The sequence below is a fragment of the Paenibacillus sp. y28 genome (genome assembly GCF_037137075.1).
Lineage (GTDB): Bacteria > Bacillota > Bacilli > Paenibacillales > NBRC-103111 > JBBBNV01.
The window spans coordinates 1-47,593 of record NZ_JBBBNV010000031.1; the positions used below are offsets into that span (position 1 = coordinate 1).

At 51.5% G+C, this 47,593-nt stretch carries 46 protein-coding genes, 1 tRNA gene and 1 other annotated feature; of the genes, 10 read left to right on the forward strand and 37 right to left on the reverse strand.

What is annotated here, in order from left to right:
* Positions 1 to 291 precede the first annotated feature (291 nt).
* A complete protein-coding gene (gene tyrS / locus WBG83_RS19185; protein WP_336746988.1) occupies positions 292 to 1,545 on the reverse strand; it encodes a tyrosine--tRNA ligase in 1,254 nt (417 codons plus the stop codon).
* Positions 1,546 to 1,607: 62 nt separating this feature from the next.
* Positions 1,608 to 1,916: a binding site (T-box leader), on the reverse strand.
* A gap of 116 nt (positions 1,917 to 2,032) precedes the next feature.
* On the opposite strand from tyrS, the gene WBG83_RS19190 reads away from it, so the two are divergent.
* Entirely contained in the window at positions 2,033 to 5,179 is a 3,147-nt protein-coding gene (locus tag WBG83_RS19190) for a transglycosylase domain-containing protein (protein ID WP_336746939.1), read from the forward strand.
* Between the two features lie 127 nt (positions 5,180 to 5,306).
* Here the strand turns inward: WBG83_RS19190 and acsA are convergent, their stop codons facing one another.
* From acsA to crcB, 15 genes are all read right to left on the reverse strand, one after another.
* On the reverse strand, positions 5,307 to 7,025 hold the full coding sequence (gene acsA, locus WBG83_RS19195) for an acetate--CoA ligase (protein ID WP_336746940.1): 1,719 nt from the start codon (positions 7,023 to 7,025) through the stop codon (positions 5,307 to 5,309).
* 122 nt (positions 7,026 to 7,147) lie between these two features.
* Positions 7,148 to 7,852, reverse strand: a complete 705-nt coding sequence (locus tag WBG83_RS19200) for a 5'-methylthioadenosine/adenosylhomocysteine nucleosidase (protein ID WP_336746942.1) — start codon at positions 7,850 to 7,852, stop codon at positions 7,148 to 7,150.
* A gap of 38 nt (positions 7,853 to 7,890) precedes the next feature.
* Entirely contained in the window at positions 7,891 to 8,895 is a 1,005-nt protein-coding gene (gene ccpA, locus WBG83_RS19205) for a catabolite control protein A (protein ID WP_336746943.1), read from the reverse strand.
* Positions 8,896 to 9,211: 316 nt separating this feature from the next.
* A complete protein-coding gene (locus WBG83_RS19210) occupies positions 9,212 to 9,634 on the reverse strand; it encodes a hypothetical protein (protein ID WP_336746945.1) in 423 nt (140 codons plus the stop codon).
* Between the two features lie 94 nt (positions 9,635 to 9,728).
* Positions 9,729 to 10,214 carry a VanZ family protein gene (locus tag WBG83_RS19215; protein WP_336746989.1) on the reverse strand — a complete coding sequence of 162 codons (486 nt, stop codon included), beginning with the start codon at positions 10,212 to 10,214 and terminating at the stop codon, positions 9,729 to 9,731.
* Complete coding sequence (locus WBG83_RS19220) at positions 10,214 to 10,738, reverse strand: type 1 glutamine amidotransferase domain-containing protein (RefSeq protein WP_336746946.1); 525 nt, start codon at positions 10,736 to 10,738, stop codon at positions 10,214 to 10,216. The genes WBG83_RS19215 and WBG83_RS19220 overlap by 1 nt, the downstream gene beginning before the upstream one ends.
* Before the next feature lie 44 nt (positions 10,739 to 10,782).
* The gene (ptsP, locus tag WBG83_RS19225; protein WP_336746947.1) at positions 10,783 to 12,492 is read right to left on the reverse strand and encodes a phosphoenolpyruvate--protein phosphotransferase; all 1,710 of its coding nucleotides are present in this window, start codon (positions 12,490 to 12,492) and stop codon (positions 10,783 to 10,785) included.
* Positions 12,485 to 14,392 carry a glucose PTS transporter subunit IIA gene (locus tag WBG83_RS19230; protein ID WP_336746949.1) on the reverse strand — a complete coding sequence of 636 codons (1,908 nt, stop codon included), beginning with the start codon at positions 14,390 to 14,392 and terminating at the stop codon, positions 12,485 to 12,487. The genes ptsP and WBG83_RS19230 overlap by 8 nt, the downstream gene beginning before the upstream one ends.
* Before the next feature lie 127 nt (positions 14,393 to 14,519).
* The gene (locus WBG83_RS19235) at positions 14,520 to 15,095 is read right to left on the reverse strand and encodes a hypothetical protein (RefSeq protein ID WP_336746950.1); all 576 of its coding nucleotides are present in this window, start codon (positions 15,093 to 15,095) and stop codon (positions 14,520 to 14,522) included.
* A 262-nt stretch (positions 15,096 to 15,357) separates the two neighbouring features.
* Positions 15,358 to 16,014: a thiamine phosphate synthase gene (gene thiE / locus WBG83_RS19240; protein WP_336746951.1), complete on the reverse strand. Its 657-nt coding sequence runs from the start codon at positions 16,012 to 16,014 to the stop codon at positions 15,358 to 15,360.
* A 22-nt stretch (positions 16,015 to 16,036) separates the two neighbouring features.
* Positions 16,037 to 16,468, reverse strand: a complete 432-nt coding sequence (locus WBG83_RS19245; protein ID WP_336746952.1) for a CoA-binding protein — start codon at positions 16,466 to 16,468, stop codon at positions 16,037 to 16,039.
* Between the two features lie 12 nt (positions 16,469 to 16,480).
* Positions 16,481 to 17,317: a C39 family peptidase gene (locus WBG83_RS19250; protein ID WP_336746953.1), complete on the reverse strand. Its 837-nt coding sequence runs from the start codon at positions 17,315 to 17,317 to the stop codon at positions 16,481 to 16,483.
* 31 nt (positions 17,318 to 17,348) lie between these two features.
* Complete coding sequence (gene aroA / locus WBG83_RS19255) at positions 17,349 to 18,641, reverse strand: 3-phosphoshikimate 1-carboxyvinyltransferase (protein ID WP_336746954.1); 1,293 nt, start codon at positions 18,639 to 18,641, stop codon at positions 17,349 to 17,351.
* Positions 18,642 to 18,672: 31 nt separating this feature from the next.
* Positions 18,673 to 19,041, reverse strand: coding sequence for a fluoride efflux transporter FluC (locus tag WBG83_RS19260; RefSeq protein ID WP_336746955.1), 369 nt, complete (start codon positions 19,039 to 19,041; stop codon positions 18,673 to 18,675).
* Positions 19,038 to 19,427: a fluoride efflux transporter CrcB gene (gene crcB / locus WBG83_RS19265; protein ID WP_336746956.1), complete on the reverse strand. Its 390-nt coding sequence runs from the start codon at positions 19,425 to 19,427 to the stop codon at positions 19,038 to 19,040. Before crcB ends, WBG83_RS19260 begins: the two co-directional genes overlap by 4 nt.
* Positions 19,428 to 19,538: 111 nt before the next feature.
* Here crcB and WBG83_RS19270 point away from each other — a divergent pair, with 111 nt between their 5' ends.
* Positions 19,539 to 19,835, forward strand: a complete 297-nt coding sequence (locus WBG83_RS19270) for a rhodanese-like domain-containing protein (RefSeq protein ID WP_336746958.1) — start codon at positions 19,539 to 19,541, stop codon at positions 19,833 to 19,835.
* 129 nt (positions 19,836 to 19,964) lie between these two features.
* Here WBG83_RS19270 and WBG83_RS19275 read toward each other — a convergent pair whose 3' ends face one another.
* Positions 19,965 to 20,486 carry a shikimate kinase gene (locus WBG83_RS19275; protein WP_336746959.1) on the reverse strand — a complete coding sequence of 174 codons (522 nt, stop codon included), beginning with the start codon at positions 20,484 to 20,486 and terminating at the stop codon, positions 19,965 to 19,967.
* Between the two features lie 121 nt (positions 20,487 to 20,607).
* On the opposite strand from WBG83_RS19275, the gene WBG83_RS19280 reads away from it, so the two are divergent.
* Positions 20,608 to 20,925, forward strand: a complete 318-nt coding sequence (locus WBG83_RS19280) for a hypothetical protein (RefSeq protein ID WP_336746961.1) — start codon at positions 20,608 to 20,610, stop codon at positions 20,923 to 20,925.
* Here WBG83_RS19280 and gndA read toward each other — a convergent pair.
* The 8 genes from gndA to WBG83_RS19320 all read right to left on the reverse strand — a co-directional run bounded on the left by gndA (position 20,909) and on the right by WBG83_RS19320 (position 30,425).
* Positions 20,909 to 22,318, reverse strand: a complete 1,410-nt coding sequence (gndA, locus tag WBG83_RS19285; protein ID WP_336746962.1) for an NADP-dependent phosphogluconate dehydrogenase — start codon at positions 22,316 to 22,318, stop codon at positions 20,909 to 20,911. The two genes, WBG83_RS19280 and gndA, sit on opposite strands and share 17 nt — an antisense overlap.
* Positions 22,319 to 22,381: 63 nt before the next feature.
* Positions 22,382 to 23,149, reverse strand: a complete 768-nt coding sequence (locus WBG83_RS19290) for an SDR family oxidoreductase (RefSeq protein WP_336746963.1) — start codon at positions 23,147 to 23,149, stop codon at positions 22,382 to 22,384.
* 3 nt (positions 23,150 to 23,152) lie between these two features.
* Positions 23,153 to 24,715 carry a gluconokinase gene (gntK, locus tag WBG83_RS19295; RefSeq protein ID WP_336746964.1) on the reverse strand — a complete coding sequence of 521 codons (1,563 nt, stop codon included), beginning with the start codon at positions 24,713 to 24,715 and terminating at the stop codon, positions 23,153 to 23,155.
* Entirely contained in the window at positions 24,712 to 25,986 is a 1,275-nt protein-coding gene (locus WBG83_RS19300; RefSeq protein ID WP_336746965.1) for a lactate racemase domain-containing protein, read from the reverse strand. The genes gntK and WBG83_RS19300 overlap by 4 nt, the downstream gene beginning before the upstream one ends.
* Before the next feature lie 24 nt (positions 25,987 to 26,010).
* On the reverse strand, positions 26,011 to 27,501 hold the full coding sequence (locus WBG83_RS19305; protein WP_336746966.1) for a tagaturonate epimerase family protein: 1,491 nt from the start codon (positions 27,499 to 27,501) through the stop codon (positions 26,011 to 26,013).
* Positions 27,502 to 27,566: 65 nt separating this feature from the next.
* Positions 27,567 to 28,565 carry a LacI family DNA-binding transcriptional regulator gene (locus WBG83_RS19310; RefSeq protein ID WP_336746967.1) on the reverse strand — a complete coding sequence of 333 codons (999 nt, stop codon included), beginning with the start codon at positions 28,563 to 28,565 and terminating at the stop codon, positions 27,567 to 27,569.
* A 123-nt stretch (positions 28,566 to 28,688) separates the two neighbouring features.
* A complete protein-coding gene (locus tag WBG83_RS19315) occupies positions 28,689 to 29,285 on the reverse strand; it encodes a hypothetical protein (protein ID WP_336746969.1) in 597 nt (198 codons plus the stop codon).
* Positions 29,286 to 29,495: 210 nt separating this feature from the next.
* Positions 29,496 to 30,425 carry a stalk domain-containing protein gene (locus WBG83_RS19320; protein WP_336746970.1) on the reverse strand — a complete coding sequence of 310 codons (930 nt, stop codon included), beginning with the start codon at positions 30,423 to 30,425 and terminating at the stop codon, positions 29,496 to 29,498.
* Positions 30,426 to 30,644: 219 nt separating this feature from the next.
* Here WBG83_RS19320 and WBG83_RS19325 point away from each other — a divergent pair, with 219 nt between their 5' ends.
* Positions 30,645 to 31,274: a YktB family protein gene (locus tag WBG83_RS19325; protein WP_336746971.1), complete on the forward strand. Its 630-nt coding sequence runs from the start codon at positions 30,645 to 30,647 to the stop codon at positions 31,272 to 31,274.
* 154 nt (positions 31,275 to 31,428) lie between these two features.
* On the opposite strand, the gene WBG83_RS19330 is transcribed toward WBG83_RS19325, so the two are convergent.
* Both WBG83_RS19330 and WBG83_RS19335 read right to left on the reverse strand, forming a co-directional pair.
* A complete protein-coding gene (locus WBG83_RS19330) occupies positions 31,429 to 33,354 on the reverse strand; it encodes a DUF2334 domain-containing protein (RefSeq protein ID WP_336746972.1) in 1,926 nt (641 codons plus the stop codon).
* Positions 33,355 to 33,566: 212 nt separating this feature from the next.
* Positions 33,567 to 34,742, reverse strand: coding sequence for an MFS transporter (locus WBG83_RS19335; RefSeq protein ID WP_336746974.1), 1,176 nt, complete (start codon positions 34,740 to 34,742; stop codon positions 33,567 to 33,569).
* 354 nt (positions 34,743 to 35,096) lie between these two features.
* Between WBG83_RS19335 and WBG83_RS19340 the strand changes: the two genes are divergently transcribed.
* Positions 35,097 to 36,566, forward strand: coding sequence for an aminotransferase class I/II-fold pyridoxal phosphate-dependent enzyme (locus WBG83_RS19340; RefSeq protein WP_336746975.1), 1,470 nt, complete (start codon positions 35,097 to 35,099; stop codon positions 36,564 to 36,566).
* A 27-nt stretch (positions 36,567 to 36,593) separates the two neighbouring features.
* The gene (locus tag WBG83_RS19345; RefSeq protein WP_336746976.1) at positions 36,594 to 37,019 is read left to right on the forward strand and encodes a DUF1885 family protein; all 426 of its coding nucleotides are present in this window, start codon (positions 36,594 to 36,596) and stop codon (positions 37,017 to 37,019) included.
* Positions 37,020 to 37,063: 44 nt separating this feature from the next.
* On the opposite strand, the gene WBG83_RS19350 is transcribed toward WBG83_RS19345, so the two are convergent.
* Both WBG83_RS19350 and WBG83_RS19355 read right to left on the reverse strand, forming a co-directional pair.
* The gene (locus WBG83_RS19350) at positions 37,064 to 37,372 is read right to left on the reverse strand and encodes a DUF1292 domain-containing protein (protein ID WP_336746977.1); all 309 of its coding nucleotides are present in this window, start codon (positions 37,370 to 37,372) and stop codon (positions 37,064 to 37,066) included.
* Positions 37,373 to 37,455: 83 nt separating this feature from the next.
* The gene (locus tag WBG83_RS19355) at positions 37,456 to 38,085 is read right to left on the reverse strand and encodes a stalk domain-containing protein (RefSeq protein WP_336746978.1); all 630 of its coding nucleotides are present in this window, start codon (positions 38,083 to 38,085) and stop codon (positions 37,456 to 37,458) included.
* 238 nt (positions 38,086 to 38,323) lie between these two features.
* Between WBG83_RS19355 and WBG83_RS19360 the strand changes: the two genes are divergently transcribed.
* Both WBG83_RS19360 and WBG83_RS19365 read left to right on the forward strand, forming a co-directional pair.
* Positions 38,324 to 38,491 (forward strand): aspartyl-phosphate phosphatase Spo0E family protein, encoded by a 168-nt coding sequence (locus WBG83_RS19360; RefSeq protein ID WP_336746979.1) that lies wholly within the window; start codon positions 38,324 to 38,326, stop codon positions 38,489 to 38,491.
* Between the two features lie 140 nt (positions 38,492 to 38,631).
* Entirely contained in the window at positions 38,632 to 39,357 is a 726-nt protein-coding gene (locus WBG83_RS19365) for an MBL fold metallo-hydrolase (RefSeq protein ID WP_336746990.1), read from the forward strand.
* Positions 39,358 to 39,441: 84 nt separating this feature from the next.
* Here the strand turns inward: WBG83_RS19365 and WBG83_RS19370 are convergent, their stop codons facing one another.
* From WBG83_RS19370 to WBG83_RS19390, 5 genes are all read right to left on the reverse strand, one after another.
* Entirely contained in the window at positions 39,442 to 39,675 is a 234-nt protein-coding gene (locus WBG83_RS19370; protein ID WP_336746980.1) for a DUF3892 domain-containing protein, read from the reverse strand.
* 123 nt (positions 39,676 to 39,798) lie between these two features.
* Positions 39,799 to 40,386, reverse strand: a complete 588-nt coding sequence (locus WBG83_RS19375) for a histidine phosphatase family protein (RefSeq protein ID WP_336746991.1) — start codon at positions 40,384 to 40,386, stop codon at positions 39,799 to 39,801.
* A gap of 196 nt (positions 40,387 to 40,582) precedes the next feature.
* On the reverse strand, positions 40,583 to 41,770 hold the full coding sequence (locus tag WBG83_RS19380; RefSeq protein WP_336746981.1) for a DNA sulfur modification protein DndB: 1,188 nt from the start codon (positions 41,768 to 41,770) through the stop codon (positions 40,583 to 40,585).
* The gene (locus WBG83_RS19385) at positions 41,767 to 42,900 is read right to left on the reverse strand and encodes a DNA sulfur modification protein DndB (protein WP_336746982.1); all 1,134 of its coding nucleotides are present in this window, start codon (positions 42,898 to 42,900) and stop codon (positions 41,767 to 41,769) included. Before WBG83_RS19385 ends, WBG83_RS19380 begins: the two co-directional genes overlap by 4 nt.
* 128 nt (positions 42,901 to 43,028) lie before the next feature.
* Positions 43,029 to 43,448, reverse strand: coding sequence for a phage holin family protein (locus tag WBG83_RS19390; RefSeq protein WP_336746983.1), 420 nt, complete (start codon positions 43,446 to 43,448; stop codon positions 43,029 to 43,031).
* Positions 43,449 to 43,631: 183 nt separating this feature from the next.
* On the opposite strand from WBG83_RS19390, the gene WBG83_RS19395 reads away from it, so the two are divergent.
* A tRNA-Val gene (locus WBG83_RS19395) sits at positions 43,632 to 43,704 on the forward strand.
* Positions 43,705 to 43,779: 75 nt separating this feature from the next.
* Here the strand turns inward: WBG83_RS19395 and WBG83_RS19400 are convergent.
* Together WBG83_RS19400 and WBG83_RS19405 are read right to left on the reverse strand one after the other, a co-directional pair.
* Complete coding sequence (locus tag WBG83_RS19400) at positions 43,780 to 44,070, reverse strand: hypothetical protein (protein WP_336746984.1); 291 nt, start codon at positions 44,068 to 44,070, stop codon at positions 43,780 to 43,782.
* Between the two features lie 333 nt (positions 44,071 to 44,403).
* Positions 44,404 to 45,936: an extracellular solute-binding protein gene (locus WBG83_RS19405; protein WP_336746985.1), complete on the reverse strand. Its 1,533-nt coding sequence runs from the start codon at positions 45,934 to 45,936 to the stop codon at positions 44,404 to 44,406.
* Between the two features lie 510 nt (positions 45,937 to 46,446).
* Between WBG83_RS19405 and WBG83_RS19410 the strand changes: the two genes are divergently transcribed.
* The gene (locus WBG83_RS19410) at positions 46,447 to 47,007 is read left to right on the forward strand and encodes a GNAT family N-acetyltransferase (protein ID WP_336746986.1); all 561 of its coding nucleotides are present in this window, start codon (positions 46,447 to 46,449) and stop codon (positions 47,005 to 47,007) included.
* Positions 47,008 to 47,123: 116 nt separating this feature from the next.
* Here the strand turns inward: WBG83_RS19410 and WBG83_RS19415 are convergent, their stop codons facing one another.
* A complete protein-coding gene (locus tag WBG83_RS19415; protein WP_336746987.1) occupies positions 47,124 to 47,279 on the reverse strand; it encodes a hypothetical protein in 156 nt (51 codons plus the stop codon).
* Positions 47,280 to 47,593: the final 314 nt, after the last annotated feature.

Sequence of the window (47,593 nt, forward strand, 5' to 3'; positions counted from 1 at the left end):
CAATTCGCCCGCCCCTTGAGTAAAGAGGAGAAGCGCGTGTTGGCCAGTCTCGGTTTGGATGAATCGGTTTACCTCGGCTAACTGAATCGACTTGCCTCAGCGATGGTGTTGCTTCTGAAGCCATCGCTACACGCGTTTAACGGCTTGCTGACCCCCAAAAAAGCCATTCGCTACCACATGATCAGGGTGCGGAATGTGAGGCATAAACAAAAACCGCCGAAGCTGAACGAATGCTCGTCCAATTTCGGCAGTCCTTTTTCAGATTCATCGGCTTAACGCCGGGATAAGATCCTATGCAAGCTTAATTTTGACAAATTTCCGCTTCCCTACTTGAAGCACGTCCCCGTCCTGAGGTACAATCTCGCTCATCGGATCCGTCAGCTTCTCTTCGTTCAGCTTTACGGCACCTTGGGTAATGCTGCGGCGGGCTTCCCCGTTGGAGGCTTGAAGGTTTAGCGTCACCAGCAGCTTCACCAGACGAATGCTTCCATTCTCCAGCTCTGCAGCAGGCAGCACGGCTTCTTCAATATCTTCAGGCAGCGCGCGCTGCTGGAAGACGGTTACGAAATGGTTTTGCGCCTCATCAGCGGCGGCTTGCCCATGGTACATCCGCACCAGCGTGTACGCCAGCTTCATTTTTGCATCACGAGGGTGGGCCGTGCCGTCCTGCAAGCCTTGGCGCAGCTGCTCCAGCTCCTCGCCGCCAATGTCTGTGGCCAGCTCATAGTACTTGGTCATCAGCTCATCCGGAATCGACATGGCTTTTCCGTAGATTTGATTCGGCTCCTCATCGATACCGATGTAGTTGCCAAGGCTTTTGCTCATTTTGTTAACGCCATCCAGACCCTCGATCAACGGCATCATAATGGCCACTTGGGTAGGCTGCCCGTATTCCTTTTGCAGTGTCCGCCCCATTAACAGGTTGAACTTCTGGTCGGTTCCGCCCAGCTCCACATCGCTTTGCAGTGCCACGGAATCATATCCCTGCATCAACGGGTAGAAAAATTCATGAATATGAATCGGCAGGCCGGAGCTGTACCGTTTGCTGAAATCATCCCGCTCCAGCATCCGCGCTACCGTAACCTTCGCGGCCAGCTCCACCACATCGGCAAACTTCAGCGGACTTAACCATTCCGCGTTATACACCACTCGGGTTTTCTCCGGATCGAGCAGCTTGAAAATTTGCTTCTTGTAGGTTTCGGCGTTGCGTTTGACATCTTCTTCCGTCAGCTGCTTGCGGGTTTCCGACTTGCCGGTCGGATCTCCGATTCGCCCTGTGAAATCACCGATAAGCAGGAGCACTTGATGTCCGAATTCCTGGAACTGGCGCAGCTTGTGCAGCACCACCGTATGGCCGACATGGATATCCGGCGCGGACGGATCGAGCCCGAGCTTGATTTTTAAAGGCTCGCCTGTGACGACAGATTTCGCCAGCTTCAGCTTTAATTCCTCTTCCGGTACAATCTCCACCGCCCCACGGCGAATGACGGCAAGCTGGTGCTCCACCTCTTGCTGCTGGGCTGCAGTCAGCTGTTCCCATTTCAGTTCTTTTGCTGCTTCACTCATGTGTATACCTCCTCCAGAAAATAAAAAAAGCCCCCGTCCCAAAAAGGGACGAGAAGCTGTTCTCGCGATACCACCCTTATTGAAACCGGAGCCTGCTGTATAAACAGCCGCATACATGTCCATGACAGACGTCTTGGATCTAAAACCGGTTTCCACCTCAGAAGCTGTAACGGTGCCACCGTAATAAAAGCTACTGACGGTACTAAAACCAGGCTCGCCTGTCTTGATACCGTGTTCCCCTTTTCTGCTCCGGATTGTATTTGGAAATCAGGCATGTACCGGTTTGCACCCCCACCGGCTCTCTGAAAGCAATGCATTTGATTTCTACTTGTATCCTTCGTTGCATTTCCTTGTGATTCAGTTTACACCATTTTATATCATAAACCGACATATGAAGTCAAACCTGTTTTTACCGTTCCGCGTCTTTTATGGTATAATTGTGCTTGTTCATTAAGGAGGACGATTCATGAAAAAAGGAACTATGCGCAGCATCGGCCGCGGCCTGTGGTTCACGATTAAATGGGCGGTTGTGTTCGCGATTGTATTCGGTTTTCTCGGAGCCGGCATCGCCTTTGGCTACGTCAGCGCCCTCGTGAAAGACGATCCTGTCCGAAGCCGGGATGAAATCATGCAAAAAATGGAGGAAAATTCTTATACCGGCTTCGCCTATTTTCGCGACGATACGGTCATCGGACAGCTGCGTTCCGAAGAAGACCGGCGCGTTCTGACACTGGAGGAAATTCCCCCTCAGGTCAAGGATGCGTTTCTGGCTATTGAGGACAATGATTTTTATGAGCATCCGGGGGTAGATGTAGCTGGCTTGTTCCGGGCCGTGAAGCAGCGTCTGCTGCATGAGAACGTGCAGACCGGGGGAAGCACAATTACCCAGCAGCTCGCCCGCCGTGTATTTTTAAGCCTCGACCGGACAGACAGCCGGAAATTCAAAGAAATTTTCTTGTCGCTGCGTCTGGAACGGGTGATGACCAAGAATGAAATTTTTCTGCACTACTTGACCAAGATCCCTTTTGGCAATGGATCCAGCGGCTATAATTTATACGGAGTTAAAGCTGCGGCAAAAGGTATTTTTAATATCGATGATCTAAGCCAGCTGAATATTGCCCAATCCGCCTACTTGGCCGGGCTTCCGCAGCAGCCGAGCACTTATTCCGCTTATACGAGCAAGGGTGAATTTGACGAAACGGCCATTAAGAAGGCCATTACCCGTCAGCAGCTGGTGCTGAAGCGGATGCAGGAGATTGGAACGCTCACGCCTGCGCAGTATCAGGAAGCGCTCGCCTTCGACATCCGTTCTGCCATGGCGGCTCCAAGCCGGAAGGCATACAGCACGTACCCGTTCCTGATGCTGGAAACGGAGCGGCAAGCCGCCGATATTTTACTCCGCCAGCAAAACGAGAACACGGCCAGCATGAAAGCATCCGAATACAACGAGGCCATGAAGGATGCGCGGGACCAGCTTCTTCGGGGCGGATACAAGGTATACACCACCATTGACAAAACCATTTACGACGAAATGAAGGCCATCGGGGAAAATAAAGCGAATTTCGCGCCCGATGACGCGACCAAAGGAATGGAGCAGCTCGGCGCCATCATGATTGAGAACAAGACCGGCGCTATTCTCGGCATGATTGAAGGCCGGGATTTCTATACGGAGCAGATGAACCATGCCACACAAATGCAGCGGCAGCCAGGTTCAACCATGAAGCCGATTGCGGCCTATTTGCCAGCCATCGAGAAAGGCACAGTCCAGCCGGCTACAATTATTGATGACGTGCCCATCGTGCTGAAGGACGGGGCAAAGGGTGTCCATTTGCCGGAGAACTGGGACTACAAGTATCATGGTCTCGTAACGGCCCGGACAGCACTGGAGCAGTCCTACAACATTCCGGCCATTAAGGTTTTCCTTCAGGATGTCGGCATCAAGGAAGGATGGGACTTTACCCGCAAGCTCGGCATCACGTCCATTACCGACGATGATTATAAATATGCCCAAACCGGGGTTATCGGCGGACTGACGTATGGGGTTTCGGTGCAGGAACTAACCGGCGCCTATACCTCCATTCCGAACAAGGGCGTTTTCAACCCGCCGTACATGATTCGCAAAATCGTCGATGCTGCCGGCAAAACCGTGTATGAACAGGATCACAAACCGGTTACCGCCTTCTCCGAGGAGACAGCGTACATTATGTATGACATGCTTCGTTCTGTGGTCACCTCTGGAACAGCTGCAGACCTGCCGAAAACGTTTAAGCACTACAGCAAGGTGTATACAGCCGGTAAAACAGGGTCAACCCAGGATGATGCCGATGCCTGGTACATGGGCTTTACCAATGACGTCACCCTGGGCGTCTGGGTCGGCTATGAGCAAATGAAATACACCCTCTCCAAAAAAAGCTGCCCATGGGCCGTAGGCTGCGGCACGCAGCGGGCCAAGCAGATTTGGGCGAAGGTTATGGATGCTGCCATCGATAAAGCTCCGAAAGTCTTTGCCAACCAGCGAAAAACGCCTCGCCCAAGCGGCGTCATTGACGTGACCGTATCTTCGTATTCGGGCAAGCTTCCGAACGAAAATACCTCTCAGGCGGGCAAGGTACAAACGGACATATTCAACAAGAAATTCGCGCCGACCGAGGAAGACAATGTACTCGTAAAAGCCAAATATGTGACCTACAACGGGATTCATTACCTGGCTAATCCTGCAACTCCGGATGACATGGTTCAGGAGAAAGTCATGATTAAACGGGACCCGCCGTTATCTGTGCTGATGAAAGAGGTCGAGGCTGCGCTGCAAAAAGTTCCGGCCAGCAGCAGAAAACCGCTCAGCCACTATTATCCGACCGATATGGAGCAGGATGCCCCTGTATCGGATGACCCGCGCAGCGATGACGGCAGCCCGCCGCCGCCGCCAACGGATCTGAGTTTGACGCATACCGGCGACAAATTCAACATCACCTTCAAGCCGATCGAAACAGCCGATGTTGTCGGATACCGGTTATATCGCTCGGATAATATGGGCCCGCTGAAGAAAGAGAATGGCAAAGTGATTTTCACCGGCGGAACGCCGACCTTTGAGGATACAGCAGCGGCCGGGACAGTTGCGGCTTACAGCGTCACCGCCGTAGACATCGCAGGAAACGAATCGGCCAAAAGCAAAGTCATCTACAGCGATAACCGGGCCAGCGGCGATGCGCCGCTCCTTCCGCCGCTTGATACAGGCGGCCCAGGAAGCCTGGGACTGCCGGACAACGAAGCAGGGCAGCCTCAAGGCCAGAACACCGGAGGTACAGGAAGCAATCCGGGTACTGGAGGAAAAACCAAAACAGCCCCGAGTTCTCCTGGCGGACTTACGATTGCGCCTAAGGGTGCAGCCGTCGTCGTGAGCTGGAAAGCAAATGCATCTGCAGAAGGGGTTACCCGTTACGAGCTATACTTCAGCGAAACCGAAAACGGAACCTACCGTAAGCTTCATTCTTCAAGCACAACCAGCATTACATATTATGCCGCTGTTGCTAACGGCTGGTACCGGCTCGTCGCAATCAATGACAACGGCACCTCTCAGCCATCTTCGTCCATTTATTACACATCAAGCCAATAGACAGATGGCGTGAAGCCAGCCAACAACTGAAGTTGCCTCTGTAACAGCTAAAATCCCCCTTTGCAGCCATGGCTGCAAAGGGGGATTTTGTATAAGTAAGCATCAATTACCCGATCGATGGATAACCTTAATCTTCCAGTGTCGACAGATCACCTACAGGCAGGTTTAGCTCCCACGCCTTGAGGACACGCCGCATAATTTTTCCGCTGCGTGTTTTGGGCAGCTTATCCTTAAATTCGATTTCCCGGGGAGCGGCATGAGCCGAGAGCCCTTCTTTCACGAATTTGGAGATTTCGGCCTTCAGCTCATCGGAGGCGGTAAAGCCCTGCCGGAGGGAAATAAATGCTTTAATAATCTCACCGCGCATAGTATCAGGCTTGCCGATTACACCCGCTTCAGCAACGGCCGGATGCTCAACTAGCTTGCTTTCGACCTCGAACGGCCCGATGCGTTCCCCGGATGTATTGATTACATCGTCTACCCGGCCCTGGAACCAGAAATAACCGTCCTCGTCCATGTAAGCGGAATCTCCGGATACATACCACCCCGGCATCCGGAAGTATTCCTCGTATTTGGCCGGATTATTCCATATCCGCCGCATCATGGAAGGCCATGGTGTTTGAATCGCCAGGTTGCCCATTTGGTAAGGCGGCAGCTTATTGCCCTGATCATCAAGTATTGCAGCTTCCACCCCCGGAATCGGCCGGCCCATTGAACCGGGCTTAATCGCCATTTCCGGGTAATTGCAGATCAGGTGCGCCCCGGTCTCCGTCATCCACCACGTATCGTGAATACGCTGTGCGTACACCTTCAAGCCCCAACGGACAACCTCCGGATTCAGCGGCTCGCCGACACTGAGCACATGGCGGAGGGACGACAGGTCGAATTGTTTGACAACGTCGTCCCCCGCTCCCATCAGCATTCGGAAGGCCGTCGGCGCGCTGTACCATACCGTAACGCGGTATTTTGCAATCGTCTGGTACCAATCCTGCGGACTGAATCGTCCTCCCCGTACGACATTGGTTGCACCGTTCAGCCAAGGGGCGAAAATCCCGTACGAAGTACCGGTCACCCAGCCTGGATCCGCAGTACACCAGTACACGTCGTCCTCCCGCAAATCAAGCACGGTCTTACCGGTATAATACTGCTGAATCATGGCATTGTGAACATGAAACACGCCCTTCGGCTTCCCTGTGGAACCGGACGTGTAGTGAATGATTAAGCCGTCCTCCCGGTCGACCCATTCGATCTCAAGCTCATCCGCAGCCGCAGCCATTTCCGCGTGAAAATCAACCTGGCCGTCCTGCAAATCGATATTTTCCCCGACCAAAATAATATGCTTCAGCGCAGGCAAATCCGACGCAGGAATACGCGGCAGCAGCGCCGGGGTCGTAACGATTGCAACGGCTTCGCTGTCCTCCAGGCGGTCACGCACCGCAGTTTCCATAAAGGCTTCAAATAAAGGGCCTACGACCGCGCCAATCTTAATCGTTCCCAGCAGCGAGAAATATAGCTCAGGTGAACGAGGCATAAAGATAAAGACACGGTCGCCCTTACAGACGCCGAGCTTGCGCAGCACGTTGCCGAATTGGTTCGATTTGCGCTTCATCTCATCAAAGGTATACTGCTCCTGACGCTGCTGATCGCTGTAGTAAAGGGCGACTTTGTGCTGTCTTGCTCCTTCTGTATGGCGGTCAATCGCCTCATAGGCTAAATTGACTTTGTTGGTATGGTGCCAAGTGAATTCGCTTTCAATATCCTCAAAGCGAAAACCTTCTCGAGCTTCTTCATACTTCCCCAGGTTCGATTGTTGTGCCGTTGCGGGTATTACTTGTTCCTCCATCATCCTGCTTGCCTCCACCTTCAATAATATGGAATAAAAACGTTTACATTTCAGGCAAAAAGAAAAGGCCATAGCACACATTATACCATAGCCTTTTCTATGTTCCTATCCTAAGCCTTTATAATTTATTCAATATTTTGTAAAATTTGTTCGATAATCTGATGTGAATTTGCAGAAGCACGCACTGTAAACTCCGCGAAGTTCACATGCGCAGACCCATCCGCTTTATCTGACATCGAACGAATAATAACAAACGGCACCTTGTTCATCACACAAACCTGCGCTACAGCGGCCCCTTCCATCTCCGTGCATGCGCCGCCGAGCTCTTCATACAGCTGCTTCACGGTTTCCCGGCTGGCAATGAACTGGTCTCCGGACAATATCCGTCCTTCCAGTGTGCGTCCTTCAAATACCTTACGGCTGCAATCCGCCGCCAGCTTTACCAGCTCAGGCTCAGCCTCGAACACGGACACCTCCGCAAAAGGGATCGTGCCACGCGGGAAGCCCAGCACGCTTGCATCCATATCATGCTGAATGCAGTCGGTAGAGATGACAATATCTCCGATATCCAAGGACGGGTCGAGCGCGCCGGCCACCCCTGTAAACAACACAACATCGACTTGAAAGTGGTCCACCAGAAGCTGTGTGCAAACGGCCGCATTTACTTTGCCTACCCCGCAGCGGCACAAAATTACGTTTTTTCCGGCATATTGTCCCTTGATAAAGGAAATACCCGCTTTTTGTACCGACTCCTGCTGCTCCAGCACCTGCTGCATAAGCTCGATTTCTTCCTGCATCGCGCCAATTAAACCAATCGTATTCCATTTCATTGCGAACACCTTCCCCTTTCCACAAAAAAAGGCTCAACTTAACGCTGAGCCACTGATTTACGCTGAATAATCTCGTGAGGCAAAATCACCCGCGACATGTCGACCTTTTCTTTATTCATAAGCTTGGTCAATAGCCGCATCGAAACTGCGCCAATATCATACATCGGCTGGGCGACGGTGGTCAGCTGCGGACGCACCATGGAAGCCATACGAATATTGTCGATACTCATAATCGAGAAGTCATCCGGCACCTTCAGACCAGAATCCTGAATCGCATGGATTGCCCCAATCGCCATTTCGTCTGTGGCCGAGAATATTGCGGTCGGACGATCCGACAGCTCCAGAAAATATTTCATCACTTCAATACCGGATTCATACCGGTAATTGCCGATCCGCACATACTCATCCCGAAGCGGAATACCCGCTTCCTCCAGCGCACGCTTATAGCCCTGGTACCGTAGATACCCGTTGGCTCTGTCTTGAAGCGTACCGCTAATCATCCCGATATCGCGGTGGCCCTGTTCAATCAGAAGCTTCACCGCATCGAAGGCCGCTGCTTCATGATCGATATCCACATACGGAATCGATTCGTCTTCCGTTGTTGTGTTACAAAGCACCACCGGCACAGAGGACGTGCGGAACGCCTGAACGTGCTCTTCCGTAACAGCGCCGCCCAGGAACAGCAGCCCGTCGACCTGCTTCTCCAGAAGCGTATTGATGACGCGGATTTCCTTCTCTTTTTTCTTATCAGCGTTGCTCAAAATGATATTATAATGGTACATGTTGGCAATGTCTTCAATGCCCCGTGCCACTTCCGAAAAAATAGAATTAGAAATATCGGGAATAACCACACCGACAGTTGTCGTTTTCTTACTTGCCAATCCCCGGGCTACAGCATTTGGCCGATATCCCAAGCGCTCAATGGCCTCAAAAACCTTTTTGCGGGTTTGAGGCTTCACGTTCGGATTGTTGTTCACAACCCTGGAAACCGTCGCCATCGAAACTCCAGCTTCCCTAGCAACATCATAAATGGTTACGGTCACGTTCATTCGCTCCAATATGTATAAATTTAATAGAACCTCACTATTTTCATAACGGTTTTCATAAAGTTATCATACGACAAAATGAACGTTTTCGCAAATACACGAGCGGAAAAAAAGCTTACATCCTGCCGATTAAGCTCCGTTTTGGGCATCTGTTAGCGATCGATCGCCGTTCGCAAATAGCGGGGTATGCCAAGCGTCCTTCCATTCCGTACTGGCAGAGCCTCCGGAGATTGAGGCCTACTCTCCCAGGCTTGCTGCAGCAATGTGAATATATGGGCGGACTCCTGTTTCATACCCCCATGCCTGGCACTCATTAATTGTGAAAATCGTACGCTGTGCTCATATGCTCGGTGATTTGCGCCAGCCGGTGGCGGGTGTCATCGATCCATTCCACATCGCCCAGCGACTGACAAAGCAGCAGCATGTCCAGCAGCTCGTTAATACGATCCTGAATAATGACTTCAATCGGCATATCGATATACCGCTTATCCGATGCTTTGCACATCAGGAAAGAAAGCTCATTCGCCTCATTAAAGAACACCTGCTGCTTATCAGGCTTGTCCCCGAACGATTGAATCAACCGACTCAAGTCCGGCTTAACCGGTGGAAATACACTGGAACGGTTACAGGACGGACAAGTAAAAATCGGTACATTCTCTATCTCCACCCGGCTTTGAAAAATGACGGTGCGCAATTTCAGCGCCATTTTCTCGCCACATTTGCAATCTTTCTCCAACCAAACCCACTCCTTCACTCGCGCAAGACATTCCTTTTCGAGGGTATATATTCGACCCCTCCCGTTGAATATCCTGCCGAAAAAAGGTGGTATTTTATGTCTGGCGCGAGAAAATGCGACACATTTTGACATAAACCCGATCTACAGCCGGTATGCTCAGCAGCAGCATGGCAAGGGCTGCCCCGATGGTGTCATTCCTCAGGTCAAGCCAGTCCGCCATCCGGCCGGGAACCCACAGCTGATGAATTTCATCCGTTCCCCCGTAAACTGCACAAAGCGCCACCGAAAGCAGCTTCGCCCGCCAGCTACGGCTTCCTAACGCAAAATAGAAGCAGATGGAAAGGATAAAATAAGTGACATAATGCCCCCAGTTAAACCCCTCCATAGCAGGAAACCAGCGCTGAAAAAAAGGCAGCATCGTATCAAGCTGCTCGCCGCTTTGTGCAGAGGCCGCAAAAATAAGCGCCATCATGATTACAGCGGGTATCCACCGGATAAAACGCCATGAAGATGACTTGCTTCTACCTTTGGGACGTCCCCCGTTATTGTTCAGCCTGTTATCCGGCTGCATCGCTGTCATCACCGTTCAGCCAGCACACGAATAAACTCCCGCATCATAGCAGGCAAATCCGGGGGTCTGCGTCCCGATACAATGTGTCGGTCAACAACCGCTTCTTCATCCACCCAGATAGCACCCGCATTTTCCAAGTCATCCTTGATGCCCGGTGTCGAAGTCATGGTATAGCCTTGGCATATCTTGGCAGATGCAAGCACCCAGCCCGCATGACAAATATGAGCAATCGGCTTCTCCGCTTCGTGAAATTCGCGGGTCAGTCGCAGGACCGAAGCATAGCGGCGCAGCTTGTCCGGCGCCCATCCGCCGGGAACGTACAGGCCGTCGTAATCCGCAGACGATACGTGATCAAGCGCTACTTCGGCTTTTAACGGAACACCATACTTACCGATGTACACATGCCCTGCTACCGGACCGGCCACATCTACAACGGCACCGGCTTCACGAAGCCGCAGCACCGGGTACCACATTTCCAAATCTTCAAATTCTTCTTCTACAAAAGCGAGAATTTTTTTGTTTTTCAATTCCATGTGCGTTTCTCCTCCATTGGTCTAGTTTGCTGTGCTTGCATCGTTTATTGTGCTTGCAGCACCAGTTTAATTTCCTCGCTGGTTGCACAAGTCAATATTTGCTCCACAAGCGCCCGGCTCTCCGCCTCACTGCTTGCAAGGAGCCGGCTCTTCACCTGAAGCAAAGACTGGGCGGACATGCTGAGAACGCGGACGCCCAGTCCTAGCCACAGAGGCAGGGTTTGGGCATCCCCGGCCATCTCGCCGCAGACAGAAACCGGGATTCCCCGGGTGCGGGCCGCATCGATTGTTTGCTTTAACAAACGGATAATAGCTGGATGATAGGGGTCATACAGATGCGCAATTTTCTCGTTCATGCGGTCTACAGCTAGCACGTACTGCACCAGGTCATTTGTACCGATACTAAAAAACTGCACTTCCCGGGCCAGCAAGTCAGCAATAGCTACTGCGGCTGGCACCTCAATCATAATGCCCACTTCCACATCCGGCTTAAACGGCTTTTCTTCCGAAAGCAGCTCCCGTTTAGCCTGCTCCAGCACCTCATTGGCTTTTCGAACCTCTTCTACGGAGGAAATCATTGGATACATGATTTTGACATTTCCGTACATGCTGGCCCGCAGAATAGCCTTCAGCTGCGTTTTGAACAAATCCCGCCGATCCAGCAGAATGCGGACCGCCCGGTAGCCCAGACAAGGATTATCCTCTTCCGGCAAAGCCAGATAATCCAGCTGCTTGTCTCCGCCAATATCAAGCGTGCGGATGACAATCGGCTGCCCGCCGTTTTTTTGGGCGACCTCCCGGTACACCTCGAATTGCTCTTCTTCCTTCGGCAGCGTGTCCCGATCCATATACAAAAATTCGGTACGGAACAGCCCCACGCCCGTCGCCCCGTTCTTAAGGGCCATTTCCAGCTCCTTGATCGAGCTGATATTAGCAGCCAGCACCATCTCCGTTCCGTCCATCGTCTGCGCGGGCTCGTGGACAATGCGCTGCAGGCTTTCCCGGTGACGCTGCCACTCCTCCTTGCGCTGAACATAAAGCTCAATAACCATCGGGTTCGGATTAATATACATCAGCCCTTCATCCCCATCCAGCACGACGAGGTCCCCATTTTGTATCGGCAAATCCATGCCCTGATCCGGTCCGATGACCAGCGGGATGCCCATTGCGCGGGCCATTATCGCCGTATGGGAGGTTCTTCCCCCAACCATCGTCACAATCCCCAGCACGCGTGACGGGTCCAGGTGGGCCAGCTGAGACGGAGACAGCTCCTGCGCCACTAAAATATAAGGATGATCCTGCGGCGGCAAATTATCCTCGTACATTCCGAGCAGGTGCTTGAGGAGCCGGTTGCCGACATCCTTGATATCGAGCGCCCGTTCCTTCATGTATTCGTCATCCAGCAGCTCGAACATGCTTACGAATTTGTCCACAACCTCTTTTACAGCTACCTCGGCAGCTTTGTACTGCCGCTGAATAAGCCCCTGCACCTCATTCATGAATATCGGATCTTCCAATATGGCCAGATGGGCGTCAAAGATGTTCGTTTCTTCTTTGCCCAGCACATCCGACAGCTCCTGCTTCATCGTGACAATCTCATCCTTGGATGTTCTGATGCCCTCATAAAACCGTTCAAATTCCAGAGCCAGATCCTGTACATCAACCATCGTTTCGGGGAAATCCCACTCGAAGGAAGGAAGGATGAACGCTTTGCCTATGGCTATGCCGGAAGAAGCGCCTGTTCCCTTATGCACCTGTTGTTCCTCCCCCCAGATTGTTATCCTTTGTTAATTCCTTGAGCACGACGGACATGACCGATTTTTGCCCTTTTTTGACATGGTTAAACGGCGCGAAGCTCCATGACCTCACCCGTTCCGAGTTGGTAATGACCATCGGTGTCGCCAAGGATTTGGCGTGCTGCTTGATTTTGGCATGGTTAAACCGGATTAACAGCTGTCCCGGCTCGACGACATCTCCAACCTGAACCGCGGCATGAAACCACTTGCCCGGCAAGTCAGAAGTATTGATGCCGATATGGAGCAGCACTTCAAGCCCTTCCTCGGTTTGCAGTCCAATCGCATGCATCGCCGGATGCAAATGGACAATCGTTCCGGCCACCGGAGACAGCAATTCACCGCGTTCCGGCAAAAAGGCAACCCCGCCGCCGACGATTTTCCCTGCGAAGATCGGGTCCGGCACTTCCGCAAGCGGAATCATGCGTCCCTGCATCGGCGACTGGAACAGCACCTGAACGACGTCCTTACGCAGGACGTTAATCATTTCCTCGCGAATCAGCTCCGAGAAGGTGCCGAAGACAACCTGAACGTTGCCACCGCCAAGCCGTATCGTTCCTGCTGCGCCGAGCCCCTTCAGCGCATTAATGTCCATCATGCGGTCGTTGGCCAGCGTCAAACGCAGCCGGGTAATGCAGGCCTCGATCTTGACGATATTCTGCTTTCCGCCCAGCGCCTGCACAATTAACGGGGCACGGTAAGGAATATCATCGGCGAACTCCTCCAGCTGCGAGCCTTCCTCCCTGCCCGGCGTCGGAATCTGAAACCGCCGGATAGCCCAGCGGAACAAAACATAATACACCGCCCCGTAGGCCAGACCAATCGGCAGAAGCAATAACGCATTATTCGACAGATGATAGTTGATTAAGTAATCAATAGCCCCGGCCGAATAAGCGAACCCATGGTGGATATCCAGCTCGTACGCAATCCACATCGCTGCGCCGGACAAAAAGGCATGAATAACAAATAAGTAAGGGGCTGCAAACAAAAAGGCAAACTCAATCGGCTCCGATACCCCTGTCAAAATAGACGCAAGCGCGGCACTAAAAAAAGTAATGCGGATTTTGGGCTTTAAATCCTCACGCGCCTCCTGCACGATAGCCAGCGCAATTGCCGGTAGAGCGAACATCATAATCGGATAAAGCCCGGCCATATACACCCCGGCTGTCGGATCCCCCGCGAAAAAGCGCGGTAAATCCCCGAATACAATCCCCTCGTCTCCCCCTCGCTCATAGGAGCCGAGCTGAAACCAGAAGAAATTGTTCAGGATATGGTGCAGGCCCGAAGGAACGAGCAGACGGTACAGCACGCCATAAATAAACGTCCCGAACCCGCCTGTTCCGAGCAGAAACTGACCGAAATATTCCAAGCCCTTCTGCAATGTCGGTCCAATCATGATGAACAGCATGGACAAGGCCAAGGTGACCAGCGCTGTAAACAGCGGTACAAAACGCGGCCCGCCAAAAAATTGAATGTACTCGGGCAGCCGGATGTTTTTGAAGCGATTATACGATAGCGCGGCGACCAGCCCGATCATAATACCGCCGGATACCCCTAATTCAAAGCCGCTGCCCAAAAAACTGCGGGTGAGCGACGTAAAGATATAGTAGCCGACTAAGGCAGCCATGGCAGCGATACTCGCGCTTTCAGTCAGACCTAGAGCTACGCCTATGGCAAATATGAAGGGCAGGTATGTAAAAATCGCTTGACCGGCAAGGATTAAAATTTCACCCATTCGCGGCAAGCCGATCTGATCCCAAGGCAAATCACCAATCCGCAGCAAAATAGCCGCGACCGGCAATGTGATAGTCGGAAGCATTAACGAGCGCCCAAATTGCTGTAAATTGCCCATCAAATTCAAAGCATCCTCTCCTTTCTATTTAAGATGGTAAAGCCTGCAGCCCGGTTTGTCAAAAAAAACCTTGACCTTGAAGCCGGTGCTTACACCGCCCCAATCAGGTCAAGGTTTCGACAATCATCGGCCTGGATTAGAATCCCCGGTTCATCCCGCCCTGAAACTGGGAAGCATAACCGCCAGAGGCTTGGAATTGATTTTGATTATTTTCGCGCAGGTATTGATCATGGCCCTGAATGTTACCGCGGTAATTGGCCAGATGATAAGATTGCGCCGAAGCCTGCTGCCCATAGCCCATTGCATTTTGAATCGGCTGATAGGACGCCCCGGAGCTAAAGCCTGCATTCGTTTGCCCTGCGCCATAGGAGGACATCCCGTATTGCTGGCTTGGCATTTGGGAATCCGAACGCAAATAGCTGTCATGGCCCTGGATGTTGCCACGATAATTTGCTGTGTGGTATGCGTTTGGATTTACAAACGATGGTTGGTTTAACGCGTTATAGGACAATTGGCCAGCCTGGCTGAACCCCGCTCCTGCTTGACCGGCGCCGAACTGCATCGGAGCGTGATTTTGCTGGTATTGATCGTAGTAGGATTGAACAAAGCCGGTTGGCTGATAACGCTGATTATTCACCACGCTGCCAGTCATAGAATACGACGGATTTTGAAACTGCTGTGTTTGCTGGAAGGGTTGAAATTGATTGTACACGGGATTTCCTCCTTGGCGTTTTTCACAGTCTTCTTGGTGCTCAAGAAGCCTTTACTATTGTTGACTTTGACGGCCTCTTTTTATTTGTGCGAAAAACTGGAATACCGCCAGGACGAATACTGTCGGCCGGCCGCCCTTGTACGCCACTGTAGCGAAATATTGCGCCGCAGGGAGCCGGGTGAAGCGCCCTCTACTGAATCCTTTGGCCTAATCCGTGTGTTTCATCCTTCACTCTGGCAAATGTAGAAAAAGCCCCTGCGTGTTAGCGCAGGAGCATCGTATGAACGATAGAACGAAGCTTGGATGCCGCTTGTCCGGGATCGCCGGCTGCGGTAATCGCAGAGACCACTGCAACGCCATCCGCTCCCGCTGTAATGACCTCGCCCGCATTTCCAGCCGTAATACCGCCAATACCGACCATAGGAAGTGAGGCTTGCTTTTGGCTCCATTCCAGAAGCCTCGTACCGATCGGAGCGCCGGCATCGCCCTTTGTCGCCGTGGCGTATATCGGGCCGATACCCAAATAATCAGGGTTCTCCTGCAGAGCAATGTGCACCTCTTCTTCGGTACCGGCAGACATTCCGATAATGGCTTGCGGTCCAAGCAAGCTTCGGGCCTCTGAGGCGGGAATATCATCCTGCCCCACATGAACCCCATCGGCCTCCAGCAGCATCGCTACATCAATCCGATCATTCACAAGAAAAGGAACGTTATAGCTCCGGCACAGCTCACGGATTGCACGGCCTTCACGGAGAACCTGACGGAGCGGCGCGTGCTTCTCCCGAAGCTGCAGCATCGTAATTCCGCCCTCCAGCGCTTCCTTCGCTACTCCCAATGCTGTCTTGCCGTTTACACTTTGAAGCCCCATTACCAGGTATACGGCTAAAGCGCCGCGCAGCTGTGTTTGTTCGTTTGTCATTGCTTCCACCACCGCTAGTTGACTAGTTTACGGAAAGCTTCGGCTGCAGTACCGCATCTTCTACCTTAATGCAGCGGTCCATGATGACCTCTAGACCTGCAGCCTGGCAAATCTGCGCCGCTTCTTCATTGACGATTCCCTGCTGCAGCCAGAAGACGTTGGCTTTAATCTTCACTGCCTCTTCAGCGACCGGGACAACCGTTTCCGGCCTGCGGAACACATTCACGATATGTACCGGCTCCGGAATATCCGAAAGCGATGCATAGCTTTTTTCGCCAAGTATCGTATCCGCGTTGGGATTTACCGGAATAATCCGATAACCGCGGGTCTGCATCGCGGCAGCAACCATATGGGATACTTTGTCCGGATTATCGGACAATCCGACAACCGCTATATTGCCGGGCTGCTCCAGCAGCTCCTTGATTCGTTCTCTCGTCGGATTCTCAAATGCCATGATTTCAGCCTCCTATGAATTGGTGTAGGAAATGGCCTGCTTCCCCATTACCGTCCAGCTTTGGATAAATTGCTGCTTGTCTACTTTTACTTTGCCTTTACCCGTCCACGGGTCATTAGCATACACAAAATCGCTGTCGTATCCGACCAGCAGAACCGCATGCTCCATAAACGTTGTTTCAATCGGTCCGATAGGAGTATCCCAAGTGACCCATTTGCCCGGATCGGTAAAATTAATCGTCGTCCAAGCAACCACCGGCACGCCGTCGGAAATCTGCTTCTCCAGTGCCGAGAAGTCGCTCCGGGTTAAATCAACGGCCGTTGGTACATAGCTTTGCAGCAATTCAAACAATGCAGTATGGTAAATTCCGAAACCTTTGCTCTTTCCGTACACATCACCGACAAAGCCTGTGTTCGGATTTCCCCATGATTTAATCGTTCCGTTAGGACCCCAAACAATCGGTGTGGTGTCCTTTTTCATTTCATATGCCATTTCCATCTTGGACTTTTGAACGCCGTAAAACTGCAGAAGCATGGTTAAGCTTGTAATTTCACAGCCCGAAGGAAGCTCCGGGAATTGATGAATGACCGGCGCGTCAATCATCGCGGATGCTTTGACAGGCTGCTCCTCTACCGTCTCCTTCACCGGCTCCGCCGCCTGGGGCGGATTCGGCTGAGGCGTGGAGAGAGGAGTCTCATAATCAGCAAAAACGGGACCGCTGCTGGAGAAGATCACTTCCCTGCCTGATACCTTCGCATACAGAAGGACACTGAATACAGCGCTCAGCAGCAGAAGCGCTCCAATGGTCAGCACCGTAAACGCGAGTCTTATTCCTCTGAATATCAGCATAGCACCACTCTCGTTTTTGGAGTAATAAGAACTATTCTACAAGCTCAACCTTTGCGCCGAGGGCTCTCAGATGATCGAAGTAGTTCGGATACGATTTTGCGACATGATGCGCGTCCTTAATCGTCAGTCCTTTGCGCGAGCGAAGCCCAACCACCGTCAGGGCCATAATTACGCGGTGATCGTAATGAGCGTCGATCTCCACACCGCCCTCTACGCCTTCCGGCTTCCCGTGCACAATAATTTCACTCTGGCGCTCTTCGACATCAGCGCCTGCTTTTCTCAGCTCGTTCAGAAAATCGGTGATGCGGTCACACTCTTTGTAGCGGAGGTTCTCCACGTTGTAAAAACGCGAGGTGCCTTCGGCAAATACGCTAGCCGCAACCATGGCCAACACCGCATCTGTAAAATGATCGCCATCAAACTCGCCGGCTTTGAGTCGGCCGTTTCCTTGAACGTGCACCACGCCGTTCTCATGCGTTAACGGCACGCCCATCGCGCGAAGCACATCGACTACAGCCCGTTCGCCCTGACGGCTTTCTTCTTCCAGACGCAGCACCCTTACATCCGATTCCGTTACGGCTGCAGCAGCCAGAATGGCCGCCGATCCCGGATAATCGCCTTGCACTACGTATTCTTTGGCCGCATAAGACTGCCTGCCCGGTACGTTATAATGCATCAGGTCCGCGCTCGCTTCGATTCGAATACCCGCCTGCTGGATGACCTCCAGCGTTTGGCCGACGATAACCTTCGATTTCAGATCATGGAGCACTTCAATTTCACTGTCTTCCTCAAGCAGCGGTGTAACAAATAGCAGGGAGCTGAGGAATTGCGAGCTCACATTGCCCGAAACTTGGATTTTGCCGCCCTTCGGCTGCCCGCCGCGAATCGTAATCGGCAGCTTGCCGTCGTTATGATCGACCTCTACGTTCATTTGACCCAGCGCGTCGATCAGGTCATTATGAGGACGTTTGCCAAGCGAATTCGGATACACATTAATGAACGTAACTTCCGGGCAAAATGCAGCGACGGACATTAAAAATCGCAGCACAGCTCCTGCGTTGCCGACGTTCAGCTCGCTGACATGCTTCGGATGTTTGCCGAAGCCGGTAATAACAATTTTCTCTTCATCTTCTTCCAGAACCGCTCCCAAATCGCGGATGCAGCGGCGGATCGCATCGCTGTCATCACTGTGAGCCGGATAATAAATGGTGCTTGTCCCTTCTGCAAGGGCTGCGATAAGCAAATAACGAGTCGTATAGTTTTTGGACGATAGTGCGTTGATTTCTCCTGTCAGACGAGGAGTCGGTGTAACGATTGCCTTCATGTATACTCTCCTTATGATCCATAATAACGGCTTAACGGCCGGAAGCCGCGGTATACCCCGCCCAGACCAGCAATAGGCCAGGAACGTATGTAAGTAAAAAATAAACGGCAAATGACCCCCATTTGCGCTGTTGTGCCAGACGAAGCAGCTCCAGCTTCAAGGTGGAAAATGTCGTCAACGCTCCGCAAAAACCCGTAGCGACAAAATTCCGCAGTAAAAGCGGCGCATTCGACCCCATCACCCAACCTATGACAAAAGAACCAATTAGGTTTACAGTCAGTGTACCATATGGAACAGGAGATGAAAACGCCCGGTTTAGCACACCCGCCAGCTTAAACCGAAGCCATGTTCCAAGGATGCCGCCGGCCGCCACAACTACAATGACAGACAAATAACTCATGATGGCAGGCCTCCCCCAATCTTTGCTCCGCACCAAACCGCCGCAAGGCCCGCCAAAACGCTAAACGCCACATAGACAGCCGCTGTTTGCGATGCATTTGCAGCCAGCAAGCGTACCGTTTCCAGGCCAAGAGCGGAGAAGGTGGTAAATGCGCCAACAAAGCCGGTCGTTACCGCAGCCCGCGCTTCGGCGCCCATATAACGCGCCAACAGGCCGCTTTGGGCCGTAAGCCAGCCCAGCAAAAGACAGCCCAGCAGGTTCGCCGTCAAGGTACCCCAGGGAAAAGCCGCCGGGTTTTGAGGATTCAGCACGGCCCCTATTCCGTATCGCAGCAGTGAACCAGCGATTCCCGCCGCCGCCATGTATCCCCATATACGTGGACGCATCTGTATTCCCATCCCTTCCGCACATTGACTTTCTGTTCGGCCCGACCTATGATTAGGGCATAATAGCACACAGCTTCACCTATTTCAGCGACGTACATAGGAGGACAAACCATGAATACCATTTCACCTGCAGACATTAAGCGCCGCCTGGATGCCGGCGAAACGCTTAACATTATCGATGTACGTGAAGACGACGAAGTCGCCCAAGGCATGATTTCAGGGGCCCAGCATATTCGCCTGGGGGATTTGCCTGACAGAAGCCGTGAGATTCAGCGTACAGAGGAAATTATTCTGGTCTGCCGCAGCGGCAACCGAAGCGGCAGAGCCTATGAATATCTCGAATCGCTTGGCTTCACAGGCCTGAAAAATATGACGGGCGGCATGCTCGAATGGGATACGCTCGGCTGACAACCGACTTCTCATGCTTCATTTTTTATTTAGCCGCCGGCTTCTCCGCAGTGTACGAGGCAAGAACGGATTCATTCCGCTGCTGCGGAGCCCGAAGGCTAGTTCATCAGAGGTCCATGCGGCTTACAGCTATATTCCCCCAGTAATCCTGTCCCATTCCGAAACGATCCGATCGACTATTTCCTCGACCGAATATGGGGTAGTGTCGATGATTACGTCAGCGAAATCATAAGCTGCGCTGCGCTGCTGCAGCAGCTGCTCCACCCGTTCTTCCAGGTTTCCTTGCAGCAAGGGACGTGATGCATCGTTCTGGACTCTCGCAATAATTGTGGCTTTGTCCGCCTTCAAGGTGACGACCAGGCCTTTATCCAGCATAGCCTGGCGGTTGGCTTCAGCCAGCACCGCACCGCCTCCGGTCGAAATGACCTGCTGCTGTCCCTGCATCGTTTCTTCAATAATCGAGCTTTCAATCGCCCGAAACGCAGCTTCACCCCGCTCTGCAAACAAGCTTGAGATCGAGATGCCTTCACGTTGTACGACAAGCTCATCGATGTCTGTATGCGTCCAAGCTAATTTGGCCGCAAGCGCCTTGCCCACACTCGTCTTGCCGCAACCCATAAAACCTACCAGCACAATATTTTGTTTTTGCATCGCTCATCCATCCAACGTGTTATTTTTTTCGAACCTATTTATTTTAGCGCATAAACCGCAGGAAGAATAGTAAAGATGGTACTAATCCCTAAAATATAACACGGTCAGGAGCTGAACCCTTATGTTCTTCCCCACCATCCTCGAGCAAGAGAAGCAAAAGCTGGAACAACTGCTGAAGCCTTCCCACACCTTGTGCCGGGAGGATTTAATTTGGATTTTGGAGTATGTGAAAAAAAAGGTGGCTGAAAAAGACCCCTTAGTGCTTGGTCTTCCCCAGCCACGCTTATTAATGAATTTTCATTATTTCTCCGAAATTGCCATGCTGCTCATTCACCGGCGCTACACCTGCGGACCTGAGGTCGAAACCGTGCGGGCTTGGGTCAAAGAGACGCTCGATGGCTTAACTGCGGAAGACGAAGGCATTAGCCGATCCAGTTGAAGTGGAACGAGCCTTCTTTGTCCGTACGCTGGAACGTATGCGCACCGAAATAGTCGCGCTGCGCTTGAAGCAGGTTGGCCGGCAGACGCTCTGTACGATAGCTGTCGAAGTAAGCCAGTGCTTGCGAGAAGCCTGGGGCCGGTACGCCGTGAGTAACTGCTGTCGCGACAACGGTTCTCCAAGCATCCTGGTACCCTTCAACGATTTCCTTGAAGTACGGATCAAGCAGCAGGTTTTTCAGCTCCGGATTGCGATCGTAGGCATCCTTGATGTTTTGCAGGAAGCCGGCGCGAATGATGCAGCCGCCGCGGAAAATCATCGCCAGGTTGCCGTATTTCAGGTTCCAGCCGTACTCGTCGGAAGCAGCGCGCATTTGGGCAAAGCCTTGTGCGTAAGAGCAAATTTTACTTGCGTACAACGCTTTGCGCACCGCCTCGATGAATGCTTTTTTGTCGCCGGTGAAGGCTGCTGCTTTCGGTCCTTGCAGCTCTTTGCTTGCTACTACGCGCTCGTCCTTCAGAGCGGACAAGAAGCGGGAGAATACCGACTCCGTGATAACGGAAAGCGGCACGCCGAGATCAAGCGCATTTTGGCTTGTCCATTTACCGGTGCCTTTTTGGCCGGCTTTGTCGAGAATTACATCGACCATATGCTTGCCGGTCTCTGGGTCCTTCTTAGTGAAGATGTCTGCTGTAATTTCAATCAGGAAGCTGTCCAGCTCGCCTTTGTTCCACTCGGCGAAAATATCCGCGAGCTCTTCATTGCTAAGGCCGAGCACGCGTTTCAGCAGGTCGTACGCTTCGCAGATCAGCTGCATGTCGCCGTACTCAATGCCGTTGTGCACCATTTTTACATAGTGGCCTGCGCCGTCCGGTCCGATATAGGTGCAGCAAGGATCGCCGCCGACTTTAGCGGAGATGCCTGTCAGAATTGGCTCAACCAGTTTGTAGGCTTCTTCTTGACCGCCTGGCATAATTGCCGGGCCTTTCAGTGCGCCTTCTTCACCGCCGGAAACGCCGGCGCCGATGAAGTTGATTCCGCGAGCGCTCAGATCTTTGTTGCGGCGCTGGGTGTCAGGGAAGTATGCGTTGCCCCCGTCGATCAGGATATCGCCTTTTTCCAGGTAAGGAAGCAGCTGCTCGATAGTGTCGTCAGTCGGCTTGCCTGCCATAACCATAACCAGAATTTTGCGAGGCACTTCCAGCGCGTTTACAAACTCTTCAATGCTGTATGTAGCCTGCAGGTTTTTATCCGGGTTTTCTTTAATCATATCTTGCGTCCGCTCCGGGGAACGGTTGTATACCGCTACAGAAAAGCCGCGGCTCTCGATGTTGAGCGCCAGATTTTTACCCATTACGGCCAAACCGATGACGCCAATTTGTTGTTTCGACATATGGTTTTCTCCATTCTTTTCTAAATTTAATCCTAATCCACTATTTACTATACATGATTCCGATTAAATTGTCATGGCTCCAAATCCGCCGTCAACACGGAGGGTTGTACCGGTAACAAAGCCGGAAGCCTTCTCTGCCGCCAAATAAACCGCCGCTCCTTGAAGCTCGGATGGCTCGCCGAAACGGTTCATTGGTGTGTGGCCCATGATGGAAGCGACACGCTCTGGCGACAAAATTTTGCGGTTTTGCTCTGCAGGGAAAAAGCCCGGAATAATGGCATTTACGCGAATGTTTGCCGGCGCAAATTCCTTCGCCAAAAATTTGGTCATGTTGGTTACCGCGGCTTTGGACGCGGAATAAGTGAACACCTTGGACAACGGCGGATCCGAGGATACGGAAGAAATATTGATGATGCTGCCGCCCAGGCCCGCATCCACCATTTGCTTACCGAATACTTGGCAAGCCAGCACAACGCTTTTCAGGTTGACTTCCATGATAGAATCATATTCTTCCATTGTGATTTCGAAGAACGGCGTCGGGCTGTTTTTGCCCGGGCAGTTCATCAAAATATCAACACGGCCTGTCCATGCAAGCACATCGGCAAGCAGCGTCTTCAAATCTTCTACTTTGGTTGCGTCTGCAGCAAAGCTTTTGGCTTTTCCGCCTTCCGCTTCCACCAGCTTGCGGACTTCCTCGCATTTCTCCTGGTTCCGGCCGACAATGGCTACATTCGCACCGTATGCGCCCAGCGCAACTGCCATCGAACCGCCAAGCGTACTGTTTCCGCCAATGATGACAGCGGTTTTTCCTGTGAGGTCAAACAAATTCATCGCTTAGTTCCTCCCCTGATTTTGCTGCTGGAATGCGCTGATATCATCGAACGACCCGCGCAGCGATTTATATACGTTCATATAAATTTCGGATAGACGCTCGTAGATGACGCCGTTTTCCTTGTTCGGCTCATGACGGACACCTTCGCGGATCCAGTCATATATGGACGAGAAGTCGCGTGTCTCGCCCAGTGCAAGCAGACCAAGCTGAGCGGCGCCAAGGCCCGAGCTTTCAATCGTATTCGGTACGGTCAATTCCGTGCCCAGCACATCTGCCATCAGCTGGCGCCAGAAGGTGGAACGGGCAAAGCCGCCGGATGCGCGAAGCTCCTGTGTCGGACCGCCCAAAGCCTCAAGCGGCCGAAGCACCGAATGAATCCGGTACATAACGCCCTCCATGACCGCGCGAACCATATGCTTCTTCTCATGCTGCATGGAAAGGCCAAAGAATACTCCGCGGGAATTCGCATTCCAATACGGCGCACGCTCTCCTGTCAGGAACGGCAGGAACAGCAGCCCGTCGGAGCCCGGAGCGACACTCGCCGCGATTTCCGTCAGCCTGTCGTAAGGATCGATGCCTTGACGACGCGCTTCCTCCGCCTCCAGCGTAGCCAGCTGATCCCGCGCCCAACGCAGCATAATCCCCCCGTTGTTAATCGGTCCGCCGATAACCCAGAAGTCATCCTTCAGGTTGTAGCAGAACAAGCGGCCTTCCGGATCGGTCAAAGGCTGGCGCACTACACCGCGTACCGCTCCGCTTGTCCCGATTGTGACCGCATATTTGCCCGGCTCGAACGCGCCTACACCAAGGTTGGCCAGAACGCCGTCGGAAGCCCCCGCAATGAACGGTGTCGACGGGTCTAGTCCCATCTCAGCCGCATAAGCGGAGTTTAGGCCTTCCAGGATATACGTTGTCGGTACCGGCTTCGGAAGCTGCTCCTGGCGTACCCCGGTCACTTCCAGAGCTTGCTTGTCCCAATCCAGCTCACGCAAATTAAACATGCCTGTAGCGCTTGCCAAGGAATGATCAATAATGACCTGGCCGAACAGCTTCGCGAACACATATTCTTTAATCCCGACAAATTTATAGGTTTTGTCGTGAAGCTCCGGCTCGTTGTCCTTCATCCACATCAGCTTCAGCAGCGGTGACATCGGATGAATCGGCGTACCGGTGTTCAAATAGATTTGGTGCCCGTTCAAATCCCGTTTCAAGGGCTCCACATAACCGGCGCTCCGGTTATCCGCCCATGTAATGCAGCGGGTGAGCGGATTTAAATCCCGGTCCAGCGCAATCAGGCTGTGCATGGCCGAGCTGAACGAAACGAACAGCACCTGCTGCGCGGAAATCCCCGCTTTGCGGATGACTTCGGCGATGCCGGTCCGGACCGCGGCAAATATTTCATCCGGGTCCTGCTCGGCAATATCGGCGCGCGGTGTGAACAGCGGGTATTCAATCGAATGAGAGCCAAGTACGACGCCATTGCGATCGATAACGAGCGTTTTTGCGCTGGTTGTACCAATATCGGCAGCAATCATATATGGTTTGCTAGCTAGTGCACCGCTCATTTCTGCAAATTCCCCTCACTGTCGAACGCCCAATCATATGGCTCGGACAAAATCTCGATATCCGGATGCTGCTTCGCTTCCTCCAGCAAATTCACGGAAATTTCGATTTCGCCCAGATGCAGCGTATCCTTGATGCGCACCAGACGGCACGTGTTGTAATCCAAAATGTTGCAAGTTTTAACCGCCGCTTTAATCGCGAGCAGATCATTTTCCAAATAAGTGGACAGCTTCGTCGGCGCGCACACCGTTGAAGTCAGACCGTTCATAAATGTGCCCGGCTTATCCATTTTGTCGATCAGACGCTGGGTTGTGAAATCAGCAGTACCGACGCCGTTAGCGTTTCCTTTGGACTCCTTGGTTACGTCCAGAACGACCATCTTGGACACATCCGGACCGCCGGTCGCATATGGTGTCGGATAACGGCCTGTAATGTTCGGGTCCATGCCGTCGCCGCTAATATTTTTACCGATGTAATCAATGACAAGCACATCGATTTGATTGAACAAAATTTTGGGCAGACGTGCCTTGGCGATTTCGAGCAGCTCCATTTCGCGCTCTTCTACCTGTGCTGTCGGCAAAACCTCGACAATGCATGTTTCATCAAAAGCATTCTCGACCACGGCGACACCGAAAACGATAGGCAGCTTCGCCATCATTTTGTTGGCCATAGCCGGCACGTTCTCCGCCATGTATTTGAATCCGAGCTGATGGGTTACTTCAGCGCCGCGCTGTTTACCGAGACCGATTGCAATCATTTTCATGATTCCGCTCTCGATGCGGCCGCGGAAGGCGGTATGCGGCTTAACGCGGTTAATGACAACAATCGCATCCGCTGTAGAAGCGATTTTGTCAACATAAACCGGCAGGCCGTTCGGAAGCTCGTCGATTTGAACGACCTCCATGGAAGAGCGAATCGGGCATCCCATCGATTGCTCGTGTACGCCCAGATGATGAAGCACTTCGGCCTGGCCTTCCGCAGTTGCGCTTCCGTGGCTGCCCATGGAAGGAACGATATACGGATGTGCGCCGGCTGCCTTGATTGCGTCAACCGTTGCTTTGGTCAGTTCGGCCAGATTGGCCACGCCGCGGCTTCCCACGGCGATGGCGACCTGCTGGCCGGGCTTGATTTGATCAATCGCGCCCGGCTTTTGCAGTTCTTTGTTCAATTCTGCGATAGGGTCCTCCAGCTTGGTGCCGTCAAATTTTTGACGGATGCGCACCATTTTGGGAACCGGAATCTCTTTTAGCACTTCCCGGATGACTTCACTCATCGCAAGTTCTCCTTTGCGGTAAACTTATTTACCGAGCAGCTCGAGGTGTTTGCCGATATGGCTAGCCAGCGATTGCTCGTAAGCTGTTTCTTGATCGCTAAGTGTACGGTAGAATTCATCTTTAAACAAGGAGTTGCCGGAAGCGTCTTTTGCTTGCAGCAGCAAACCGTACGTGATGTGAATCAGCTGGCGGGCATTGTTTTCGTTCATGTATTCGTGCAGGTCCGCGTCAGCGACTTCAGCCAGCGGCTTGATTGCATTGAAATCGGCAGTTACATGGTAGTATGCCAAAGCTTCACCCACGTGCTCAGCGGCAAAAGCATGCATGCGGCGGTACAGGTCCGGATTTACTTTGGCAACTGTACGGACAGCCTCAAGCCAGTTAGTTCCTGCAGTTTTGGCATGGAAACGGCCTTTGGTGTACTTCGCGATAATCGGGAATACGCTGAATTTGTCCGAACCGGAGTGGATGCTAAGCTTATAGCCGAAATGATCTGCGATTTCAGCATGCACCTTCAGTTCTTTTTCAAATTGCTCGATGTTGCCGATGTAGTCGATTCCTTTTTGGAATTCGCCGCAGAAGCGTGGCGCCATGCTGAAGATGTCGACATTTTTGCCGTACAGCTCATTGGCTACAAAGAAATGGGACTCTGGATCAGTCGATGTTTCGGTCTCGTCGATCGAGATTTCGAAGTCAACTGCGCGAGGCGCATTTTTGATATACGTTTCGTATACATGAAGCATGAAATTGATGGCTTCGCCATAAATCAGAACGTTCTTGATGACGCTTGCTTTGTCAAAGCTGATGGTGATGTCGCCCACTTGGAACGATTTGTCCAGGTAACGGCTCTCATAGTGGCTGCGAATATCTGCAGGCAGCGCGTTGTATTTCGCCTCCAGCTCAGCTTCGCTCAGCTTCGGAATGTTATTGTCGATTTTCTCGGAGCAGTCCAGCGTCAGCATGGTGAAGCCCAGATCCAGGGACATTTGAATGTCGGATTCCACTTTCAGGTGGTCGCCGTCAGCGCCGAAGCCGTCCTTGTAGCCTTCTTGGAAAACAGCGAAGCAAGCAGCGTCAACCACTTGTTTGTAGTCACGGCCGGTCAGGTTCAGCTCGCGGATGGACTGTTGAGCCAGAATCGGACGGATGTCGCGGCCGCGGATCGTTTGGATATGACCCGGGGAAGCAAGACCAAGACGGTCGCCCAGACCAAAGGTAGAAATTTGTTTGCCGAATGCACGTGGTACAGTATATTCCAGATATTTATTCAAAACAAGGCGGTTTTCGTGCGTTTGCGGAGCCAGCTTCGCGCCGTCCTTTACTTCGCCCTGCAGTTCATTATACAGTGCGCCTTCGCCGACAGCCACAATGAACTTGTCATAGCCGTCTTTAATCAAAAGCAAGCGTGAGCCGCCTTCTTCAACCAGCGATTGCGGATACGTTTTGATGCTGCCGTATGTAGCGGAGATTGCTTTGCCTTGCTTCAAATCATCAACTAATTGTACGAAACTCATGAGTAAAAATCCTCCCTAAAAATAATTTTAAAAAATGTAATATAGTGTCAGGCGGTGAAAGCGCCTTACAGCGATCTCACTGATTGCCGAACGACCAACTCAGATTGAATGTACAGCTTTTCCTCCAGCCGGACTTTATTCTCAATAATATCCAGCAGCCGTGCCGCGCCTTCTTTGCTTATCCGTTCAATCGGACGGCGCACCGTCGTAAGCGCGGGCGTCATAAAGCGGGCGAACAAATTGTCGTCAAAGCCTGCGAGCGAAATGTGGTCCGGCACCTGCAAGCCGGCTTCTTCAATCGCTTTTTTGGCGCCGACAGCCATATCATCGTTGGAGCAAAAAACAGCCGTTGGCCGGTCATCGGCCGCCAGCAGCTTCTCCATAGCCGCAAAGCCGCTTTCTACATCGTATTCCCCTTTAACCTGATGCTCCGGCTTCACCTCAATGCCATGCCTGCGCAGGGCGTCAATAAAGCCGTCTCGGCGGACCTGTGTCGATTGAAACCCGTCCGGCCCGGAAATAATGGCGATTCTGCGATGACCAAGCCGTATTAAGTGTTCCCCCAGCCTGTCCGCCCCAATCCGGTCATCGGATAAAATGTTCACAATGTCCTTTTCCTTCACATCTCGGTTTAGTACAATAAGAGGAATGCCCTTTTGCTTCAAATCCTGAATCAGTGCGTTGTCATTCCGGCTTTGACTCATAATGATAATGCCGTCAAAGCTTTTTTTTGTGATGGAGATGAAGTCTTTGTAATCGTCAATGCCTTTGACTATCAGATTATACCGGTCCTTGATGACACTGTTGACGCCGCGGACCACATCATAGAAAAAACCTGCGGAGGTTCCCGTGTTCAGCGTCGTAAAAAACAAACCGATATGATAAGACCGGTCAAGCACCAGGCTTTTGGCGTTAAAATTGGGCGTATAGTTCATGCTGCGCGCCAGCTCCTGAATGCGCCATTTCGTCTCCTGATTGATCAAAGGACTGTCATTAAGCGCCCGCGACACGGTCGTATGCGATACGCCGGCCAGCTTGGCGATATCTTTGATCGTTACACTCATCAAACCACCCCGCAAACATCTTATCATAAATTGCACACGTGAACAATAACCTCATAAAAATACCGTCAGCCGCTTGCAGCTTGACGGTATTTATTCTGTATTCAGCGTATCTTCTGCCAGCCATTACATTTCCAAAAGCAGCATTTCCTGCCGCATTTCCCTGAGCCGCTCCTTGCTCGCTTCCATCGCCGGTGCATCCTTAGCTTGCATGGCGTCATGCAGCACCGCCAGCTCGTAATCCAGCTCCAGCCGAAGCACCGGAACCCGTTTTTCAGCCCGCTTCGACTTGAACGCCTGCATCATTTCCTCAGAGGTGACCATCGGTTCCTTCTGATACAGCACCTTATGCTCCATTCCGCTGATTTCAACCATGCGGATAATCTCCCCGAACATGATGCTCTCAATCAAAATTTGCTGCTCCCGGAAGCGTTTGACAACGGCATGACCGCGTGTATCCCCAATCATGCGCTCCATCACCTCCGACAGCTTCTCGTCCTTAAAGGAGTAATCTCCTATCATTTTGTACCGTTCCCCCAGACGCTGAAACTTGAGCTTCACCAGCCGGCGGCCTGTTCGGATTGAGATAACGAATTGCTGCTCGCTTTCGTTCCAATACAGGGAATATCCTTCTTGAATCAATGCCTTGATGAAGTTGCGGATTTGCCGGCGGTCAAAACGCAGCTCCAGGTTGCAGTATTCAACTTCATGACTCTTATTCACGGCAATCCCTCCCTAGGTAATGAATCGTTTGAATGTTCAGACAATTGTTCCCTTTACTTTATCTTATTACGATTCTTATGTTTGCGCAACTTGGTTTATTGACTATTTTTTTCGGGAGCTTGTCACAAAATTAACCCGTGTCCTATTGTGATCCGGAGTCAAACTAAAAACGCCCGGGCAGAGCCCAGGCGTTAAGCGGACATCGTATTATTACGCGTCTTCTTCCTCAAGATTGTAGGAGCACGATGACAAATCGTCACATAATGGCTGCAGGTCCTTCGAGGTGTATTCAACGATGCGCCACATGGTCACCCGGCGGATCGCCCCGTCAATAATTTTATCCTCCCAGTAGCTTTCCAGCTTCACATGATAACTGAAATATTTGTGGTGCAGCATCAGCACATCGTACTCATTCGGCTTATCGGAAGCGTCAATTACAATCGCCGTACCCTTGAGGAATTTGACCTTCTTGGTGCTTCCCTTTTCATAGCTGGCCGCCTCCGGGCTAAAATCGTTCAGCGCTTCGAGCTTGTACTCGTCCGTCTCGCCTGTGACAAGCGTTTCATAGGCATTTTCCATCACCGGCTTCTGCTTCCATAATGAATCAGCCTCTTCCTTGCGCACATACAGCCAGCCAGTAATTTTTTCTTTTGCTTTTTTGAGCCCGTCCGTATCCAGTCCCATCTTCTGCAGATCGCTAAGACGGTAGTAATCCGTATTCTTATTGTAATTTTTATCGACAACCAGCGGATATTCCTTTCCTAAATATTTCACCTTCATCACTTCGGGATATTCCATCGTAAACGTCTCGACTGTGTTTTCATACTCCGGATTGATCGGATTTTTCACATACACGCTGTGGGTCAGATTGATGGTCTTCGAGGCCGCGTCCCAGTTTACATTCGCGCCGAGCAATTCGCCGATTTTCTTCAGGGGAAGATAGCTGCTGCCCTCATAAATAAGCGGTGCCGTCGTGCTTAAATCCACCTTGACTCCATCCAGCTTCACCACATAATCCGGGCGTAAATAAGCCTCCACCCTCTGCAATATTTCCGTGTCCGCCGCCACGGCGCCCGCCGCGAAGCTGGAGCCGATAATCATGGATAACAAGGCGGCTTTATGCCATTTTCGTGCCTTCACGCTCTCACACCTTTCTGTATATGCGTCATTGCGCAGCATGCGAATGGCGCATTGTCGGTTGTTGTCGTTTTTTACCATGGGTAAATCTTGCATTCGCCATCATAATACCGATTTCCTGCCGGGATAAAAAAATCAGGAGAGAAGTCCCGTATGATAGCCTTGCGGCAGCCGCTCGAGGTATAATAGTGCCTACACGGCTACAAGAAGGGAGAACCCTATATGACATTTATCGGTTTTACACGTCAAGATTTTGAAACCTTCCATATCGAAGGGCTCGATCCCCGCATGAAGGCAATCCAGGAGCGGATTCAGCCGAAATTCAAAAGCATCGGCCAAGCCTTGTGCGATGATCTGTCCCTATTGGCCGGCAGTGAGCTTCATGTACATATAGCCAAGCACGCCCGCCGGAAAACGAACGCGCCCAAGGATACCTGGATGGCCTTTTGCCATAACAAACGCGGCTACAAGCAGCATCCGCATTTTCAGATCGGCCTGTTCGACGATCGCCTGTTCCTCTGGTTCGCCTTGATTTACGAGCTGCCGAACAAGCAATCGATTGCCCAGAAATTTATCGATCACGCGGATGACATGAAGGATCTCATTCCGTCCGATTATGTGCTTTCCTTTGATCACATGAAAAAGGATGCCGTACCCGCAGCGGAGCTGGACCAAACCAGGCTGGCCCACGAATTGATCCGCTTCCGTGATGTCAAAAAAGCGGAGCTGCTCGTCGGCCGGCACATCCGCTTCGACGATCCTCTCTTGCTGGATGGCCCCGAGCTGCTGCGTAAGGCTGTGGAAACATTCGAAACCTTAATGCCGCTGTATAAGCTTAGTACGGTTAGTTAAATCACCTGCAGCTGTGAACGATCATTTCATTTATCCTTCGCATGTGTCGCGGAACTGCGGCCAGGCTGCACCCTTCCCCGGTAAAAACGAAGAAAGCCGTGCCGCCATAGTAACATGGCACACGGCTTCTTACAGCTCACGGCTAATTCTCAGTTTATCTTACGTAAGGGTAAACAGTGCTTTGGAATGAAAGCGCGATATCCAGCTTGCGTTCCGATGGGGTAATAAGGCCCAAGTCCTTCTTCCCGTTTCCGTCAAAATCGGAAATAATTAATTGTGCGTTCGGCGAGCCCCACGGCCCATATTCAGCCAAGTACCGGAATTCTCCGTCCTCCACCTGCTCAAAAATGCTGTATTTCCCATGGGCGGCATCCCACACGATGACATCCAGCTTCCCGTCCCCATTCGTATCGGCGATACGCCATTGTCCCGCCGGTGTGACCGGCAGCTCATAGGTAACGGTTGAGGTGCGCCACTCTCCCCCGCCGCTCTCCGCCCACATTTTCGTAAAGCGACCTCTCTTGCGCGTTGAAACAAGCAAATCATCAAGACCTTTAGCGTCTGTATCAACAACCTGCAGCAAAGAATCCGTTTTTTTCGGCCAAGCCTTTGCTTCCAGCGGCTTAAGCTGATTCCCGGTAACGGCCACACCCTCGATGCGGGTCTCGGAGCCTGTTCCTGCAACCCCTGCAAGAACAACGGTGTCTCCTTCCCTTCGGAGCGCGTACAGTTCCGACCAATTTTTCATTCCTGTCAACCACGAACGCACCGGAGTAAACTGCCCGTTGAGATTGCGGTATTCCTCCAGCTTGCCGGATGCCCTCATAATCCACAGGTCAGAGCGGCCGTTCCGGCCTTTGTCGCAAAGCACCATCTGATCTCCCGCTCCATACGAAATTCTGGACCACACCTTTGCCTCCGGCAGCGAATCGCTGCGCAGCCCATCGTATTTGCCCGGCTGGACGGTCACTTCACCGTCCGAACGGTTCCATTCTACAATGTCCACAACCCCGTCGCCTGTCACATCCCCGGTTCTCCACTGATTTCCCGGCAGCAGAGAAACGCTTTGCGAAGGCGTGAACGGGACAAGGTCCGTAATGGATACGAAGTTGTAGCCTTTATTCTCGATTTCAGACAAAAGCTTCTGCAGGTTGCTCTTCGACTTTGCAGGATAATGGTACACCGGCAAGCCATCCTTCATAACAGGCTGCCCTTCTTCATCAAAAGCCTGCACCAGATGCTTGAATTCCAGGAAAGGATGATAAAAAAAAGACGGCAGCCTTTCCGTTTTGCCGAGCTGCTTCAGTATAAGATCCGCATCACGGTTATAAGGGATAAATGAGTAAGGGGTCGGTACATAGACTGAACCAAGCGGGCTTGCCGCTACTGCGGTTTGCCTGCCCTCCACATAAAGCGGATGGACCGCTCCAGGCAGCAAATTCACATTATCCTGATATTGAATCCCGAACATGCCGCGGAACACTTCATCCTGGACCGCGGTCGTATGATAATGCGGAGCCTCCCAGAAGCGCGGCTCGAACCCGGCGCGATGCATAATGTCGTAGCCCTGCTTCACACGTTCAGCTGCGAACGCTTCTGTCTGCGTTTCCGGCACATCCGGCACATTAAACTCATTGCCGATAGCGGATTCATGATGCCCGTCCGCACGGCGCACACTGCCAACCTGGTGGGTATAGCCGTGCATTCCGATGACACCGCCATGCTGCTGGGCATAGGTAAGCAATTGATCGAAAGCTTCAATATATGGGTCTTCCCGCCCGTCCAGCCGCCGGTCATAAACGGTGCCGTCCGCAGGGTAATCCAGCCATCGCGGAATGACCGCCAGCTGGTAAGCCGTCTGATGCTCGGCTAACAGCTCAAGCACAGCGCGGAGCTTGCCCAGATTGTCCATACCGCTGTACTGTCCGCCGGGGCCGATATCCTCCAGCCGGATCAGAATGGACTTCGGATACAGATCGCCGCCTTCTGCTGGCAGCAGCTGATAGGACACAAACAAGCCGATTGTTAAACATAATGCCGCGATATAACGCAGTTTCCCCTGATGTAACCACCGTTTCAAAGCAGAACGGCCTCCCCCGACTGATGTCAATACTAATCATAATATAACGTGTTTTTACTGTCATCCTATTTTCTGAAATTATGAATCAGATAACCCGCTTCTGTCTACAACAAAATTTTCCGATCAGACCCTCTTGAAAAGCAACGAAAAAGCTTCTCCGCCGGTATTGTGGCTGAAGAAGCTTTTTCGTTGCTTGCTCGTTGAATGCCCGCCTATGAAACAGCCGTTTTGAGCGTGACGGCCTTGCGGTCCAGAACGATGAAGCGCTGGAGCAAAATGATCGCTGCGATACAGAGCACGCCGCCAATAAGATACGGCAGGCTGTCCTGGACGTTAAACAGCAGCGTCCCAAGCAGCGGCCCCGTTATCCGGCCCAGACTGTCCATCGATGAACTGAGACCGGAGGCGACACCTTGCCGAACCGTCGTTTTTTGCGTAATGAGCGAGGTAACACAGGGCCTTATCAGCGCATTCCCAACAGAGAATACCGATAAATAAATCGCCGTGGTCAGCATACTGTCAGCCAGCATAAGCAGGAAAAATCCAACCGCTGAAGCGAGCAGGCCAAACAGCACATAACGGTTTTCTGTCCCCGGCTTCACCCTCCGGACGACCCCGCCTTGAATCAGGGCGCCGACAATGCCGCTAATCAGAAACAAATAACCTATTCCCTGCGGAGTAATGTCAAAGCGCCGCATGGCAAATACCTGCAGGGTGCTCTCCAGTCCGGCGAGGGTAAACGAGACGAAGAAGGACAGCACATACAAATATTTGAGCTTTCCAGAAAAGGCGCTCCAGCGGGATACGCGAGGCTCGCCCGTTCCACGGCGCTGCTCGGGCGTCAAGGATTCCTGCAAATATATGCCGGCAAACAGCAGCGTCAGCAGACTGAGCACGCCAGCCGCAAAAAAAGGCACCGCCGTGCCGAAGCCGCTAAGCAAGCCGCCGATGGCGGGCCCGAATATAAAGCCCATCCCGATCGACATGCCGACCAGGCCCATTCCTTTCGTACGATTCTCCTCCGTCGTAATGTCAGCAACATAAGCCACAGCACAGGCTGTGGCCGCGCCCGAAGCAAGCCCTCCGAGTATTCTGGATAAATACATCAGTACAAGATTGTCTCCAGCGATCCCAAATAGAAAAAAGCTGAGAGCAAATCCGATTAATCCGGTCATGATGACGGGTCTGCGCCCAATGCGATCGGACAAACCGCCCCAAAGCGGGGAGAAAATAAATGAAAACAACGAATATACGGACAGCAGCAGCCCCAGGTGCAGCGGATTGTTTTCCGCGTTCGGAATCGCAATCGGCATGACCGGTATAATGATACCGAAGCCCAAAAATAACGTCATTAACAGCACCATAATAACAGCAATCCGTTTGTTCATATGAAGCACATCCTCTCATTCCGGCAAACACAGCTAAGCTTGAACACAATTTCATCGTACCATAATTCGATTTCAGGAAAAAATGAACATTTCGAGAACATGCCCGCCATCGTTCGGCCTTCCCTGAAGCTCACACCTCATCTTATGTTCTTACATCTATATAGCTGCAAAATCAGGTCTCTCTTTTCTGCACGGCACTCCCGCATCCTATTTGGATATCCTTCCCAATACACCCGATTTTATGCCATCTTTTCTACACGGAAAAATCACTTGCATCCTAGGTCCAATTTGATATACTTGGGCTTGTTTACTATTCGCAGCAGTTTATTATTGGAAGGAAGTGGGAGTTCCATAATGAATCATCAGCTTACCCCTTTGTTTACCCGACTAAAAGAACACGCAGCGCGTAACCCGCTGCAATTTCATATTCCCGGCCACAAAAAAGGCGCCGGCATGGACGATGAATTTCGCGCGTTTATCGGTGACAATGCGTTGTCCATTGACCTCATTAATATTGCCCCGCTGGATGACCTGCACCGTCCCGGCGGAGTCATTAAAGAAGCGCAGGAGCTGGCCGCCGACGCTTTTGGCGCAGACCATACCTTCTTCTCTGTTCAGGGGACAAGCGGCGCAATTATGACCATGATTATGTCTGTCTGTGAGCCGGGGGATAAAATAATTGTGCCCCGCAACGTGCATAAATCGGTCATGACGGCCATTATTTATGCCGGAGCCAAGCCGGTGTTTATTTCCCCTGCCACCGATGACAACCTGGGCATCTCCCACGGCATCACCACATCGTCGGTCCGGCGCGCGCTGCAGCGGCATCCGGATGCTAATGCAGTGCTTGTCATTAATCCGACGTATTTTGGAGTAAGCGCCAATCTGAAAGAAATTGTTGATCTTGTGCACAGCTACGATATTCCGGTGCTTGTAGATGAAGCGCACGGCGTGCATATTCATTTTCATGACAAGCTGCCTCTCTCCGCAATGCAGGCGGGCGCCGACATGGCTGCCACCAGCGTGCACAAGCTGGGCGGCTCGCTGACCCAGAGCTCGGTACTCAATATTCAAGGCACCCGTGTTAACGCCAAGCGTGTGCAGTCCATCATCAGTATGATGACGACCACCTCCACGTCTTATATTTTGCTGGCTTCCCTGGATACAGCGCGGCGTCAGCTTGCCCTGAAAGGACGAGAGCTGGCACAGCAGGCTATCGAACTGGCGGACTACACGCGCAGCGCCATTAATGAAATTGAAGGCCTGTATTGCTTCGGGCGGGAAATCCTCGGTCAGGAAGCTACGTTTGATATGGATCCGACCAAGCTGACGATTCACGTCCGCAAGCTCGGCATCACAGGCTATGAGGCCGAAAACTGGCTTCGTCAGGAGCATAACATCGAGGTTGAGCTTAGTGACATGTACAACATACTGTGTCTGGTCACACCCGGCGACGATCATTCCACCCTCGACAAATTGATTATCGCCTTACGTGAGCTTGCTTCACTCCATGGCACGGAGAAAGAAACCAAAGAAGTCGTTGTCAAAAATCCGGTCATTCCGGTATTGTCCATCTCCCCCCGGGATGCCTTCTATGCCGATACCGAGCTTGTGCCGCTCCGTGAAGCAGCCGACCGGATTATTGCGGAATTTATTTTCGTTTATCCGCCGGGCATTCCGATTCTGCTGCCGGGCGAGGTCATCTCCCAGGAGAACATTGATTATATTATCGAGCATATTGATGTCGGGCTGCCGGTTCAAGGGCCTGAGGATAAAACACTTGAGATGATTAAGGTCATCGTAGAAACCAAACCAATCTTCTGATATGATGGACTTGAAAGGGGTGGGCCGATGAGCCAAAGCGCATTTTTGTATTTCGTGGAGGGTTCCGAAGTCGCTTCATTAAGCCTTGATGAACTGAAACAGAAGCTGGGCCATTACAAGGAACAGACCGGCCGGACAGGACAGCAGCTCGGCTGGGATTATGCCGACGCCGCCTTTCCTTATACAGTTGAAACAAAGCCTGAGGCGGAAGGCAAATGGTTTTATCTCAAAGGAACTAACCAGCAGTACAATTATATCGTTTTTGGCTGCGGCAGCCGCCCGGACGAAGAGACAAAGCGTGAAGCCGCGTATGTCCAGGTCGTTCTTCCTGACGACAGCACACACGGCGATAAAGCGAAAGCAAGTGAGCTGTGCAAATATTTGGCTAAGCAGCTAAAAGCCGAGCTTCACCTGTTTAACGGCCGGATTATGTATTTCAATCCAAGAAAATAACCCTTCGCGAGCCCGCGAAGGGTTATTTTCTTGATCGTCGGCGCTTAGGCGTTGTTTGCTTCACGCTCGGCGATTTCATTATAAATGGCCACTACGTGGTTCCATTCTTCATCGTCTTCAATCGCAACCAGATAGGCTTCATCGTTCTCTTCCTCAATACGGAAAATAACGCCGTCGGCTTCCGGATCGTTACGGTCTAGCAGCACCGCATAACCCCGGTCTTGATATTCGAACGTATACACCATGACCATTTCATGCTCTTTGCCTTCGGCATCGGTGACAATGAACACGTCCTCGTCATGCTCTCCGCCGCATCCGCAATTCTCATCATGGTCGTGATTGTGCTCGCTCATGGAAAAACCTCATTTCGTGAAAGGATCATTTACGTTAGTATCGTATCACTTTCAAAATGAAGGGTCAATCGCTTCGGGACCCATTACTGCGATTTTATTTCTTTTTGCGCGACGACGGTGTAATCGTCACCTTCCGCAATTTTCATCGACAATTGCACATGATAGGAGCCGTACTCAGTAAACTTCACTTCAAACGGCCAAGGATACCAGAAGCTGTTGCCCGCATTTTCCAAATCCGTCTCATGGGAATCAACAACCTCTCCCGACGGGCTCACAATATCAATTTTCAGGGAGCTAATCGAAGTTTCCAGACTGTCTACCTGTGCAAAAACAACAAAGTACTGGGTTTTGCCCTTTTGCACCAGACCGAAGCTGTTCTGAATCCCGTTGATTTCAGCATTTTTACCATCCTTCAGCAGCTTCTCGCCAACAAATAAATGGACATTCGGCTTATAAATATCCACTGTATTTGTAGCGCTATCCCACTTCACCAGCGCTTGCAGCAGCTCCGCCAGCTTCCGCAAAGGGAGAACGACGCTGCCGTCAATCATAAAGCCTGGAACATTACCTAGACTGGCCTCGTTGTTATTGACCTTCACATTGACTTTTGCAAAACCGTGGTACTCCCCCCAAGGCGAAGCTGCCGCGACCGTGCCCGTACCCAGTACAGTACAAACTAACGCCATTGCCAGCAGTTTTCTTCCTTTCATCATCAAGCAACCTCCATCACGTTGAAAAGCTCATTTGCATGATTATACTCCGCTCCGATACAAGAGTTGCGTATAAGACCGGGAATTTTTTGTTGTTCACACCAAGGTCGTAAAAAAATGGTATTTTATCATACTTTGAATCTGGTGTAAACAATAAAAGAATCGAATGGAATACAATACCATTTTACCCTTTTTTCCTGTACACTAGAGCTAGAGCCTAATTGAGGGGAACATAACAATCATGAATGCAACTCAACAGCTGCAAATGGAAATTGATAGACTTAAGCTGCATCTGGAAGTGGCCGCCATGCAGTACAATTACGATTTCGGTCATCCGGATGTCATTGAGCTAAGTCAGAGATTGGACAAGCTCATTGTTCAATTTATGGAAATACAAACAGCAATGTAAGATATGACCGGGAATATCCCGGTTTTTTATTTTTTCCTGCAATTCTACTATCGCATGAAGGGGTACTCATGATATAGTCTTCATGTATTGACATTCATTGTCAGTCTCAAAGGAGGCCGCTTTGCTTGCTCAACATCCAAATGCTTGGCACAGGCAGTGCTTTTGCCAAAAAATATTTTAATAATAATGCTCTCGTTTCCTATAACGGATTTAGGCTGCTGATTGATCTTGGCGTTACGGGCTCGCTGTCCCTGCATCAATTAGGGATTGGAATGGACAAGATCGACGCCGTGCTCATTACACATCTGCACGCTGATCATATCGGAGGCCTGGAGGAATATGCGTACCAGATGAAATTCGTATACGGCCGCAAGCCGCGGCTGTATGTACCGGATGTTTTGATTCGGCCGCTGTGGGAGAATTCCTTGCGCGGCGGGCTTGAGCACGATACGGAAGGCCCGCAAACGATGAGTGATTATTTCGAAGTGATTCCGGTCTATCCGGGTACGCCCGTCGCGTTCAGGGGCGGACTGACGGTTGAAGCAGTGCGTACCACGCATGTGCCGGGAAAACCGAGCTTTTCGTTATTTTTGAACGGTAGTATCTTCTATAGCTGTGATATCATCTTCGATCGCAGCCTGCTCCAGCACGTGCATCAGGAACGAGCCTGCCATACGATTCTGCATGACTGCCAGCTCAGCTCGCCAGGGGTTGTCCATGCATCACTTGATGAGCTGCTCACACTGCCGGACGAGCTGCAAGAGAAAATTTGGCTTATGCATTACGGTGACACGATGGAAGCCTTTATCGGAAAAACAGGAAAAATGAGGTTTCTCCGCCAGCATGAAGCTTACACCTTCCCATAACAAAACCCTCCGGTATCCACCGGAGGGTTTTGTTCTTTTTTACATCATATGCAAGGACATTCTTTCAAATCCTGGCCGTTTAAATTAAAACAGAGGCAGATTGTCGAGATTGTTGCTCGGATCACCGTCAGCGTCTCCGCGGATGTACAGCTCTCCATCCCTGCCCTTGAAAGCATTCACACCTTGAATCGCTCCCTGCTGTACCTCCTGCAGTGCTTGCGCATAGTCCAATGTACGGCCGGACGACGTGCGGAAGGCCGTTATATCACCATCGCTGTTTTTTTGTACGGCTACAAATGAATCGCGCTCTCCTGGCATCTGGGCCACCTCCTAGGGAAATAAAATTACGTACTTCCTTAGTATGGCTTGTTTGCCATGAATCATACGCCCGGGATTCCTTACTCTAGTCCAAGTACACCGTTGCATTACATAACGCCGAAATCAAGCTGAATGCTCCTCGTGCAGATGGCTTATACAGTTGTACAGACTGCATTCCCACGCGTCTGCGGAACGGTGAACAACAGTAAGCGACGTATTCTGAAGCATCTCCAGCGGCTGGTTATTCAATAGGACCCGAAGCGTTTCACTGATAAATGCGCCATGGCTCACCAGCAAAATGCGCCGGCCCGGATATTGGTGCGATAATTCCTCTACCAAGGATATCCCCCTGGCTTGTACTTCCTCCAGCGGCTCTGAGCCGTGATCCTGGGCCTCCCAAGCGTCTCCCCATTTTTGCACCCGATCTTCAACGGTCGTACCCTCCAAGCGCCCATGGCTCCGCTCCCGCAGGCGCATGTCATAGCGGTGTACCGGGAGCCCAATAGCTTCTGCAATCGTATCGGCCGTGCAGCTTGCCCGCTGCAAGTCGCTGCTTATGATCATATCCCAGCCGTGGTTATCTGCCGCCAAGCGCTTAGCCAGCATCGACGCCTGACGCCTTCCTTCTTCATTAAGCGGAATATCCACCTGACCCTGCGCTCTTCGCTCCCGATTCCAATCTGTAACCCCATGCCGGACAAAACCTATCATCGTCAATGAATACTCCCTCCTTCGTGATTTATTAAGTATAAAGCAGGAAGAAGCCGCCGCCAAGATATCCTTACATTGACCAACTGAGCCTTTTTCACCACACTTCTTACTATAGTGTTTTAAACACAGCATAAATAAAATGCCAAAAAAGCACCGCAGGACCTGTGAGTCCTGTGGTGCAATAGGCAAGCTATCCCTATGCAGGCGAAGCAATGCTCTCGGGACGGTCACCGCCAAGCTCGTGAAAAAATTGAACAAGCTTGCCGTGCTTGCGCAGCGATTTCTCATGGATCAGGTTCAGCTTGCCGTTCTGCAGTGTGCCGAACCGCTCAATAAGCTCTGTGTTGCCGTGCGACCAATCAAAGCCATCCAGCACCTTCATACAATCCGTCCAATTCGGATTATAGCTTCCACCGGCAAAAGCGAAATCATGGGCAAACAAAGCTAAGCTTTCCTGCATCACCCTGCTGGAGGAGGTAAATTGAGCCAGGCCTGGCTGCTCCGGCATAATCGGCAGAATCGCATGGAAAAACTGATGCATCACCTCAATGTAAGTTGTCATGTCCGCCCGAATTTTCCGAGCCAGCTCGTAAGAAGGCTGCATTTTTCCCGAGAACAGCATCGTTGCCGTAGAGTAGAGCCAGCTATAGCAGGTAAAGTTTTTATTAAACGACGTCAAGTTGTTGCGTGTCTCCACTCCGGCCGCTTTCAGCAGCATATTGTTCTCAGCCGCCTGCTGAATCACGACATTCAGCACATCCGTGGAATCAAAAGAATGGCCGAGTTCCTTGCTTACCAGCTGCACCTTGGAATTAATATCTCCGAACAGCTGGCGCTCTTCCTCCTCGCCGAGGCCAATGTACACTTGAGCGGCCAGCTCCGTGTCCAGCAGCTCTAGCCGGCGGGATTCCAGCTCCGAAAGCATGCCTTCCGTTTGCTCCAGCTCTTCGATCATCTCCGCATCCTGCGGGGCTTCACGAAGCTTAATTTTAATGCTGGCTATTTTCTTCTCTAGCCGTTTCACTTCCTTCTGAAGCTGCTCATTCACATAACCGAGCGCCAAAATCCGATGCTGGCCGTCCAAAATGCTGAGCTTGGCCCCATGCTGCAAATACAGCTCCCCGTCAGACTGGCGGTCCAGCAGCTCCGCTTCCCTGAGCGATAGGGTCACCGGTCCAAAAAACACATGATCCAGCTCCCGCTCCTGCAAATATTTTGATATTTTACGCCGCTGGCTGCTGCTCAGCTTGCGCTGCACCATTGGATCTATGGCCGTATAATTTAACAAATCCTGAACGCGCAGCGATAATGTCGCCATCCCGAATTGCTCGCAGAACGGGTGAATCGCCATGCTCAGGCGAAGTCCGCTTTTCCTCGTATTCATCCCGCATCCTCCTCATCAAGCATGATCAACAGCTGGTTATTATCATAAAATTCACGGAAATATTGATACGCCTTCATAATCCGGCTGCGGCGGGGCAGCCTGTCCTTCTCGTCCCCCTGGTAAATCTCGTCCCAGCGGACATGCGCCAGCATTTTAATTGCGTGCTCCAGCGCATAGCGGTTGAAGACGCCACTTTTGGTTGCTTCCTCATGAAAGAAGAGCGCCATCGCAATTTGGATGTTCTCGCTCCAGCACATGTGACGGGACTCCGGCCTTGGCAAAACCGCCAGCAGGCTTTGGAAATAAGTCGATGCCAGCAAGTCCTGCTCATCCAGCTCTCGCTCCGTGTACTGATATCCATTGTTCCGGGCTCCCGATTTCAAGCGGCCTTCAAACAGCGCCGCCAAAATTTCAATCAGCAGGTGATATGAGAATAGATGCTGTTCGCTTTTTCCGCGCTCGGTATACATATCAACAGAAATTTGACGGACTGCCTCGTCCTGCAGAGCCAGCCGGGTAGCCAGCACATGGTAGAAACGCCGTTGATCGCGGAGCACCGCAAGATTGCCGCCGATTTTGCGGGGAAGCTTATTAATATCGGAGAACAGCTGCCGCTCCTGACGCGGATTTATGTCCAGGTACACCATGACCGACATCGGAAACTCATACAGCCTCCGAAGCTTGTCCGTCAGCTCTTCCATCCGGTCCGTTTCTCTGCGGTCCTTGGCCCGGGCCAGCGCCCCCTGCAAGGACTCCGTCAAACGGCGGAAAGCCGCCAGACGGTGCTGCCCATCGACAACATATAATTTCTCAACCGGCTTCAAACGGTATGCTTCCTGCTCAGTGTCATATTCTCCCGCTCCGCGTGCAGACAAAATAATGCCCGGGAAATAAATCGGCTGATGATGATCGAGATACAAGGTGATGTAATCCATCAGCTTGGACAAATTCCGCGGAATAATCGCCCGCTGCACCTCCAAATCAACCTCGTAAATCGTAAACAGCTTACTCATTGGCAGAGTTGCCGACAACGTCATCTGGCCGAAGGTCCGGCTAATTTGTCCGGGGATTTCCACATCCGAGGCGGATTTTTGCCCAGTAAACAGCTCGGATAAAGAAGCTTTCATCATCTCTAATTCACCCTTTACTCTAATAGGTTACTCCTAGCTTTCCACCATTTTCCCAAAAATATAAGCATGAAGAACCAGCACAAAAAAAGAAGAGGGCATCCAGATGGCATCCAGACCCTCTTCTCCAGCTATTTATCATGTGGCGGAGTTCCTGGCGGCTCTTCTCTCTCCTTCAATACTTCAATAATCCGTTTGATTTGTTTTGGCAGCGGCAAGCCCATCCGTCCGTAATTTTCCATCACCGAGATTAATTCATTCGACAAATAAAAGTAAATGGCGCCATACATGACAATATTGATATCCAGCAGCAAATCTGCCCGGTGACCGAGCATGATGACCATCAGCATAAGTCCTTTTTTCCATAAGCCCCAAAACCCGACTTCGCTACTAAGACCTTTATTTTCCTTTAACGAGGCCGCCAAACCCGAAATATAGTCGATAGCCATAACAAGCAATAGCAGTCCAAACAATTCGTTCCACGCTCCGAACGCATACGTAAAAGCTGCGCCAAACACTCCTGCCAAACTGTTTACGATGGTTTGATTCATTATTTCCAACGACCTCCTTTGCCGTCCATCAATCCCCCTCTTATTACTATATGTACAGCATAAATCGCTCGGCCCTGCGCCAGTCTACCAAAATTGAATTTGCTAGCGGAGACTTTGCCTCGTGGGGTTGACATCGTTTCCATGTGCTGCTAATATTGTTTTTGTGGTAAATACATCCTATTTGACCTCATAGCTCAGCTGGGAGAGCACCATCTTGACAGGGTGGGGGTCACAGGTTCGAGCCCTGTTGAGGTCATAATGAAAGAGCCCTTGTATATCAAGGGCTCTTCTTCATTTCTCTATTATAGATTTTGCGCCGAATTACACCCCATCAGTACTCACTAAACTCAATGTCATTGAAATTCTCCACAAAACAAAGCTCGCTCCGGCTCAAGACCGATGTGCTGAATAACTCGTTGTACGGAGTTTCAGTCATGGCAATGCGCTTGTCCCGCTGCTTCCACTGCTTCAAGGCTTCCTCCGAAATCTGGAACGGCAGAAGCGGCTTCACGGTCCGCTTGCTGTGTACAACCACATAGTTATCCCGGTCCATAGCAACAACCACATTATTTTGGTACAGCAGCTTCAAATGCTTCTCTTTCTCCACTTTTGTTACGCTCATACGTTCCCCTCCTGTTCTATCATTATAGCTGATTTTGCCATAAATGAGCAATCGCTATAAAGTACGATGCACGCTGCGAACATATACCCGGAATAAACCAGCCTTTTTGCAAATTCGCGCCGCGCGCAGCTCCCAGCGCGCGGTGCTTTGCTGCATGACGGCGGTCGGGTCTAACCACTGTCGGTGCTTTCCCCGAAAAAGCGCAAGCCAAAACCTCCAATCCCGCACACAGCGTCTTGGAGGTTCGCCATTCCTTATTGTTATCCCCGGCACAGCTTCCGGGACCGGAGTATTCGATGGCGCCGTGCTGTTTAAGCTAGCGTGACACAGCGCTTATTTTTTGTTCTGCTTGGCGTAAGCGGCTTTGTATTCATCCATAATTTGCTGACCGCCGGCTTTTTTCCACTTCTCAATTTCGGCCATGTAGCCGGCCTCGTCGATTTTGCCCATGATGAACTTGGTTTGGGCATCCCAAATTTGCTGCTCCAGCTCTTTGCCCCGTTCGCTGTAGGTTGCTGAAATCAGGGTTTGGGCCGGGTTCGGAATCGAATAGTTCATATTATCGCGTGTAATTTGAGTGCCCTTGATGCCGATAGGCACGTCCTTCAGCGGCAGATTGTTGTAGCCGTCCATTTGCAGCAGGTTATCCCGATACGGCTTCACTTCACGCTGGAACAAGGTGAAGTCCTTGAATTCGGACTGATTGTCGGTTGTTTTCACATAATGCTTGTTCTCAATTCCGCGTGTCAGCAGCGTCGCCGTATCCGGCTCCATCAAGGTGTCCAGGAATGTCAGAAGCCGTTTTACCTCCGCTTCGGTTTTTACAATCGATTTTGGAATGACATAAATACCGGAGTTTCCGGTTTGTCCCGCCACGCGAATCCCCTTGGGCCCATTGAATTGGGCGACATCGACGATGGCATTAGGATCTATCTTGGAGAGGCGGTCCTGCTGGCTTTTGGCTGTACCGGCCACCGCAATCTTAATACCCACCCGGCCCGCATCGAACAGCTTGTCCGCCTCGGTGGAATCGAAGGCTGCAAAGTCCTGGTTCAGCAGCTTTTCGTCATACAAACGTTTGTACAGCTTCAAGACATCGATATATTCTTTCGTTTCGAATTCCGGCGTGAAGCTGCCGTCGGGATTGACTCCCCATTTGTTCGGGGCGCCCATAGCTACAGCAAAACGAGTAGTCAAAGAAGCCTGGCCTTCATTATATCTCTTGAACAGCAGCGTGCCGAACGTATCCTTTTTGCCATTGTTGTCGGGATCGTTCAGGGTCATCGCCTTGATGACATTGTACCAATCCTCCATCGTCTGCGGCACCTTTAGCCCCAAGTTATCCAGCCAGTCCTTCCGGTAAACAATTCCCGCACGGGCAATATCCGAGAAAACCGGTATGCCGTACAGCTTGCCATCTACCAAAATATTATTGAAGAACTGTTGATTTTGAGCGGAGATATTTTTATAGTCCTTTAAGTAAGGGCCAACCTCCCAGAACAAGCCCGACTGCATGGCATTAATCGTATTCGGAACGTACTGCACCTTAAGCAGCTGCGGCATCTCGCCTGAGGCGATCATCAGATTGACCTTTTCATCATAGGCTGCATTCGGGATCCATTGAATGCTCAGCTTCGTATTGGTATTTTTTTCGATGGCCTGCTGTACCTCGTTGCCCTTTTCCGGGACATCCCCAACCTGAGCCAGACCGATACTAATCTCGAAGGGCGTGCTGCTGTCCGGGGTTGCAGAACCTTGGGCCGAAGGCGATTCGCCGCTCCCCCCGCTGCACCCTGCCAGAATGGAGCCGGCCAGCGCCGCCACACAAAATACGGAGACCCACTTTGTTTTTCTCAATGTCTTCATTTGTTTGATTACCCTCCCTGCAAATTTCTTCCGCACAATCTTTGTCTACTTGCTGCCCCGGGCCTGACGGCCTCTGAAAACTAATTAATCACAGTTCCCAGGAATATGACAGACATTGAATTTAACCTCATTGCAATTTAAGGGCAGGGTGCGGTAAAGTGGAAAAAGCGTATCCTCCATATAACTTGAATCATGCCGTAAATAACCCTAACTGTGCCGCAAGCAACCGGGACTGTGCTTTACATAACTTGCCATTTTAGCTGCACAAAGCATGGCGCTGCCCCGCCTCCACCATGTCATAACACCGTTTATAGCAGGTTACTGTACATGAACACCCGGACTTGAATTTGCATGAAAGCCCCTGGTGCGTGAGGAGCAGGACACCCGTTGTCAAAAAAGCACATCTAGGTACGCTTCCCCATGAGATGAAGGAGTGAAGCACGCCTGCGTGGGTCAAATTGAACGGCAATCGCTGCCCATGGCTTCGCTATCCGAACGGAGGTAACCGAGATGACGATACGACCGGCAACAAAGCAAGATGCAGACAGTGCAGCCCTACTGCTGTACGAGGCCATGCATGATATTGCGCATCAGCTGACAGGACAATCAGACCCGGATGATGTGCTGCGTGTTTTGGCCGATTATTTTAGACAAGAAGATAATCGCTTAAGCTTCCGGCAGGCGTTGGTTAAGGAACTCGACCGGCAGGTGGCCGGTATTATGGTCTGCTATCACGGCCGTGATGCAGAGCGGCTCGATCAGCCGATTCTGGATCACCTGCGGGCAGCAGCCAACGATCCGTCCATCCGGCTCGATCAAGAGGCTGACCTGGACGAATTTTATATCGATACCCTGTCCGTTTCCCCCGCCTTCGGCAGACGCGGCATAGGCAGAGAGCTGCTTCAGGCTGCAGAACTGCAAGCCAAGCGCTCGGGCAGCAGCCGGATTGCACTCGTTGTCGATCAAGATAATGAAGCTGCGTATTCACTCTATGTAAAGCTGGGCTATGAGAAGGATAAAATGATCCATATTAACTGTAAGCCTTACCGGCATATGATCAAGCTTCTTTGAAGCGATCTGCCGCCCAGCCATTGAAGGCTCCGGCGTTCCAGCGGAAAAGCCGCCTTCCAGCTCCGTATCAAACGGCGGCGGAACGGCGGCGATTTGCTGTGCCTGTGCCCTGCGTATTATCTGCCCCGCCGGATCTTGACAATGCCTACATCAACAGCATTAATCGATATGGAATTGCCGCCCTGATGAATGGAGGCATTTGCCGACTGCCGTGTTTTGGCGATATGATTGCTCTTTTTCCAAGTATGGCGTTTCTTTGCTTTGTTTCGCATAAAAAGCTCCCCCCTTCCAAGGGAGGCTACAGGCCTGCATATGAACTACTTACGGCGCATTGCCTTTTTCAAAATTTTTACATTAACAGCATTACTGGCAAGCGCATTGCCTTCTCTTGATTTGGCGACGGCGGATTGAACGATTATGACAACGATAACGTTTTTTTACCGACGTTGTATTTGTAGGTCCGGACCCGGTTGCGGTTCATAGTCATCCTCCTAGCTTGGAAGTTTCTACTAGTGCTTAAAATCTCAAATACCTCAACGTTAACAGGTTAATCTTACCAAGCGATGTGATACACTGAAAGCACGAA

Coding starts and splice junctions, on each gene's coding strand:
- WBG83_RS19310 (WP_336746967.1), bottom strand. CDS start 28,565: ATGAGTGTAACGATCAAAGATATCGCCAAGCTGGCCGGCGTATCGCAT.
- WBG83_RS19290 (WP_336746963.1), bottom strand. CDS start 23,149: ATGAATTTGTTTGACCTCACAGGAAAAACCGCTGTCATCATTGGCGGA.
- WBG83_RS19215 (WP_336746989.1), bottom strand. CDS start 10,214: ATGACAGCGATGCAGCCGGATAACAGGCTGAACAATAACGGGGGACGT.
- WBG83_RS19355 (WP_336746978.1), bottom strand. CDS start 38,085: ATGATGAAAGGAAGAAAACTGCTGGCAATGGCGTTAGTTTGTACTGTA.
- WBG83_RS19300 (WP_336746965.1), bottom strand. CDS start 25,986: ATGAGTGAAGTCATCCGGGAAGTGCTAAAAGAGATTCCGGTTCCCAAA.
- WBG83_RS19370 (WP_336746980.1), bottom strand. CDS start 39,675: ATGCCAGGAGAGCGCGATTCATTTGTAGCCGTACAAAAAAACAGCGAT.
- WBG83_RS19340 (WP_336746975.1), top strand. CDS start 35,097: ATGAATCATCAGCTTACCCCTTTGTTTACCCGACTAAAAGAACACGCA.
- crcB (WP_336746956.1), bottom strand. CDS start 19,427: ATGCGTCCACGTATATGGGGATACATGGCGGCGGCGGGAATCGCTGGT.
- gndA (WP_336746962.1), bottom strand. CDS start 22,318: ATGTCGAAACAACAAATTGGCGTCATCGGTTTGGCCGTAATGGGTAAA.
- WBG83_RS19345 (WP_336746976.1), top strand. CDS start 36,594: ATGAGCCAAAGCGCATTTTTGTATTTCGTGGAGGGTTCCGAAGTCGCT.
- WBG83_RS19200 (WP_336746942.1), bottom strand. CDS start 7,852: ATGAAATGGAATACGATTGGTTTAATTGGCGCGATGCAGGAAGAAATC.
- WBG83_RS19305 (WP_336746966.1), bottom strand. CDS start 27,501: ATGAGTTTCGTACAATTAGTTGATGATTTGAAGCAAGGCAAAGCAATC.
- WBG83_RS19335 (WP_336746974.1), bottom strand. CDS start 34,742: ATGAACAAACGGATTGCTGTTATTATGGTGCTGTTAATGACGTTATTT.
- WBG83_RS19365 (WP_336746990.1), top strand. CDS start 38,632: ATGCTTGGCACAGGCAGTGCTTTTGCCAAAAAATATTTTAATAATAAT.
- WBG83_RS19360 (WP_336746979.1), top strand. CDS start 38,324: ATGAATGCAACTCAACAGCTGCAAATGGAAATTGATAGACTTAAGCTG.
- WBG83_RS19190 (WP_336746939.1), top strand. CDS start 2,033: ATGAAAAAAGGAACTATGCGCAGCATCGGCCGCGGCCTGTGGTTCACG.
- WBG83_RS19405 (WP_336746985.1), bottom strand. CDS start 45,936: ATGAAGACATTGAGAAAAACAAAGTGGGTCTCCGTATTTTGTGTGGCG.
- WBG83_RS19260 (WP_336746955.1), bottom strand. CDS start 19,041: ATGAGTTATTTGTCTGTCATTGTAGTTGTGGCGGCCGGCGGCATCCTT.
- WBG83_RS19375 (WP_336746991.1), bottom strand. CDS start 40,386: ATGATAGGTTTTGTCCGGCATGGGGTTACAGATTGGAATCGGGAGCGA.
- WBG83_RS19390 (WP_336746983.1), bottom strand. CDS start 43,448: ATGAATCAAACCATCGTAAACAGTTTGGCAGGAGTGTTTGGCGCAGCT.
- gntK (WP_336746964.1), bottom strand. CDS start 24,715: ATGAGCGGTGCACTAGCTAGCAAACCATATATGATTGCTGCCGATATT.
- WBG83_RS19385 (WP_336746982.1), bottom strand. CDS start 42,900: ATGATGAAAGCTTCTTTATCCGAGCTGTTTACTGGGCAAAAATCCGCC.
- aroA (WP_336746954.1), bottom strand. CDS start 18,641: ATGAAGGCAATCGTTACACCGACTCCTCGTCTGACAGGAGAAATCAAC.
- WBG83_RS19350 (WP_336746977.1), bottom strand. CDS start 37,372: ATGAGCGAGCACAATCACGACCATGATGAGAATTGCGGATGCGGCGGA.
- WBG83_RS19270 (WP_336746958.1), top strand. CDS start 19,539: ATGAATACCATTTCACCTGCAGACATTAAGCGCCGCCTGGATGCCGGC.
- WBG83_RS19250 (WP_336746953.1), bottom strand. CDS start 17,317: ATGCTGATATTCAGAGGAATAAGACTCGCGTTTACGGTGCTGACCATT.
- thiE (WP_336746951.1), bottom strand. CDS start 16,014: ATGACAAACGAACAAACACAGCTGCGCGGCGCTTTAGCCGTATACCTG.
- WBG83_RS19380 (WP_336746981.1), bottom strand. CDS start 41,770: ATGAATACGAGGAAAAGCGGACTTCGCCTGAGCATGGCGATTCACCCG.
- WBG83_RS19415 (WP_336746987.1), bottom strand. CDS start 47,279: ATGCGAAACAAAGCAAAGAAACGCCATACTTGGAAAAAGAGCAATCAT.
- acsA (WP_336746940.1), bottom strand. CDS start 7,025: ATGATGGAGGAACAAGTAATACCCGCAACGGCACAACAATCGAACCTG.
- WBG83_RS19325 (WP_336746971.1), top strand. CDS start 30,645: ATGACATTTATCGGTTTTACACGTCAAGATTTTGAAACCTTCCATATC.
- WBG83_RS19245 (WP_336746952.1), bottom strand. CDS start 16,468: ATGGCATTTGAGAATCCGACGAGAGAACGAATCAAGGAGCTGCTGGAG.
- WBG83_RS19410 (WP_336746986.1), top strand. CDS start 46,447: ATGACGATACGACCGGCAACAAAGCAAGATGCAGACAGTGCAGCCCTA.
- WBG83_RS19275 (WP_336746959.1), bottom strand. CDS start 20,486: ATGCAAAAACAAAATATTGTGCTGGTAGGTTTTATGGGTTGCGGCAAG.
- WBG83_RS19220 (WP_336746946.1), bottom strand. CDS start 10,738: ATGGAATTGAAAAACAAAAAAATTCTCGCTTTTGTAGAAGAAGAATTT.
- WBG83_RS19280 (WP_336746961.1), top strand. CDS start 20,608: ATGTTCTTCCCCACCATCCTCGAGCAAGAGAAGCAAAAGCTGGAACAA.
- WBG83_RS19400 (WP_336746984.1), bottom strand. CDS start 44,070: ATGAGCGTAACAAAAGTGGAGAAAGAGAAGCATTTGAAGCTGCTGTAC.